General features: G+C 63.7%; 60 protein-coding genes (2 of these 60 cut by a window edge). 30 read left to right on the top strand and 30 right to left on the bottom strand.

Annotation, left to right across the window (positions count from 1 at the left end; all coding sequences use genetic code 11):
* The 3 genes in view from kce to N6H05_RS19790 are tightly spaced (at most 22 nt apart) and all read left to right on the top strand, a layout consistent with a single transcriptional unit that may run on beyond the window.
* Positions 1-406, top strand: the 3' portion of a protein-coding gene (kce, locus tag N6H05_RS19780; RefSeq protein ID WP_284111308.1) for a 3,5-dioxohexanoate:acetyl-CoA acetone transferase. It extends 527 nt beyond the left edge of the window; the window shows 406 of its 933 coding nt (coding positions 528-933); the start codon falls outside the window, past its left edge; its stop codon occupies positions 404-406.
* Entirely contained in the window at positions 393-2,006 is a 1,614-nt protein-coding gene (locus tag N6H05_RS19785; RefSeq protein WP_284111309.1) for a class I adenylate-forming enzyme family protein, read from the top strand. Before kce ends, N6H05_RS19785 begins: the two co-directional genes overlap by 14 nt.
* Before the next feature lie 22 nt (positions 2,007-2,028).
* Positions 2,029-2,340, top strand: a complete 312-nt coding sequence (locus N6H05_RS19790) for a hypothetical protein (protein WP_284111310.1) — start codon at positions 2,029-2,031, stop codon at positions 2,338-2,340.
* Here N6H05_RS19790 and N6H05_RS19795 read toward each other — a convergent pair.
* From N6H05_RS19795 to N6H05_RS19805, 3 genes are read right to left on the bottom strand one after another with little or no spacing between them, the layout of a single operon-like run.
* The gene (locus tag N6H05_RS19795) at positions 2,337-3,119 is read right to left on the bottom strand and encodes a tyrosine-protein phosphatase (RefSeq protein ID WP_284111311.1); all 783 of its coding nucleotides are present in this window, start codon (positions 3,117-3,119) and stop codon (positions 2,337-2,339) included. The two genes, N6H05_RS19790 and N6H05_RS19795, sit on opposite strands and share 4 nt — an antisense overlap.
* Positions 3,116-3,751, bottom strand: a complete 636-nt coding sequence (locus N6H05_RS19800) for a hypothetical protein (protein WP_284111313.1) — start codon at positions 3,749-3,751, stop codon at positions 3,116-3,118. The genes N6H05_RS19795 and N6H05_RS19800 overlap by 4 nt, the downstream gene beginning before the upstream one ends.
* Before the next feature lie 13 nt (positions 3,752-3,764).
* The gene (locus tag N6H05_RS19805) at positions 3,765-4,619 is read right to left on the bottom strand and encodes a MaoC/PaaZ C-terminal domain-containing protein (protein WP_284111314.1); all 855 of its coding nucleotides are present in this window, start codon (positions 4,617-4,619) and stop codon (positions 3,765-3,767) included.
* 205 nt (positions 4,620-4,824) lie between these two features.
* On the opposite strand from N6H05_RS19805, the gene N6H05_RS19810 reads away from it, so the two are divergent.
* Genes N6H05_RS19810 through N6H05_RS19820 form a run of 3 tightly spaced genes read left to right on the top strand, consistent with a single transcriptional unit; the run spans position 4,825 to position 7,669 of the window.
* Positions 4,825-6,231, top strand: a complete 1,407-nt coding sequence (locus N6H05_RS19810; RefSeq protein ID WP_284111315.1) for an aromatic ring-hydroxylating oxygenase subunit alpha — start codon at positions 4,825-4,827, stop codon at positions 6,229-6,231.
* Positions 6,231-6,629, top strand: coding sequence for a putative quinol monooxygenase (locus N6H05_RS19815; RefSeq protein ID WP_284111316.1), 399 nt, complete (start codon positions 6,231-6,233; stop codon positions 6,627-6,629). The genes N6H05_RS19810 and N6H05_RS19815 overlap by 1 nt, the downstream gene beginning before the upstream one ends.
* An 11-nt stretch (positions 6,630-6,640) precedes the next feature.
* Entirely contained in the window at positions 6,641-7,669 is a 1,029-nt protein-coding gene (locus N6H05_RS19820; protein ID WP_284111317.1) for an NADP-dependent oxidoreductase, read from the top strand.
* A gap of 9 nt (positions 7,670-7,678) precedes the next feature.
* Here the strand turns inward: N6H05_RS19820 and N6H05_RS19825 are convergent, their stop codons facing one another.
* The 5 genes from N6H05_RS19825 to N6H05_RS19845 form a co-directional block, all read right to left on the bottom strand.
* Positions 7,679-7,981, bottom strand: coding sequence for a YciI family protein (locus tag N6H05_RS19825; protein WP_284111318.1), 303 nt, complete (start codon positions 7,979-7,981; stop codon positions 7,679-7,681).
* A 21-nt stretch (positions 7,982-8,002) separates the two neighbouring features.
* The gene (locus tag N6H05_RS19830) at positions 8,003-8,554 is read right to left on the bottom strand and encodes a MarR family winged helix-turn-helix transcriptional regulator (protein WP_284111319.1); all 552 of its coding nucleotides are present in this window, start codon (positions 8,552-8,554) and stop codon (positions 8,003-8,005) included.
* A gap of 142 nt (positions 8,555-8,696) precedes the next feature.
* Positions 8,697-9,833 carry an epoxide hydrolase family protein gene (locus tag N6H05_RS19835; protein ID WP_284111320.1) on the bottom strand — a complete coding sequence of 379 codons (1,137 nt, stop codon included), beginning with the start codon at positions 9,831-9,833 and terminating at the stop codon, positions 8,697-8,699.
* On the bottom strand, positions 9,830-11,206 hold the full coding sequence (locus N6H05_RS19840; RefSeq protein ID WP_284111321.1) for a phosphotransferase family protein: 1,377 nt from the start codon (positions 11,204-11,206) through the stop codon (positions 9,830-9,832). Before N6H05_RS19840 ends, N6H05_RS19835 begins: the two co-directional genes overlap by 4 nt.
* A 35-nt stretch (positions 11,207-11,241) precedes the next feature.
* Positions 11,242-11,790, bottom strand: a complete 549-nt coding sequence (locus N6H05_RS19845) for a VOC family protein (RefSeq protein WP_284111322.1) — start codon at positions 11,788-11,790, stop codon at positions 11,242-11,244.
* A gap of 92 nt (positions 11,791-11,882) precedes the next feature.
* Between N6H05_RS19845 and N6H05_RS19850 the strand changes: the two genes are divergently transcribed.
* Genes N6H05_RS19850 through N6H05_RS19870 form a run of 5 tightly spaced genes read left to right on the top strand, consistent with a single transcriptional unit; the run spans position 11,883 to position 16,572 of the window.
* Positions 11,883-12,662 (top strand): SDR family NAD(P)-dependent oxidoreductase, encoded by a 780-nt coding sequence (locus N6H05_RS19850; RefSeq protein WP_284111323.1) that lies wholly within the window; start codon positions 11,883-11,885, stop codon positions 12,660-12,662.
* Positions 12,663-12,709: 47 nt separating this feature from the next.
* Positions 12,710-13,924, top strand: coding sequence for an Rv3169 family protein (locus N6H05_RS19855; RefSeq protein WP_284111324.1), 1,215 nt, complete (start codon positions 12,710-12,712; stop codon positions 13,922-13,924).
* A complete protein-coding gene (locus N6H05_RS19860; protein ID WP_284111326.1) occupies positions 13,921-14,976 on the top strand; it encodes a phosphotransferase family protein in 1,056 nt (351 codons plus the stop codon). Before N6H05_RS19855 ends, N6H05_RS19860 begins: the two co-directional genes overlap by 4 nt.
* A gap of 4 nt (positions 14,977-14,980) precedes the next feature.
* Positions 14,981-15,490 (top strand): hypothetical protein, encoded by a 510-nt coding sequence (locus N6H05_RS19865; RefSeq protein ID WP_284111327.1) that lies wholly within the window; start codon positions 14,981-14,983, stop codon positions 15,488-15,490.
* Positions 15,487-16,572, top strand: coding sequence for a DUF7064 domain-containing protein (locus N6H05_RS19870; protein ID WP_284111328.1), 1,086 nt, complete (start codon positions 15,487-15,489; stop codon positions 16,570-16,572). The genes N6H05_RS19865 and N6H05_RS19870 overlap by 4 nt, the downstream gene beginning before the upstream one ends.
* On the opposite strand, the gene N6H05_RS19875 is transcribed toward N6H05_RS19870, so the two are convergent.
* A complete protein-coding gene (locus N6H05_RS19875; RefSeq protein ID WP_284111329.1) occupies positions 16,569-17,411 on the bottom strand; it encodes an SDR family NAD(P)-dependent oxidoreductase in 843 nt (280 codons plus the stop codon). The two genes, N6H05_RS19870 and N6H05_RS19875, sit on opposite strands and share 4 nt — an antisense overlap.
* 184 nt (positions 17,412-17,595) lie before the next feature.
* Between N6H05_RS19875 and N6H05_RS19880 the strand changes: the two genes are divergently transcribed.
* The 4 genes from N6H05_RS19880 to N6H05_RS19895 are packed head-to-tail and all read left to right on the top strand — an operon-like array spanning position 17,596 to position 21,633.
* The gene (locus tag N6H05_RS19880) at positions 17,596-18,762 is read left to right on the top strand and encodes an acyl-CoA dehydrogenase family protein (RefSeq protein ID WP_284111330.1); all 1,167 of its coding nucleotides are present in this window, start codon (positions 17,596-17,598) and stop codon (positions 18,760-18,762) included.
* Positions 18,763-18,782: 20 nt separating this feature from the next.
* Positions 18,783-19,766, top strand: a complete 984-nt coding sequence (locus tag N6H05_RS19885; RefSeq protein WP_284111331.1) for a thiamine pyrophosphate-dependent dehydrogenase E1 component subunit alpha — start codon at positions 18,783-18,785, stop codon at positions 19,764-19,766.
* A gap of 7 nt (positions 19,767-19,773) precedes the next feature.
* Positions 19,774-20,757: an alpha-ketoacid dehydrogenase subunit beta gene (locus N6H05_RS19890; RefSeq protein ID WP_284111332.1), complete on the top strand. Its 984-nt coding sequence runs from the start codon at positions 19,774-19,776 to the stop codon at positions 20,755-20,757.
* A 48-nt stretch (positions 20,758-20,805) separates the two neighbouring features.
* Positions 20,806-21,633 (top strand): enoyl-CoA hydratase/isomerase family protein, encoded by an 828-nt coding sequence (locus N6H05_RS19895; RefSeq protein ID WP_284111333.1) that lies wholly within the window; start codon positions 20,806-20,808, stop codon positions 21,631-21,633.
* Between the two features lie 17 nt (positions 21,634-21,650).
* On the opposite strand, the gene N6H05_RS19900 is transcribed toward N6H05_RS19895, so the two are convergent.
* From N6H05_RS19900 to N6H05_RS19915, 4 genes are read right to left on the bottom strand one after another with little or no spacing between them, the layout of a single operon-like run.
* Positions 21,651-22,592: an NAD-dependent epimerase/dehydratase family protein gene (locus tag N6H05_RS19900; RefSeq protein ID WP_284111334.1), complete on the bottom strand. Its 942-nt coding sequence runs from the start codon at positions 22,590-22,592 to the stop codon at positions 21,651-21,653.
* Between the two features lie 41 nt (positions 22,593-22,633).
* Entirely contained in the window at positions 22,634-22,924 is a 291-nt protein-coding gene (locus tag N6H05_RS19905; RefSeq protein WP_284111336.1) for a DUF1330 domain-containing protein, read from the bottom strand.
* Between the two features lie 17 nt (positions 22,925-22,941).
* Positions 22,942-23,520, bottom strand: a complete 579-nt coding sequence (locus N6H05_RS19910; RefSeq protein WP_284111337.1) for a hypothetical protein — start codon at positions 23,518-23,520, stop codon at positions 22,942-22,944.
* Complete coding sequence (locus N6H05_RS19915; protein ID WP_284111338.1) at positions 23,481-24,473, bottom strand: DUF7064 domain-containing protein; 993 nt, start codon at positions 24,471-24,473, stop codon at positions 23,481-23,483. The genes N6H05_RS19910 and N6H05_RS19915 overlap by 40 nt, the downstream gene beginning before the upstream one ends.
* A 130-nt stretch (positions 24,474-24,603) precedes the next feature.
* Here N6H05_RS19915 and N6H05_RS19920 point away from each other — a divergent pair, with 130 nt between their 5' ends.
* Both N6H05_RS19920 and N6H05_RS19925 read left to right on the top strand, forming a co-directional pair.
* Positions 24,604-25,605, top strand: a complete 1,002-nt coding sequence (locus tag N6H05_RS19920; protein WP_284111339.1) for a DUF7064 domain-containing protein — start codon at positions 24,604-24,606, stop codon at positions 25,603-25,605.
* Positions 25,606-25,709: 104 nt separating this feature from the next.
* Positions 25,710-27,113: an aromatic ring-hydroxylating oxygenase subunit alpha gene (locus N6H05_RS19925; RefSeq protein WP_284111340.1), complete on the top strand. Its 1,404-nt coding sequence runs from the start codon at positions 25,710-25,712 to the stop codon at positions 27,111-27,113.
* A 57-nt stretch (positions 27,114-27,170) separates the two neighbouring features.
* Here N6H05_RS19925 and N6H05_RS19930 read toward each other — a convergent pair whose 3' ends face one another.
* The 4 genes from N6H05_RS19930 to N6H05_RS19945 all read right to left on the bottom strand — a co-directional run bounded on the left by N6H05_RS19930 (position 27,171) and on the right by N6H05_RS19945 (position 32,691).
* Positions 27,171-28,043: a TIGR03619 family F420-dependent LLM class oxidoreductase gene (locus tag N6H05_RS19930; protein ID WP_284111341.1), complete on the bottom strand. Its 873-nt coding sequence runs from the start codon at positions 28,041-28,043 to the stop codon at positions 27,171-27,173.
* A gap of 80 nt (positions 28,044-28,123) precedes the next feature.
* Positions 28,124-30,496 carry a TonB-dependent receptor gene (locus tag N6H05_RS19935; protein ID WP_284111342.1) on the bottom strand — a complete coding sequence of 791 codons (2,373 nt, stop codon included), beginning with the start codon at positions 30,494-30,496 and terminating at the stop codon, positions 28,124-28,126.
* 337 nt (positions 30,497-30,833) lie between these two features.
* Positions 30,834-31,718 (bottom strand): enoyl-CoA hydratase-related protein, encoded by an 885-nt coding sequence (locus N6H05_RS19940; RefSeq protein ID WP_284111343.1) that lies wholly within the window; start codon positions 31,716-31,718, stop codon positions 30,834-30,836.
* A gap of 13 nt (positions 31,719-31,731) precedes the next feature.
* Complete coding sequence (locus tag N6H05_RS19945; RefSeq protein WP_284111344.1) at positions 31,732-32,691, bottom strand: DUF7064 domain-containing protein; 960 nt, start codon at positions 32,689-32,691, stop codon at positions 31,732-31,734.
* Positions 32,692-32,839: 148 nt separating this feature from the next.
* Between N6H05_RS19945 and N6H05_RS19950 the strand changes: the two genes are divergently transcribed.
* From N6H05_RS19950 to N6H05_RS19975, 6 genes are all read left to right on the top strand, one after another.
* Positions 32,840-33,352, top strand: coding sequence for a MarR family winged helix-turn-helix transcriptional regulator (locus N6H05_RS19950; RefSeq protein WP_284111345.1), 513 nt, complete (start codon positions 32,840-32,842; stop codon positions 33,350-33,352).
* A 10-nt stretch (positions 33,353-33,362) separates the two neighbouring features.
* A complete protein-coding gene (locus N6H05_RS19955) occupies positions 33,363-34,157 on the top strand; it encodes an enoyl-CoA hydratase-related protein (RefSeq protein WP_284111346.1) in 795 nt (264 codons plus the stop codon).
* Positions 34,158-34,187: 30 nt separating this feature from the next.
* Positions 34,188-34,577 carry a limonene-1,2-epoxide hydrolase family protein gene (locus N6H05_RS19960; RefSeq protein WP_284111347.1) on the top strand — a complete coding sequence of 130 codons (390 nt, stop codon included), beginning with the start codon at positions 34,188-34,190 and terminating at the stop codon, positions 34,575-34,577.
* Positions 34,578-34,690: 113 nt separating this feature from the next.
* On the top strand, positions 34,691-35,779 hold the full coding sequence (locus N6H05_RS19965) for a Gfo/Idh/MocA family protein (protein WP_284111348.1): 1,089 nt from the start codon (positions 34,691-34,693) through the stop codon (positions 35,777-35,779).
* 42 nt (positions 35,780-35,821) lie between these two features.
* Complete coding sequence (locus N6H05_RS19970; RefSeq protein ID WP_284111349.1) at positions 35,822-36,721, top strand: SDR family NAD(P)-dependent oxidoreductase; 900 nt, start codon at positions 35,822-35,824, stop codon at positions 36,719-36,721.
* 76 nt (positions 36,722-36,797) lie between these two features.
* The gene (locus N6H05_RS19975) at positions 36,798-37,910 is read left to right on the top strand and encodes an alkene reductase (RefSeq protein ID WP_284111350.1); all 1,113 of its coding nucleotides are present in this window, start codon (positions 36,798-36,800) and stop codon (positions 37,908-37,910) included.
* A 4-nt stretch (positions 37,911-37,914) separates the two neighbouring features.
* On the opposite strand, the gene N6H05_RS19980 is transcribed toward N6H05_RS19975, so the two are convergent.
* The 7 genes from N6H05_RS19980 to N6H05_RS20010 are packed head-to-tail and all read right to left on the bottom strand — an operon-like array spanning position 37,915 to position 44,587.
* Positions 37,915-38,658, bottom strand: coding sequence for a DUF4286 family protein (locus N6H05_RS19980; RefSeq protein ID WP_284111351.1), 744 nt, complete (start codon positions 38,656-38,658; stop codon positions 37,915-37,917).
* Between the two features lie 15 nt (positions 38,659-38,673).
* Entirely contained in the window at positions 38,674-39,426 is a 753-nt protein-coding gene (locus N6H05_RS19985) for an SDR family oxidoreductase (protein ID WP_284111352.1), read from the bottom strand.
* A gap of 16 nt (positions 39,427-39,442) precedes the next feature.
* Positions 39,443-40,600: an acyl-CoA dehydrogenase family protein gene (locus N6H05_RS19990; protein ID WP_284111353.1), complete on the bottom strand. Its 1,158-nt coding sequence runs from the start codon at positions 40,598-40,600 to the stop codon at positions 39,443-39,445.
* The gene (locus N6H05_RS19995) at positions 40,593-41,486 is read right to left on the bottom strand and encodes an HpcH/HpaI aldolase/citrate lyase family protein (RefSeq protein ID WP_284111354.1); all 894 of its coding nucleotides are present in this window, start codon (positions 41,484-41,486) and stop codon (positions 40,593-40,595) included. The genes N6H05_RS19990 and N6H05_RS19995 overlap by 8 nt, the downstream gene beginning before the upstream one ends.
* Complete coding sequence (locus N6H05_RS20000; RefSeq protein WP_284111355.1) at positions 41,483-41,941, bottom strand: MaoC family dehydratase; 459 nt, start codon at positions 41,939-41,941, stop codon at positions 41,483-41,485. The genes N6H05_RS19995 and N6H05_RS20000 overlap by 4 nt, the downstream gene beginning before the upstream one ends.
* A complete protein-coding gene (locus tag N6H05_RS20005; protein ID WP_284111356.1) occupies positions 41,941-43,137 on the bottom strand; it encodes an acetyl-CoA acetyltransferase in 1,197 nt (398 codons plus the stop codon). The genes N6H05_RS20000 and N6H05_RS20005 overlap by 1 nt, the downstream gene beginning before the upstream one ends.
* A 10-nt stretch (positions 43,138-43,147) precedes the next feature.
* Positions 43,148-44,587 (bottom strand): 3-oxoacyl-[acyl-carrier-protein] synthase III C-terminal domain-containing protein, encoded by a 1,440-nt coding sequence (locus N6H05_RS20010; protein WP_284111357.1) that lies wholly within the window; start codon positions 44,585-44,587, stop codon positions 43,148-43,150.
* 166 nt (positions 44,588-44,753) lie between these two features.
* Between N6H05_RS20010 and N6H05_RS20015 the strand changes: the two genes are divergently transcribed.
* A complete protein-coding gene (locus N6H05_RS20015; RefSeq protein ID WP_284111358.1) occupies positions 44,754-45,077 on the top strand; it encodes a Rieske (2Fe-2S) protein in 324 nt (107 codons plus the stop codon).
* A 54-nt stretch (positions 45,078-45,131) separates the two neighbouring features.
* Here N6H05_RS20015 and N6H05_RS20020 read toward each other — a convergent pair whose 3' ends face one another.
* From N6H05_RS20020 to N6H05_RS20035, 4 genes are all read right to left on the bottom strand, one after another.
* Positions 45,132-46,565 carry an aromatic ring-hydroxylating dioxygenase subunit alpha gene (locus N6H05_RS20020; protein ID WP_284111360.1) on the bottom strand — a complete coding sequence of 478 codons (1,434 nt, stop codon included), beginning with the start codon at positions 46,563-46,565 and terminating at the stop codon, positions 45,132-45,134.
* Positions 46,566-46,593: 28 nt separating this feature from the next.
* Entirely contained in the window at positions 46,594-47,343 is a 750-nt protein-coding gene (locus N6H05_RS20025) for an SDR family NAD(P)-dependent oxidoreductase (RefSeq protein WP_284111361.1), read from the bottom strand.
* A gap of 37 nt (positions 47,344-47,380) precedes the next feature.
* Positions 47,381-48,187 carry an enoyl-CoA hydratase/isomerase family protein gene (locus N6H05_RS20030; protein WP_284111362.1) on the bottom strand — a complete coding sequence of 269 codons (807 nt, stop codon included), beginning with the start codon at positions 48,185-48,187 and terminating at the stop codon, positions 47,381-47,383.
* A 173-nt stretch (positions 48,188-48,360) separates the two neighbouring features.
* Positions 48,361-49,140: an SDR family NAD(P)-dependent oxidoreductase gene (locus N6H05_RS20035; RefSeq protein ID WP_284111363.1), complete on the bottom strand. Its 780-nt coding sequence runs from the start codon at positions 49,138-49,140 to the stop codon at positions 48,361-48,363.
* Between the two features lie 88 nt (positions 49,141-49,228).
* Here N6H05_RS20035 and N6H05_RS20040 point away from each other — a divergent pair, with 88 nt between their 5' ends.
* Both N6H05_RS20040 and N6H05_RS20045 read left to right on the top strand, forming a co-directional pair.
* Positions 49,229-50,035 carry an SDR family NAD(P)-dependent oxidoreductase gene (locus N6H05_RS20040; RefSeq protein ID WP_502958944.1) on the top strand — a complete coding sequence of 269 codons (807 nt, stop codon included), beginning with the start codon at positions 49,229-49,231 and terminating at the stop codon, positions 50,033-50,035.
* 84 nt (positions 50,036-50,119) lie between these two features.
* Positions 50,120-50,626: a MarR family winged helix-turn-helix transcriptional regulator gene (locus tag N6H05_RS20045; RefSeq protein ID WP_284111364.1), complete on the top strand. Its 507-nt coding sequence runs from the start codon at positions 50,120-50,122 to the stop codon at positions 50,624-50,626.
* A 3-nt stretch (positions 50,627-50,629) separates the two neighbouring features.
* On the opposite strand, the gene N6H05_RS20050 is transcribed toward N6H05_RS20045, so the two are convergent.
* On the bottom strand, positions 50,630-51,163 hold the full coding sequence (locus tag N6H05_RS20050; RefSeq protein ID WP_284111365.1) for a VOC family protein: 534 nt from the start codon (positions 51,161-51,163) through the stop codon (positions 50,630-50,632).
* Positions 51,160-51,609 carry a nuclear transport factor 2 family protein gene (locus N6H05_RS20055; RefSeq protein WP_284111366.1) on the bottom strand — a complete coding sequence of 150 codons (450 nt, stop codon included), beginning with the start codon at positions 51,607-51,609 and terminating at the stop codon, positions 51,160-51,162. Before N6H05_RS20055 ends, N6H05_RS20050 begins: the two co-directional genes overlap by 4 nt.
* An 81-nt stretch (positions 51,610-51,690) precedes the next feature.
* Here N6H05_RS20055 and N6H05_RS20060 point away from each other — a divergent pair, with 81 nt between their 5' ends.
* From N6H05_RS20060 to N6H05_RS20075, 4 genes are all read left to right on the top strand, one after another.
* Complete coding sequence (locus N6H05_RS20060; protein WP_284111367.1) at positions 51,691-52,929, top strand: cytochrome P450; 1,239 nt, start codon at positions 51,691-51,693, stop codon at positions 52,927-52,929.
* Positions 52,930-52,979: 50 nt separating this feature from the next.
* Entirely contained in the window at positions 52,980-53,777 is a 798-nt protein-coding gene (locus N6H05_RS20065) for an enoyl-CoA hydratase-related protein (protein ID WP_284111368.1), read from the top strand.
* A 111-nt stretch (positions 53,778-53,888) separates the two neighbouring features.
* The gene (locus N6H05_RS20070; RefSeq protein ID WP_284111369.1) at positions 53,889-54,491 is read left to right on the top strand and encodes a nuclear transport factor 2 family protein; all 603 of its coding nucleotides are present in this window, start codon (positions 53,889-53,891) and stop codon (positions 54,489-54,491) included.
* A gap of 21 nt (positions 54,492-54,512) precedes the next feature.
* Positions 54,513-54,686, top strand: the 5' end (the start) of a protein-coding gene (locus N6H05_RS20075) for an FAD-dependent oxidoreductase (RefSeq protein WP_284111370.1). Its footprint extends 1,260 nt past the window's final position; the window shows 174 of its 1,434 coding nt (coding positions 1-174); it begins with the start codon at positions 54,513-54,515; its stop codon lies beyond the right edge, outside the window.

Below are 54,686 nucleotides of genomic sequence, written 5' to 3' on the forward strand. Positions count from 1 at the left end.
GCATCTCTACAATCTCGCCCATTTCGTCGATCGCAAGATGGTCGAGCCGCCCTTCTTCATCCAGGGAGTGTTCGGCATTCTGGGCGGACTTGGCCCGGACCCGGAAAATGTCATGCACCTCAAATCCACCGCCGACCGGCTGTTCGGCGAGGAGTATATCTTCTCGGCGCTGGCGGCCGGCAAGCACCAGATGCGGCTCGTCACCCTGTCGGCGCTGCTGGGCGGATCGGTGCGGGTCGGGCTGGAGGACAGCCTCTATGCCGGCAAGGGCCAGATGGCGACGTCGAACGCGGTGCAGGTCGCCAAGATCCGCCGCATATTGGAGGAACTGAGCCGGACCATCGCCACACCGGACGATGCACGTGCGATGATGCAGACCAAGGGCGGCGACAATGTCGCTTTCTGACATTGCTACGCCCTCCGGCGGTCTGGCCGACGGATTGGCCTATGCGCAGGGGCCGGCATTGGACGAAAGCGGTTTCATCCTGCCATCCGAATATCCCAACAGCTTTGCGACCTCCACCCCGGACAAGACGGCCATCGTCTTCGGCCCGCATAGCTGGACCTACGCGCAGCTTGACCGGGGCTGCAACGCGGCCGTCACCCTGCTCGCCGACTATGGGGTCGGGCCGGGCGGCCGCTTTGCCTATATCGGCAAGAATAACGACCTGTTCTTCCTGATGCTGATCGGCGCGATCCGCGCCGGCGCGGTGATGGTGCCGGTCAACTGGCGCAACACCGCACCGGAAACCCGCTATGTGTTGGAGGATGGCGCCGTCAGCCTAGTCCTGTGCGACGCCGAATTTCTGCCGTTGATCGAGCAGGCCGATCGTGCGGGCCTGCCGCGGATCGTGGTTGATGCGGAGGGCGCGGATGGCCTGCGTGCGCGGATAGACGCAGCCGCGCCCGCCCCGCGCCAGCCGCTCGATCCGCAGGCGCCCTGCCTACAACTCTATACCAGCGGCACCACCGGTCGCCCCAAGGGGGTGGTGACGTCGCAATATGCGTTCGGCATCCACCGCCATATCGAAAACCGGTCCGGCTATTTCGCCGATTGGGGCGATGACGAGATATTGCTCTCGCCCCTGCCCTCCTTCCATATCGGCGGCATGTCCTGGGTCTGCACGGCGCTGGTGCGCGGCGCGACCGTCCATGTCATCGCCGACACCAGCCCAGCGACAATTCTCGACAATTGCCTGGCCCATGGCATCACCCGTACCTTCATCGTGCCGACCCTGGTCCGCGGTCTGATCGGCGAGATGGATGCGCGCGGCGTGCGTGTGCCAACGCTGCGGGGCATCCATTATGGCGCGGCGTCGATGGACCCGGCCCTGCTGGAGCGATCGGTCGACCGCATCGGCTGCCGCTTTCTGCAATATTATGGCATGACCGAGATTTCGGGGACGATGTCGATCCTGGGACCGGACCAGCATGACGCCAGCAGGCCGGCCCTGCTGCGATCGGTCGGACGTCCCCTTCCCGGCTTCGCGATCGCCATTCGTGGACCGGACGGCGACCTGCTGCCGATCGACACGCCCGGCGAGATCTGGGTGAAGGGGCCAAGCCTGCTGATCGCATATTGGAACAAGCCAGAGGCCACGGCGGAAGCGCTGATCGAGGGCTGGTATCGATCAGGCGACGGCGGGCGGCTGGACCGGGACGGCTTCCTGTTCCTAACCGACCGGATCAAGGATATGATCGTGTCGGGCGGCGAGAATGTCTATCCGGCCGAGGTCGAGGCGGTGCTGCGCGACCATCCGGCCATCCTCGACTGCGCAGTGTTCGGCCTGCCCCATCCCAAATGGGGCGAGGGCGTCACCGCGGCGCTGGAACTGCGCCCCGGTCATGCGGTCGAGGCGGACGATGTGATCGCTTTCGCGCGACTATCGCTGGCGGCCTACAAGATCCCTCGACGGATCGAGGTGGGCGTGCAGCTGCCGCGCACCGCATCGGGCAAGGTGCAGCGCGCGGCGATCCGCAAATATTTCATCGAGCAGGCGGATTGACCGCCGTCGCAGGAGAAACGGCATGTATCTGATCGCGCGGCTGGAACTCTCCTATGCCGGCCTGATGGAGTTCATGGCGATCGCACCGAAGGTCCGAGAGAAGATGGAAGCGCAGGGCTGCAAGATGCTCCACGCCCTGTTGCAACAGACCGAACGGTTCAACACCATCATCCATCTGTGGGACGTGCCAGACGCCAGCGCCTATTTCACGGCGATCAACGCGCTGCAATCGGACCCCGACTTTCCCGAGATCATCGCCGCGCTGGGCCGGTCGGTGGTGAACGAGACGCTCGCGCTGGCGGTGGATACGCCTTACGCGCCGCAACGGACCTAAACCAGCAACCGCCCCCGGATCGCGTCGATCAGCGCGCTGTCCAACCCCAGTTCGTCCCGAATGAAACCCTCGCCCGATCCGTGGCGCACCTCGACCGTCTCGAACATCGCGGCGAGATAGGCTGGATCGGCGCGCATCATCGGTTCCCAGATGCGCGGGTTGATGCCGGCCAGCCGATCGCCAAACGGGTCCTTCGCCACCAGTTCGCAGCCGCGTGCGAAGAAGCGATCGGTGATCGCATAATCCGCCAGCACATCCGCCCGCGCCACCCCCAGCAGGTCGAGCAGCAAGGCCGCGGCGATACCGGTGCGGTCCTTCCCCGCTGCGCAGTGGAAAACCAGCGGCAACGGACCGGCGGCGATCCGACGGAACAGTTCGCGATAGGAAGGGGCCTGTTCATAGGCAAGATCGCGATACGCCTCGACCATCAGCGCCTTCGATCTCTCCGGCGTGGCATCGGGATGCCGCATCGCTTCGGTCAGGTCGCCTGCGCTCATCGGATGATCTCGCGCCCAGATTTCATACTGCGCCGCTTGCGGCAGTCGCGACGGCCGCCGTTCCCGCTCGCGGGTCGAGCGGAAATCGCAGATCAGCGCCAATCCCAGCGCGTCCATCACCGCATGGTCCCGGTCGGTCAGTTCCGACAGGGTACCCGACCGATAGACGAGGCCGTGCGCCACCATCCGCCCGTCCGCACCGCGATAGCCGCCGATGTCGCGGAAATTATGGCCACCTTCCAGCGCCACGATGCGGTCGAAATCCTCAACCGGGCTGCTCATGCCTGGCTGACTCGCGCCAGCAAGTTTCGCGTGAAGGGGGCCACCCGCGCGACCGCTTCGTCGGACAGGCCGTAGCGCGGCAGCGGGAAGCCGGCAAAGCGCCGGCGCCCGCCATCGGTGCGATAGAGATAGGTGATGGTCTGGATCAGGCTGCCGATCTGGCCACCAGGATGCATGAAGGGCTCGCCGCCCAGGAAGCAGCCACCGGCCGCCTCCCCCAATTGCCGGACGATGTCCAAATTCTTCTGCCACAGCCGACGACAGACGATATAGGCGCCGAACGGCGTGCCCGACAGCACGGCTTTGGCGGCCGGGCTTTCGAGAAAGGAACGCATCGGCACCGACGGGTGATCGCCCCAGGTATTGCTGAACAGCAGCACCGCATCATAGCGCCCGTTTATTGCATCAGGCGGATCATAGGTGAGCGGAACGGTCATCCCCTTCTGTGCGCCCTGTGTCCATTTCTTGGACGCGGCGACATTCATCGGTCGCGCCAGCACATCGGCCGGGTCGGACATCGCCATGCGACAACAAGTCACGTCCCACCCTGCGGCGCGTGCGGCATCGGCGGCGAGGCCAGCCGCCTTTTCCGCCTGGCCGGTCATCGAATAATAAAGGATCAGACAATGCATCGCGCGCCCTCCGTCAGCCGACGCTGGCCGAGCAACGATCAAGCACCACTGCGTTGCGCTCCACCGCCACCGCCCGGAAGCGCAATTGGCCAGCGCCTTCCTCGAAAAATTCGAAGCGGATGGTTTCGCCCGGCATCACCGGCTTGCTGAAGCGCACGAACATCGACTGGAAGCGCGCCACGTCATGATCGCAATAGCCGGCCAATATCGCGCGGTTGGCCAGCCCCTTGGTACACAGGCCATGCAGGATCGGCCGGTCAAATCCCGCCTTGCGCGCGATGGCAGGGTCGGCATGGAGCGGGTTCCAGTCGCCGCTGAGGCGATAGATCAGCGCCTGGCGCGGCAGGGTGGCGATCTCCACGATGCGGTCGGGCGCGCGATCGGGCACCGGTTGCGCAGCGGGCATCGCATCGCCAAAGCCCCCCTCCCCGCCATTGCCGCGCAGGAACAGGGTGGAGCGGACGGTGGCCAAATGATCGCCGGTCGCGTCATCGAACAGGTCTTTCTCCTGATGCAATAGTGCGCCGCGCCCCTCGCCCTTGTCCTCCAGCCCGGCGACGCGATATTCGCCCCGGATCGCACCGGTCGCGGGCAAGGCTTGATGCATCACCAGATCCTGTTCGGCATGTAATATCTTGACCCAGTCGATGCCGAACTGCGGATCCTGCGCCCAGAAACCGGGATGGCACAGGATGTTCGCATAGGATGGAAGGCAGCGCAGATGCTGCTCATAGACGAAGGGCAGTTCCGCCTCGTCCAGCGGGTCGGCGCCATAGCCCAGGCCCAGCGCATAGAGGATGGCATCGCGCCTATCATAGGGCTGGATGATCGGATCGATCGCCATCGTCCGGATCTTTTCGATGTCCATCGCGCCGTCATCCCCTCCGGCGCTTGCGCGCCTCCTATTTGGTTCGTATTAGAATGATAAGCTAGCAATCTTAAATCCGAAATGCCAGCGAGAAATGATATGCCAGCACACCAGATTGACAATATGGTATGCTGGCCTATGATCTGACCGGAAGAGAATGGCGGTGTCGGCAAGGCTGCCCGACCATGTCCAAGGAGAAGGATCGATGGGTAGCCAGACCAAATTCGCGCCCGATTATCGCGAAAGCCCCGCCCCGCTGTTCCAGCAGGTGATCGCTGACGATCCGATCCCCGCACCCGCCGTGCTGCGTGAATATTCCGAGATCGACGTGCCCGTCGCTCGCGTGCCGCGCGACCAGTATCGCAGCCCCGCCTTCGCCGCGCTGGAAGAGGAGCGGCTATGGCCTCGCGTCTGGCAGATGGCCTGCCGCGAAGAACAGATCCCCGAAGTCGGCGACTGCGTGGTCTATGATAGCCCGGGCGCGTCCTTCATCATCGTGCGCAGCGGTCCCGACGATATCCGGGCCTATTATAATAGCTGCCTGCATCGCGGCATGAAGCTGTGCGCCCAGGATACCAGCGTCGCCAAACTCTCCTGCCCTTTCCATGGCTTCACCTGGAATCTGGATGGTACGCTCGCGCATGTGCCTTCGCGCTGGGATTTCCCGGGCCTCAAGGACGAGAATATGCATCTGCCGCAGGCGCGGGTGGAGCGCTGGGACGGTTTCGTCTTCCTCAACCGCGATGCCGATGCGCCGCCGCTGGCCGACTATCTGGGCCACATACCGGCGCATTTCGCCGACTGGTCCTATGGCGACAAATATCTGGCGACAGTGATCCGCAAGACGATCGACGCCAACTGGAAAACCTGTATCGAGGCGTTCGTCGAATCCTATCATCTGGCCGGCATCCATGCCCAGGCGCTGCCCTTTGGCGGCGATGCCAGCACCCAATATGATGTCTGGGCCGACGATCCCCATGTCAGCCGCTTCATGGAGCCGACCGGCATCATGAGCGACCAGTTGCCCCGCGCCTTGTCGGAACAGGAAATCCTCAACTCCGCGCTGTCGGTGGTGTTTGCAGGTGCGGTGCCGCCGACACTGGAGGATGGCATGAAGGCCCGCCACTTCATGGCGGCGGGGATGCGCGCGGCGATGGGCGAAGCGCATGGCGTCGATTATTCCGCCATGTCGGACGCGGAAGCGGGCGACGCCGTGCAATATTCGCTGTTTCCCAACCTCATCATCTTCCGCTCGCTGGGCTACCCCTATGTCTATCGCTTCCTCCCGGTCCGGGGCGATCCCAACCGCGCAACTTTCGAGTTCATGATCTTCAAGCCCAAGCCAGCCGACGCTCAATGGCTGCCCGAAGTGGAGAAGGTCGAGCTGGGCGAGACAGACACATTCGCCGGCGCGGGGGTGCTGCCTCCCTGGCATGGCGAGATATATGATCAGGACGTCAACGGCCTGCGCCAGTGCCAGGCCGGAATGCGCGACGGCGGCGACGCCGACATCATCTATTCCGCCTATCAGGAGGTGCGCATCCGGCACCTGCACCAGACACTGGCCCGCTATGTCAGCGACGATCCCCGCGACGCGCCGGGGCGCCGCTAATGGAAAGCCGCATCCACACCACGCCGAACCTGTTCATTTCGCGCTGGACGATCGCGCCGGACCGGCGCGCGGAGTTTCTCGCGATCTGGGACGGGCTGTGGCGCGCCCATGCCGGGGCGATCGAAGTCATGACCCATTTCGTTTATTATGGCTGGGCACGCGATCCCAACCAGCTGGTCGTGCTCGAATCCTATCGCGACGAGGCGGTCGTTACCGAACTACGCAAGGATGAGGGGTTCAAGCAGGCGGTGCGTGCCATGCTCGATTGCTGCAGCGCGCCGATGACGATGGAATTGCTGAGCGGGATGGGAGGCGACCGATCGATCTTCGATCTCTATCCGGCCGGACCGTCACGCGTCCATCCGCAGGATGCCGCCCAGCCCACGATCTTCCTCTAAGAAACGGCCTCATGACCAGCCTTATTCCCGCCTTCACCACCAGCACCAGCAATCGCCAGATCGTGCTGGCCCAGCGCCCGCAGGGCAGCCCCACCCGCAGCGATTTCACCCTGCGCGAGACGCCGGTCGTCGCGCCGCAGGCCGGCCAGTTCCTGGTCCGCAATCTCTATCTCTCGGCCGATCCGGTCCAGCGCGGCTGGGCCTCCAACCCCGCGTTGACGCCGATCGACGCACCGATGCGCGCGCTAGCCGTCGGTGTGGTGATCGACAGCCGCGATGCTTCGATACAGGCAGGCGACGTCGTCTATGGCTTTCTGGGCTGGCAGGATTATGCGCTCGTCACCCGTGCTGATCTGCTGTCGCACATTCCGACACCGCGCATGCCACTATCCACCTATGCCGGCGTGCTGGGCATGCCCGGCGTCACCGCCTGGCTGGCGCTGCACGACATCGCGCCGCCATCCGCCGGGAAATCGGTGCTGGTGTCCACGGCGGCAGGGACCGTCGGCAGCATCGTCGGCCAGATTGCGCGACAGACGGGCGCGCATGTCATCGGCCTCACCGGCAGCGACGACAAGGTCGCGCGTTGCGTCGATCGCTTCGGCTATCATGCCGCCTATAATTACAAGACAGGCGACCTGGCGGAGACGCTGGCCGCCGCCCAGCCCGGCGGGTTCGATATCTATTTCGACAATACCGGGGGGTGGATTCTCGACACGGCGATCCGCGCCATGGCCCGCTTCGGCCGGATCGTCCAGTGCGGCACGGCCGCCACGTCCAGTTGGTCGCCACCGCCCACCGGCCTGCGTAACGAACGCGAGTTATTGATGCGCGCACTGACCTGGACCGGCTTCGTCATCTTCGACCATGTGCCGCGCTTTAGCGAAGCGATCGACCGGCTGAGCGACATGCTGATCGCCGGCCAGCTCCATCATGATGAAGTGGTGGAGCCGGGGCTGGAGCGGATCAGCGCTGTGCTGGAAGCGCTGTTCACCGGCAGCAATGCCGGCAAGACGCTAATCTATATCGGCGAGGATTGAGCGGCAGGATCAGTCCTGCCGCCACACGCCGATCGCCGGACGGATCGGCTGCACGACCAATTCGTCGCCAAAAATGCCCTCGGTCGTGAACGGGTCGGCTGCCACCAGCGCGCGTGCCGCTGCCTCGTCAACCGCCTCCAACAGGAAGCTGCTGCCGATTGGCGTCGCGTCCGGCGCATCGCTGCTCAGCATCGCGCCGGCCACCTTGAGCGCTGCGCCCTGCCCGACCCAATAATCGACATGGCGCTGACGATGTTCCAGCCGCTTTTCGAGCAGGCCCGGCCGGTCGGCGGCCATGATGAGAAAGAACATGGGCTTTCCTTATTTCGCGCCTTATTTCGCTGTCGCGTCGTCCAGGCGGCCTTCGGCGTCGTCGGCCACGCCGCCGCCCTGTTCGACCAGGACTTCCTTCAAATTCTTCTTCACCCGCGCCAGCACCTTCTCGCAGATCGCGATTTCCTCCGCGGTCGAACCGGACAGGATGCGCTGGTTCATCTGCGAGGCTACCTCGACCATCAGGCCGATCAGGCTGAACCCCTTTTCCGTGATGAAGACGCGCTTGGCACGACGATCAGTCGCGTCGGCGCGGCGTTCGACATGGCCCGACTCCTCCAGCCGGTCCACGAGGCCACCGACGGTGACCTTGCCCACTTCCATCAGTCGGGCGAGATCGACCTGCATCATCCCGTCATTGCCGCCACGCGACAGGGTCGTCAGCACCGACCATTGCGAGCGGGTGATGTCATAGGGACGCATCATCTGATCCATCACCGTGCGGCGGATGCGCGACACGTCATGGACCAGATAGCCGAAGGTGAATTGCTGCGCCGAGGGGCGCTCACCCGGCGTTGCAACGGTCTCTGCGGTCTTCTTCTTGCTCTTCATATTCGTTCATCTTCATAGCTGCGCATAACTGCGTTGCGGCCATCATGGCCCACCGGCGAACAATATGCAGCAAAAATCGACAATTGCATATGATATGCAGGCATATCGTTCATATTATCGCATATCGTGGGCGCGATGGGTTTCATTCACGCAGCCGCCGAAAGCAGGTTCGCAGCTCCTCCACGAACAGGGCCGGTTGCTCGAACGCAGCGAAATGGCCGCCCTTCTCGACGCTATTCCAATGGATGATCTGGCTAAAAACCTGTTCCGCCCATCGCCGTGGCGGCGCCAGTATCTCGCGGGGAAACTGGGTATAGCCGAGCGGCAGATCGACCTTCATCGGCCGGAAACTGCCCATGCTTTCCCAATAGAGCCGCGCCGACGACGCTGCGCTGTTGGTCAACCAGTAGAGCATGATCGCATCGAGCATCTCGTCGCGGGAGAAGATATTTTCGGGCTCGCCATCGCAATCGCTCCAGCCCCGCAGCTTTTCATAAATCCACGCCGCCTGCCCCACCGGGGAGTCCGCCAGCGCATAGCCGATCGTCTGCGGCCGGGTCGCCTGCAACCGGGCATAGGCAGATTCGACATCAGCAAAATGGCGCGATGCCGCCACCGCCCGCTGTTCGTCAGGATCAAGCTGGTCCCCCAGATCGGGCGGCATGATCGACAGCATGTTGAGATGGACGCCGATCAGGCCCGACGGTGCCTGCGTCCCCAGCGTCACCGTAACCGACGATCCCCAGTCCCCGCCCTGCGCGACATATCGGTCATAGCCCAGTCGATCCATCAGTGCGGCCCAAGCCTGCGCAATCCGTTCGACACCCCAGCCGGTTTCTGCGGGCTTGTCCGAAAAGCCATAGCCAGGCAGCGAGGGAATGACGAGATGGAAGGCGTCGGCCGGATTACCGCCATGTGCGGGCGGATCGGTCAAAGGGCCGATAACCTTGTGAAATTCGATCACCGATCCGGGCCAGCCGTGGGTCAGCAGCAGGGGCATCGCCCCGTCATGGCGCGATCGGATATGCAGGAAATGCACGTCCAGCCCGTCGATCATCGTCTTGAACTGGCCGAAGCCGTTGAGCATCGCTTCGCAGCGGCGCCAGTCATAGCCGCGCCGCCAATAATCGACCAGCGCGCGCAGCCGGTCTGTCGGCACGCCCTGATCCCATCCCGTCGCGGTTTCCCGTTCCGGCCAGCGGGTCTGGTCAAGGCGCCGGTGCAGATCGTCCAGTTCGGCCTGCGGCACCGCCAGGGTGAAGGGGCGGACGGCGCTCATGCCTCGCGCTCCAGAATCGAATCCAGCGTCAGCGCGATCCGGTGCAGCAGTCGCTGGGTGAAATGCGCGCCGGCGCTGGCCACCAGCACATCGTCGCTCAGCCCCTTTTCAAAGGAATCCCGGCCGCCGGCCATCACCAGCTTCATCAGCCGCAGTCCGGCCCGCAGCGCGAAATAATCGATCTGGCGCTGCGGAATGTCGGCACCGCCCGCCGCGCGATAGGCCTGCATGAACCGGCTCCAGTCGGTCACGGCGATCACGGCGGGATAGCAATAGCCCAGATCCTCGCCGGGGTGACCGATCGCGCATTGCTCCCAATCGAGCACCGCCGTGATAGTCCCGTCCTGCGCCAGGATGTTGTGGAACAGCATGTCGTTGTGGACGATGGCCCGGCGATCGTCGAGATCGCCGACATGCGCCCGCAACCAGGCGATCGCCGCCGACATGGTGATCGATGGCCAATGCGCATTGTCGGTCCAGGCCGATGCCAGTTGCTCCAGTTCCGCTTGCCAGTCCCCGCCGGCGCTCCGCGGCGCATGCAGCCCCTCACCCACGTCGTCGACCGGCTGAGCATGCAGCAACGCCATCTCGCGCGCCAGGCCCAGCACGACCTGCTCATCGTCGGCAGGCAGCCAATAGTCGGGCTGCACCGGCGCGCCTGGAACCTGCTCGGACAGAAGGAAAGGCGCATCGAGCCAGCCAAGCGCCTCCTCCACCAGCAGCGGCCGGGGCACGCGCATACCCGCCGCATGGAGGCGCGACAGCAGGGCATGCTGGGCCGCCTCTCCCAGGAAAGCCGCGCTGCCCGCCTGACCGGGAATGCCGCGCTGGATCACCATATCCATTGGCAGATCGCGTCCACCGGTTATGGAAAAGAGCGCGGTCTGGCGCGAGCGGCCTCCGGCGATCAGGCGGAAGGTCGTAATCTCGGCATCGGCGCAGCCAGGCAATTGGCGCAGATAGGCTTGCAGGCGCGCCGGATCGATAATGCTGACGCCGGTATCGCCCGATGCCGGTCCAGCCCGCTCGACTGCATCGATGCGGGTCAGCACGGCGTCGAGCAGCGCCTTTTCCCACGCGATCGCATCGCGCGCCATGGCTGGCGGCAGGCCGGCGTCCAGCCCAGCCGCCGCAGCCGCGATCGCCCGGCCGGTGTCCCTATGCGCTGCAGCATTTTCGGGCGGTCCCCCCAGCCTGTCGGTATCCGCCAGCGGTCCGTCCGCAGTGGGATCCCACTCCAGCGCGTTCGCGACGCTGGTCAGGATGCGGACACCATTGTCCAGCGCGTCGCGGGCACTCGCATCCGTGACGCTGGGGCGGACCTGCGTTCGCAAGCCCCGCGCTACACTCCAGAGATATTGAGCATTCGACATGCGATCGCCTCGTCCATCTTTCGGGGGAAAGGCCGTCAGGCGGCCGGCAGGCTCAGGATTTTCGTCACCCCGTCCCATGTCGCGCCCGCCTGCTCGATCGCGGCGAACAGCCCCTGCACCGCGGGCGTCAGTTGGGCGATTTCCAGGATCACCTTCTCGCCGGCATCCATCGCATAATAGGCAAGGGCCGAGCCGTCGGCGAAGCTTGCCCCCTGCAGGCGCCGGCCGCCGCGCTGCGTGGCCCAGCGCTCCGCCTCGGCCAGATCATCGGCGAAGACGCACAGATGATGGACGCCCGTCTTCCCGTCGGCCAGAAATTCCTGGAAGATGGATGGGCCACGCGGCTCGATCAGTTCGACCATCAGATCACCCGAATAGGCAATCGCCGCGCCGAATTCGGCGATATGCGCCTGGCCGCGATAGTCTCCCTTGGTCACGTCGAAGGGCGGGAAGATGAAGAAGGGGCCGACCCCCATCACCTGCGTCCACCAGTCGATCGCGGCATGCAGATCAGGCACCATATAGGCAATCTGGTTGATACGGCTCATCGGCTTCAGCGTCATCGCGCAATCCTCTCCGGTCATGGCCCTTGCCACTAGTTATCATTAATATGATATGCTAGCACTCTAATTATGCAATGAGAAAGACTCATGCCTGATCGAAGTGGAGCGAGAGGATGCGGCGGACCAAAAGTCCTGACCTAAATGGCCGAATTGCACTGATTACGGGCGGTGCGCGCGGATTGGGCGCCGCCTGCGCCTGGGCGATCTGCGAAGCGGGTGGCAAGGCGATGATCGCCGACCTGTTGACCGATCGTGGCGAAGCAACGGCGGAAGAATTGCGCGCCGTCGGGCATGACGCCCATTTCACCCCGCTCGACGTGCGCGACGAGGCTGGCTGGGCAGCAGCGGTGGCCGCGACGGTCGATCGCTTCGGCCGGATCGACATCCTCGTCAATAATGCCGGCATCGCGACCGCCGCGACGATCGAGGATCTGACCCTCGCCGATTTCCAGGCCATCCTCGACATCAACCTGCTCGGCGCCTTTCGCGGCATGCAGGCGTTGATCCCCGTGATGAAGGCGGGCGGAGGCGGTGCGATCGTCAATATCGCGTCCAATTCGACCCAGCGGGTGAGCGCCATCACCACCAGCTATGCGGCGACCAAGGCAGCGGTCGCCAACATGACCAAGTCGGCGGCGATCCATCTGGCACAGACTGGCACCGGCATCCGCGTCAATTCGGTCCATCCCGGCCCGCATGCGACCGAAATGCTGCTGGGCAGCGATGCCAAGGCCGACCTGCCCCAGGTGCAGGCGCTGCGCGACGCCATCCCGATGGGGCGCATGGGCAATGCCGAGGAAGTGGGAGCCGTCGTCGCCTTCCTGGCATCCGACGCGGCCTCCTACGTCACCGGGGCGGAACTGTTCGTCGATGGCGGGCTGACGCCGCACTGACCACGCCTTCGCCGTCCCACTCGTCCCCCAGCGCAGGAGCCGCGCCCATGCTGACCCCTTATGACGAATTTCCGGTGCATCAGGCCCCCCATAGCTTCAGCCATATCCCGTCCACCGACTATGCCTGGGACGATGGTTATTGGTTCGGCGTGTTCAATGCCGACGAGAAGCTGTTCCTGGGCACCTATATGCGGGTGAACCCCAATACCGACATGATCGGCGGCTGCGCGCTGCTGAATGTCGCGGGCTACCAGATCACGGTGCGGTTCAACCGTTGCTGGCGCCGCAATTTCGCGCTCGAAATCGGCCCATATCGGATGACGATCGAGGAACCGCTCAAACGCATCCGGCTGGAAATGGCAGACCATGGCAGCGGCCTCAGCTTCGACCTGGTCTGGGAAGGCACCTCACCCGCCTTTCTGGAGGAACATCATACCGCAACCTACCGCGGACGGCGGACGACCGATCAGACCCGCTATTCGCAGCCGGGCAAGTGCAGCGGCTGGATCAAGTTTCGGGATCGTAGCTGGCAAGTCGAGCCGGACAACTGGTCGGGGTCGCGCGACCATAGCTGGGGTCTTTACGCCTCGCGGCCGCCGCTGTCGCCGTCGCCGGCGCTGCTGCCCCCGCCCGCCAATGATGACGGCCCCAAACGCGCCCTGCGCTTCTGGACCTGTTTTCGCACCGAACCCTTTAGCGGCTTCTACCATGTGCATGAAACCGCGCAGGGGGTGCAGTGCAAGATGAACGACGTGTTCGGGACACCCTTTGACGGACGCATCTTCCGCGGCTGGGGCGAGGAGGATATCGAACTGGCATCGGGCCGCCATGAAATGGACTTCATCCCCGGCACCCGCATCCTCAAGCAGGCGCGATTTTTCCTGACCGATATCCAGGGCCGCGAATGGCGCCAGATATTCGACATCGAAACCCCGCCCTGGATCGTCCAACCGATGGGCGCCTTTCCCGGTAGCTGGAAGGATGGCGGCACCTTCTTCACCTATCACGGGTCGGAAGAACTGGCGCTGGAATGGGACGAGGGCGACTATTCTGTTCAGCCGTTCGAATATACGCCCTATGCCGTCAGCGGCGCGGCGGCAGCGGAGGGTTTCAACACTGGCACGTCGATCGGCAACATGGTGCATGGCCCCGAATATCTGGCCCGCGTCACCACCCATGCCCCTGACGGATCGATCAGCACCGGCGCGGCTCAGGTGGAGTTGTTCATCAACGGCCCCTACGCGCCTTATGGTTTCGCATGACGATGGACTTCACGCCGGCGCAACTGGCCCCCATCCTGTCCGCGCATCTGGGCGGACAGGTGGTGGTGGATCGGGTCGAGGGCTTCCCGCGCGGATCGTCGCGCGAGACCCGCTTCGTCACCTATCGGCTGGACGGCAGTCCACCGCGCGAACTGGTACTGCGCAGCGATTTCCCGGCCGGCAGCACCGACCCCAATCCGCTGGACCTGGAATATTTCGTCTATGAGCGGCTGAACCATGCCGACGTGCCGACCGCCCGCGCGCTGTTCTGGGAAGCGGGAACCGAACGCCCCTTCTATGCCCGCGAAAAGATCGATGGCGACTGGAACATCGCCCATTTTTCCGATCTCGACCCTGCCTATGATGATCTGCGCATCGCCATGGCAAAGGCGCATATAGCCGCCCTTGCCCGCGTCCATGCGCTCGACTGGCTCACGCTTGGCTTTGGCGAGCGTTTACCCGTTCCCCGTGACGAGGCCGATGCTGCCCCCTGCGCGCTGCGCCATGCCCGCGCGCAATATCTGGCGCTGGCGACCGAGCCGATCCCGCTGTTGATCGAGGCGATCGAATGGCTGACCGATCATGCCCCGCCCGCCCCTTGCCTCAGCCTGTGCAAGGGCACCAACGGCTATGGCGAGGAGGTATTTCGCGACGAGCACCTGGTGGCGCTCAGCGACTGGGAGGAAGTGACGATCGGCGATCCGGCATCGGACTTCGCCTTCATGCAGGGCTTTCTGGTCGACATCGAACGCAACGGCGAAATCCTCTGGGGCCTGGGTCCGGCGCTCGACTATTATGCCGACCTGACCGGCATTCGGATCATCCCGCAGGCGGTGCAATATTATCAACTTATCCGCGCGCTGCGCCTGGCCATCATGTCGCATAATTCGGCCGCGTCGCTGCGCCGCGCCGATGCCCATATCCGCCAGGGCTGGACCGCGAGCGAGGTGCAGCATCTGGCCAAGCATATCCTGGCGTCCGCCATGGGCATGGCCCCGCCGATCGCCGCGCCGCGCTTTGCCCAGCTCAACATCTCCGTCGATATGGAATAGGCCGATGATCCATCCTTCCGCTGTGCAGATCGTGCGCAATATCGAAGCGACTTTGGTCGCGGTCGTCGAACCGGCGGTCCAGACCACCACCGCCCGCAGCGCGCTGGCCACGATCGGCCATCTGCTGCGCCATGTCGCCCTGCGCATCGATCAGGAGGGACAAATCCTGACGGACGACATTGCTATGCAGACAGCCTTGCTGCGCGACATCGCCGCCTATTTCGCGACGATCGGCGATGGTGCCCGTGCCGATGCAATCCATGGCGTCCTCGCCGATGCCACCGACACAGACCTGCCCTATCCCTCGCTCGCGATCATGGGCGATCGAAGCGCGCAACTGGGCGGCGCCATTCAGGACGTGCTTATCCTTCTACAGCAGCAGCGCGCGGCGCGGCAGCGCGACCCAGCCTATCAGGCGGTCCGCACCGCCATCCGCGACTATCTCGCCGCGCAGGTCGTGGCCGAGGGCGCGCTGATCCATCCTGCCTTTGAAGACAAGGGGCCAAGACGATGACCGGCAATCTGAGGACCAGTTCCTATGTCGGCGCCAGCGTGCCGTTCGCGCCGATACTGCCGGCGGATGACTATCTCCATCCCGTGGGGCCGGACGCGCATTTCACCGCGATCGAGACCAATCTCTATGGTTTCGACATTCCCGAGCATGCGATCAACTGCAACATCTACCTGCTCTGGCACCATGCCCTGGGCACGATGTCGCTGCACATCTTCGTCCACAAGGGGCAACGGATATTGCCGCATCAATTGGCGGCCGACTATTTCAAGGAACATCTCTACCTGCCCGCCGTGCCGGACATAGCCGACTTCACGGTCCAGGCCGGATCGATGACCTATCATTCGCGGATCATCGATCCGCTGGACGATATCCTGATCGAGGCGGATGACCCGAGCCGCAATTTCGCGCTGCGCCTGCGCTATCGCGCTGCGCTGCCCCCCGTGGGACGCCCCGGCGGCAAGCATTTCACCCAGTTGCTCAAGACTTCAGGCGAACTGGTGCTTGACGGCGAAAGTTACAGGATCGACGGCCATTATATGCGCGACCGGTCCTGGGGCTATAACCGCCCGGAAGAACCCGAACGCACGCCGCCCTATCGCTGGATGACCGGCTGGATCGACGACGGCAAGGGCGGCATCCACAAGAGCTTCGTCATCGCCTGGATCGATACCGGCATGCTCGACGGGGCCGAATTCGGCCCCGACTGGCACAGCCATGTCGGCGGCGCGGACGGCAGCGGCGCCAACAAATGGGAATCGGGCGGCAGCACGCCCAGCCTCAACCTGCGCAGCGGCTGGATATCGGTCGACGGCATAGCGCGTCCGGTGGTCCGCATCGATACCCGCACCCTGTTCGACGAGGATAGTCGCCTGCTGGTGCGCGGCTTCGCGGTCGATATCGAGGATGATCAGGGCGAGGTGCATCGCTTCACCGCCAGCACCATCGCCATGATCCCCAAAATGTATTGGCAGAACCTGGTCACCTACATGCATTTCATGGAATTGTCCTGCGACGGGCTGACCGGACATGGCGACCTGATGGACAGTTTCGGCGGTCACCATATCCGCCAGTTCGGGCTTTAGACTCCCGGGAAATCAGTGCTTTCGGACAGGCTGCGCCAGGCATCGACCTCGGCGCGGCGCTGCTTGAGCACGTCGTCGGCAAAGCCATAGGCATCGCTGCCCAGAAGCAGGCGCAAGGGGGGCGTATCGCTGTCCATGGCGGCGAAGATGGCAGGCCCGGCCGCATCGGGATTGCCCGGCTGCACGCCGTCCACGCTGCCGGCCCAGTTGCGCATATCGACCAGGAACGGATAGGCGGGATGCGGGCTGGCCGGCTCCGCGATCGACCGCCCCGAAAAATCGGTCCGGAAAAAGCCCGGTTCGACGATCAGCACCCCGACGCCGAAGGAGGACATTTCCTCCGCCAGCGATTCCGACAATCCCTCCAGCGCGAATTTCGAGGCCGAATAGAAACCCGCCCCCATGTGCCCGCGCCAGCCGGCGATCGAGGACATGTTGACGATATAGGCCGATCCCCGCGTCCGCAGCATCGGCAAGGCCGCGCGTATCAGTCGCAACGGTCCGAAGAAATTGACGTCCAACTGGGCCGCGATCTCGGCATCGCTGCTTTCTTCCACGCCGCCCAGGAACCCGTAGCCGGCGTTGTTAAGCAGCACGTCAAATCCGCCCTGAGCCTCTGCCACCCGGATCGCGGCACCGATCTGCTCCGGGTCACGCACGTCCAGCGGCAGCGCGACGGCGCGCCCATCGCCAGCAGCGACCAGATCGTCCAGCGCCGTCACATCCCGCGCCGTCGCGATCACCTGCCCGCCTTGCGCCAGCACGGCCCGCGCGATCGACCGGCCAAAACCGCTGGATGCCCCGGTGATGAACCAGCTTTTCCTGCCCCATATCGTCATCGCCCTCTCCCTTTTCGATAGCGCATGATCGCGCTTATGATATGCTAGATTACGATAATGGATTTGCGGCCGCAATGCCGCTCGCAAGCCTTGACATATGCAAACTAGCATATAGTAATCATGCATATTATATAGGCGAGAGCGACGCGCAACGTCCGCCAGCCGATCAGATGGGAGGGTTTGCGTGGACATCAGTTTTTCCGAAGAGCATGAGGCCATTCGCGACAGCGTGCGCAAGGTGTGCGACCAGTTCGATGACGAATATTGGTCGCGCTGCGATCAGGAAAAAACCTTCCCCTTTGAATTTCACAAGGCGATGGCAGACGCTGGCTGGCTGGGGATCACCATGCCGGAGGAATTTGGCGGCGCCAATCTGGGCGTCACCGAAGCGGCGATCATGATGCATGAAGTGGCGTGCAGCGCCGGCGGCTATTCGGCGGCCAGCACCCTGCACCTCAACATCTTCGGTCCGCATGCGGTGGTGGTGAACGGCACGCCCGAGCAGAAGGAGCGGATGCTGAAGCCCTTGATCGACGGCACCGACCGCGCCTGTTTCGGTGTGACCGAACCCGATGCCGGGCTCGACACCACCAGCATCTCGACCTTCGCAACCAAAGTGCCGGGCGGCTACCGCGTCACCGGGCGCAAGATCTGGACGTCGTCGGGACAGGTCGCCAACAAGATCCTGCTGCTGACCCGCACCACGCCCAAGGACCAGTGCAAGAAGCCGACCGACGGCATGACCCTGTTCTATACCGATCTCGACAAGAGCCAGGTCGAGGTTCGGCGCATCCCCAAGATGGGCCGCAATGCGGTCGATTCCAACGCAACCTTCATCGACGATTATTTCGTGCCCGAAGAGGATCGCATCGGCGAGGAAGGCAAGGGGTTCCATTATATCCTGCACAGCCTGAACCCCGAACGCATCCTAGTGGGCATCGAGGCGGTGGGACTGGGCCGCGGCGCCCTTGCGCGCGCCGCCAAATATGCCGGCGAGCGCAAGGTGTTCGGCCGTCTGATCGGCCAGAACCAGGGCATCCAGCATCCGCTGGCGGAAAACTGGACCTATCTGGAATCCGCCTATTGGATGATCATGCGGGCAGCCAATCTCTACGATCAAGGCAAGCCATGCGGCGCGGAGGCGAATGCCGGCAAGTTCCTGGGTGGCCGTGCCGCCTATGACGCCTGCACCCGCGCCGTGATGACCTTTGGCGGCATGGGCTATTCGACCGAATATCAGGTCGAACGGCTGTTCCGCGAGTCCATTCTGCTGCGCATCGCACCGATCACCGAGCAGCTGATCCTCAGCTTCATCGCGGAAAAGGTGCTCGACCTGCCCAAATCCTACTGAACAAGACCAAGGAGAGGTCCATGTCCAACTATCCCAAACCGGATGCGGCAACGCTTCTGGAAATCTACAGGAAGGCGGCGCTGATCAAGCAGAATGACGAGCGCGTCATCAAGCAGATGATGGCCGGCAAGCTGGTCATGCCCTATTACAGCCCGCGCGGTCAGGAGATCATTCCTTCGGCGCTGTCAGTCAGCCTGACCGACGATGATTATATCTGCACCATCTATCGTGGTATCCACGACATGCTGGCCAAGGGCTTTCCGCTGGACGCGCTGTGGGCTGAGCTGGCGGGGCGGGTCACCGGCACCTGCAAGGGCAAGGGTGGGCCGATGCACCTGACCTGTCCGGAAAAGGGCATGATGGTAACCACCGGCATCGTCGGCTCTTCCATGCCGATCGCCACCGGCCTTGCCTGGGCCGCCAAGCTGGACGGCAAGAACCGGGTGTCGGTCGCCAATTTCGGCGACGGCGCGGCCAATATCGGCGCCTTCCATGAATCCATGAACATGGCGGCCGTGTGGAAACTGCCGGTCATCTTCCTGTGCCAGAATAATCTCTACGCCGAGCATACCAGCATCGCCTATTCGCGCGTGGTCGAGAAGATTTCGGAGCGGGCCGCCGGCTATGGCATGCCCGGCGTCACCGTGAACGGCAATGATCCCGACGAGATGTATGGCGCCGCCAAAGTGGCGATCGACCGCGCACGCGCCGGCGAAGGCCCGACCCTGATCGAGGCGATGACCTTCCGCTTCAACGGCCATCTGCTCGGCGAATCCGGCGGCTATATGGACAAGGATCTCTATGCCGATGCCCAGACCAAGGATCCGATGCCGATCCTGCGCGCGCGCCTGATAGCCGAGGGTATCGCCAGCGAGGACGAACTCAAGGCGATCGAGACCGATATCGACGCCCGCATCGACGCGGCGCTGGCGGCGGCGATGGATGCCCCCTTCCCCGACCTAGCCGAATTGAAGCGCGACGTGTTCGCCGAAGAAATTGCGTGAGGATGTCATGACCGAGATCAAGAAGATGACGATCGTGGAGGCCATCAACCTCGCCCTGCACGACGCGATGGCCGCCGATCCCACCGTCCTCGTCCTGGGCGAGGAAGTGGGTGACGTGCAGGAAGGCGGCGTCATGGGCGTCACCAAGGGCCTGTCGACCAAGTTTGGGGAAGACCGGGTCAAGTCGACGCCGATTTCCGAACAGGCCATCATCGGCGCCGCTATCGGCGCGGCGGTCGGCGGCTACAAGCCTGTGGCCGAGATCATGTTGATGAACTTCATCACCGTACCGATGGACATGATCGTCAATCATGCGGCCAAGCTGCGCTTCATGTCGGGTGGCCAGACCGGCGTGCCGATGGTCATCCGCACCATGACGGGATCGGGCTTTTCCACCGGCGGCCAGCATAGCGACTATCTGGAGGCCTGGTTCGCCCATACCGCCGGTATCAAGGTGGTGGCGCCTTCCACCCCGGACGACGCCTATGGCCTGATGCGCAGCGCGATCGACGATCCCGATCCGGTGCTGTTCATCGAAAACCTGCCCAGCTACTGGACGCCGGCGCCGGTGACCAAACAGATCATCCCGATCGGCAAGGCCAAGGTCGCGCGCGAAGGCAGCGACATCAGCATTATCGCCCATTCGCTGATGGTCACGCACAGCCTGGCCGTGGCGGAGAAACTGGCGGCGGACGGCATATCGGTGGAAGTGGTCGATCTGCGCACGATCGCGCCGTGGGACCGCGAGACCGTGCTCGCCTCCGTGCGCAAGACCGGCCGCGCCGTCATCGTCCATGAAGCGGTCAAGCAGTTCGGCATCGGCGCGGAAATCGCGTCGGTCATCACCGAAGAACTATGGGGCACGCTCAAGCGGCCGGTGCAGCGGGTCGGCGCGGCCTATAGCGCGGTGCCCTTCTCCAAGCCGCTGGAACAGGCCCATGCGCCGACGCCGGACAGCATCGCCGACGCCGTCAAGGCCGCGCTGGCCTGACCGATCCCCCCGGCCGTCGCACGGCGGCCGGGTCGCAAGGAATATGACATGATCCAATCGGCCGACGACCAAAGCTATCTGGTGGATCTGGACGAAGGCGTCTTGCGCCTGTCCTTCAACCGGCCGCAATTCGGCAATGCCATCCCCAGCACCACGGTGCCGCAACTGACGGCGCTGTTCCATGCGGCACAGGCCGATCCGGCGGTGCGGTGCATTCTGGTGCGCGGTGAGGGACGGATGTTCTCAGCCGGGGGTGACGTAGCCGGCTTTGCCCAGTCGATCGAGCAGGATGTCGCCACCCGCCAAGCGGACTTTGCCGAGCGCCTGCCCCGCGCCCGCCTGCTGGTGGAGGCGATCGCCGCCTTCGATCGGCCGATCGTTGCATCGGTCCGGGGCCCGGCCGCGGGTGCCGGCCTTTTCTATCCGTTGGTGGCCGACTATGCGATCGGCGACGACAGCGCGCTCTTCGTCTTTGCCCACCAGAAAATCGGCCTGTCCCCGGATGCCGGCGTCACCGCCGTGCTGCCCCAGGTGGTCGGCACCCGCATGGCCCGCATGCTGCTGATGACGGCGGCCAAGGTCGATGCCGCCCAGGCGCTGCAATTGGGCATATTGCATGCCGTCGTGGCGGCCGATGTGCTGGAGGACAAGGCGATGAAGATGGCCAAGCGTCTGGCCCAGGCGCCCCAGCGCGCGATCATGCTCGCCAAGACGATGACCAATGCCGCCGCGTCGCGCACGCTGGCCGAGATACTGGACGCCGAAACCGCCGGCATCGTCGCCTGCGTCGGCGATCCCGACTTCGGCGAAGGCGTGCGCGCCTTCATCGAAAAACGCCCTGCCCTCTTTCCCTCAACGCAGGTGCAGACGGACTGAACCGGCGCGCTCCCTTGTCATGATGTGCCAGGGCGGACCCAGGACGGCACCGACCGTGCCGCGTCCAGCGCATAGGCGGGATTGCGGCACTCCTCCAATATATCCAACCGGTCCTCCCGCGGCTTCCACCCCAGTTCCTCACGGGCGCGGGGCGAGCGTTGCCGCGAGCAGGAACATAGGACGATGCGCGCCATGAAGCGGTCCCATATCTCGCAGCCTTCTTCGACGGTCACGCTGCGCGTTTCGACCTGCAAACTGTCCGCGATCGCCCGCGCCATGACGCCGTAGGACACTTCGCCGCTGACCGCGAAATAGAGCGCGCCGCCGCGCCCCTTTTCGAGCGCCAGCCGATAGAGTTCGGCCAGATCATCGACATGGACATTGGAATAGACATTGAGGCCACGGCCGATGTGACAGACCGCGCCGGTCTGTCGCGCCGAATGATAGAAGTCGGCAATCATCCGGCATCCGCCATTGCCCCAGATCAGGGGCGGGCGGATGACCATGCCCCTGACGCCGCGATCGACGGCCTGGCGAACAATCTGTTCGGCCTCCAGGCGCGGCGCGATCTGGCGGCGCGGCTCGAAGGGGTCGTCCTCGGCAAAGCTGCGTTCGTCCCAGTCGCCCCCGGTCGGGATCGACATCAGGCTGGTGCCGCTGGTGAAGATCAGCGGACGATCGCTGCCGGCGAGCGCATCGATCAAGGCAGAGGTGACGCGCAACTCGTCTTCCAACATGAGTTGCGCCGCCCAGATGACGGCATCATGGTCCCGGACCATGGCGATGATCGCGGCCAGATCAGACATGTCGCCCTGAATGGCGGTCGCGCCCAGATCCTCAACGATCCGGCCGCTGCTTTCCGTGCGGACAACGCCGCTGACCGCATGACCGCTCTGCACCAGATGCCTGGCGACATGGCTACCGACATAGCCGGACGCCCCGAATATAAGGACCTTCATCTCGCATCACCCGTCGTTAAAAGGGGCGCCGCATAGGCGCGTCACAGGCCGTCCAGCAGATAGATTTGCGTGCGCGCGCCAGCCTGTCGGGCGCAGGCATAGGGTTGATATTCGACGCTGGTCAGCAGCGCGCGGGCCGCCGCCATGGTCGGGAACTCGACGATCGCCAGCGTATCGGGCGGCTCCCCCGCCCCCTCCAGCCGCTCGACCGGCGAGGATCGCGCCAGATAGCGGCCGCCATGGGCCGCGATCATGGCCGGCACGTCGCGCCGATAGGCCTGCGTCCAGTCCAGATCGTCATAGCGCACATCCACCACCATATAGGCCGGCATCCCCGCCTCCCTTGATTTCAGGCCTGCCTGGCCGGAACGGCCAGCAGCGCCAGCGTCAGCACGACCGGGGTGAACCCCAGCAGATAGCCCAATATCGCGATCGGGGCGCCGCCGGTGGCGAGGAGGCCGCGCGCGGTCCAGGCGAGCACGCCCAGTGCCGCCACACCGCACAGCAGGCGCATCATGGAGGACAGCGGCGCAGCCGGCACCACCCCGGCCAAGCGCCCGATGAAGAAGCGGCGCCAGTCGCCGTCCGCCTGCCCGACAGCACGCAGCACATAGGCGGCGACCACGATATTGCCCCACCACATCACCATCCAGCACCAGGCCAGCGTGTCGAGCCCGCGCCCGCCCCGCTCGCGCAGGATGATCCAGCCGACCATGAACAACAGGCCGGTGACCAGATCATTGTTGATGAACAACTGCCAGGGATCGGCTGCGCCGGCGAGGAAGGTGTCGAAGCCCGCGCCATGGTCGAAGCCACTGTTAATCGCGACATTGGCCATGTTCGCGGCCATGATGGCAATCACGACCCAGGCCAGGATGCGCACGCCCGTCATCGTGCCTGCGCCATCTTCCAGACATAGTCGTTCCACTGGACTTCCTGGCTTTCGCCATAGCCGGTGCGCCCGTCCCAATCCCATTCGACCAGGCCCAGATGACAGGTCATGTTCGACCAGCCACCCCAGTCGGTCTGGGCGATCAGCCGCCCGCTGATGCTGTAGCGATCGCCCTTGTCATCCTCGAACTGATAATCATGGGTAACCGGGCTCTGCCGGTCGCCGCCACGGGTCGTCAGCTTGGACGACTTGACCACCCGGCGCTGCTCGCCCTTCACCACGACCCAGCCATCGTTGAAGATCCGGGTCGGCGCCGCCATCACGCCCTTCCAGTCGGGATCGCGATCCGGGTCGTCATGCGACCCCACATTGAAGGCGAAATCCTCGCCAAAGGTGCCGGTAACCCAGGTATAGGGCGGCGCGGGATTATGATTTTCCGGGCGCGGTTCGGCCCAGCTACGGTCGCGCACCGCCAGGCAATCCACCTTGTGCGCCTGCCCCCGCAGCAGCAGATCGCCGGTCACATGCATGACCTGCTCGAAATGCTTGTTGTTGGCGCGCATGATCGGCACGCCGACGCCGCGAATATCGACCGCCACGCGTGTTTCACGCTGCGGATCGTCGAAGGTCAGGCGGACATGCTCCAGCGGCACGATCGTCTGCACCCGCAGGCCGTTGGGCAACTGGATGTCGCTGCCGTCGCCGATCACGCCGATCGACATGAAATCGCGGAACTCGAACAGTTCGCAGGCCAGATGGCTCGCCTTGTGCCCCTGATAAATCATCAGCCCCGACGTCACGACCTTGAGCGTCGGATGCACCCAGCAATAGGCGAAACAGTTGATCGCCGCCTCGGCTATGTGGAAATTCCAGTACCAGGTTTCCGTGAGTGAGTCGGCCGGTTCGCCGGTGCCATGGAAATATTCGTCGGTCGCGACATGCTTGCCAAAGCCGCCGCCCAGATTGCTGTTCCAGTCCGTGTCGGACACGCGCCTCTCCCATCCTGTTCCGTGCAACTTTGCTTTGACGGCATGATAGGACGCTGGCAAACAATATGCTAGCACCTTTTATTGTGATCGGGTTCAAGGCCCGACCAATCATTCAGCCAAGGAGAGGCAAGTGGACGTACCGGTCAAGGAAACACCATGGGAAGGGCCCTTCCCCGACATCGCCAACTGGAGCGAGAATTTCTGCCTCGCGGGCTATGATCCCAAAAGCGGCGTCGGCTTCTGGTTCCATATGGGCCGCTGGCGCCACGACCTCACCATGTTCCGCGAAATGATCATCATCCGCCTGCCCGACGATACGGTGATCGCCCATCGCGCGATCGGCAATGCCCGGTCGGCACCGGACGGTCCGGGCGGACCGCATTTCGCCATCCGCATCCTCGAGCCCGGCCGCAAGCTGGCCTACAGCTTCAATGGCGGCGTGATGCGCGTCCCCGCCAGGCAGATGCTGGACGGCATCGTCGGCGACGGGCGGCGTAGTCCCATGACCTTCGACCTGACCTTCGAGTCCGACGCGGACATATGGGATCTGCACAAGGTCGGCAGCCTGCAGGACTTCCTGCCCGCCGGCCATATCGAACAGCCCGGTCGCCTGACCGGCAGCTTCCGGATCGACGGACAGGATTTCGCGTTCGACGCCATGGCCAATCGCGACCATAGTCTGGGCGCGCGCGACAATGTCGACCTGCACAGCCATCAATGGCTGCAAGGCTATTTCGACAATGGCATCAGTTTCATGCTGTTCGACGCCAAGACCAAAAGCAACGGCAAGGTCGTCTTCTCCGAAGCCATCGTCTACGAAGGCAATCAGGGTTTCGATGCGGAGATCGTGTCGATCGAACGATGCGAGCATGTCGGCCAGGACGAGGCGCCGATCCGTTTCGTCCTGCGCTATGCCAATGGCACGCTAACCATCGACACGGCGGGCTATCATGGCAGTTCCTATCTGTCGCTGGTGTCGCCCAACGACCAATATGTCGGCGTCTATGCCAGCGATCCGGGGCCGACCTTGGTGCTGGACGAACAGTCGGTAACGCTGACGCTGAATGGGGCGATCCCCGGCTATGGCTGCTACGAGCGCACCATTCCCGGCATGCACAAGGCAGAAGCCTGACCCCGGCCGCGCGCCTTGATCGGCCTTGAACAGGGCGCGCAATCGGTATAGTATCCTAGCATACGAATGACGCGATCGGGAAGGTCGCCGACAAGGAGAGTAGCATGGCAACCACCCTGACGCGCGACGTGGTGCGCGGCTATGGCAGCAAGGATCGACCGCTGCTGGGCGAATTATGGGATCGCGACTCGGTGGGCAATAACGCCGCCATGGCCGCGCGCGGCGACCACCAGCCCGATCGCCGCGAAATCGACTATGCCCGCTATCATGACCCGGCCTTCTTCAAGCTGGAACTGGACAAGATCTGGACCCGCCAATGGCTGTTCGCCTGCCGCGAGGAGGATATTCCCGATATCGGCGACCGTGTTCCCCTCCAGGTCGGCCCGCACAGCTATTTCATCGTCCGGTCAGGGGAGGATGAGTTCAAGGCCTTCCACAATAGCTGCCTGCATCGCGGCACCATGCTTTGCGCAAAGAAGGAATCGGCCGAGACGATCCGCTGTCCCTATCATGCCTGGGAATGGAATGTGGACGGCCGGCTGAAGCGTATCCCCAGCCATTGGGATTTCCCTGACATCACCCGCCTCAACGGATCATTGCCCGAAGTGAAGCTGGACCGCTGGGGCGGCTTCCTCTTCATCAATGCCGACAAGGATGCCGGGCCGCTGCTGGAGGCGCTGGGACCGATGCCCGAGCATTTCCGCGATTTCCAGCCGGAGAACCGCTATACCAAGGCGCGCTTCCGCAAGCTGGTCCACGCCAATTGGAAGGCGACACAGGAAGCCTTCCAGGAATCCTATCATCTCTACGCCACCCATCCCGAAGGCGTTCCCTTCACCGGCGACAGCCAGTCGCAATATGACATCTTCACCACGCCGATGGGCGCCGTCGGGCGCGAGGCGGTGCCGTCGGCCGTGCCCAGCATGCATGCGGATTCATCGGCAACCGCACTCGCGGCGGGCATGGCCTTCGCGCAGGTGCAGCAGGTCTGGCACTATCCCAATGCTGCCATGCCCGATCTCGATCCCGACAAGGATATTCGCGCCCAGGTCGGCCAATGGGCGCGCGACGTCTATCAGGATGCCTATGGCCGCCCCAACAGTCAGCCCGACGCGGTGATGGTCGATAGCTCGCTCTATTTCCTCTACCCGCATTTCACCCTGTGGCTGTCGGAAGCGGTGCCCTTCGTCTACCAGTTCCTGCCGCACGAGACCGACCCCGATTATTGCTATTTCGACGTCCGTCTGCTGATGCCCTGGCCCGAGGGCGAACCGCGCCCACCCGCCGCCGAAATGATCGAGATTGGCGAGCATGAGAGCATCGCGGCAATGGCACCGGCCTACAGCTTCCTGGGCATGATCTTCGATCAGGATATGAGCAATCTGCCGCTGGTGCAGCGCGGCCTGAAGGCCGCCGATCCCGCCGCGCCCCATTCGCGCCTCGGCGCCTATCAGGAGGGCATGATCCAGGCCTGGCACGAACTGATCGATCGCGACATCGCGCGCTGACGAACGCCTGTCCGTAAAAGGGGCGCCGGGCATATAGCCCGGCGCCCCTTCATCGGGTCAGCGCATAACCCGGTTGGCGAAATCCTCGACGAACCGCCTTTTGTCGTCGAAGCTGGACCGCAGCACGCCCAGCGCATGGTCGATCGGCCCGACATGATGCTGGGTCACGCCCAGTTCGGCCGCCCTGTGATAATCATCGCGCGAAGGGAGCGAACCGTCTTCGTTACGAGCGAGGCCCACCATATACTGGAACGGTAGATGCGTCCGCCCCGCATCATGCCGGCCTTCCTCGATCAGCGCGATCTGCCCGGCCAGGTCCGACAGCTTGGTCGTCATCCCCATCCAGCCATCAGCGACCATGCCCGTCCGATGCAATGCCGCCGGCGCGACCGACCCCATATAGATCGGGATGGGCGCCGCCGGGCGCGGTTCGGCAAAGGTCGGCGGAAAATCGAAAAATGCGCCATGATGCTCGACCGGCCCCTCCCCCCACAGCTTGCGCAGGATTTCCATCATCTCGACCGTGCGCGGCACGCGCGTTTTCCAGTCGACACCGGCCATGTCATATTCGTCGCGCATCCATCCGGTGCCCACGCCCATCACGAAGCGGTCGCCGCTGATCCGGGCGAGGGTCGCAGCCGCCTTCGCCACCAGAAAGGGATTGGTCCGATTGGCCAGCACCATGATGCAGGAACCGAACTTCAACCGGCTCGTCCGCGCAAGAACTGCGCCGCCAAAGGCAAAGATGTCGGGGAACACATAGTCCATCGGCAGTGGCGCGCGTTCGTTGGGATCATGGTCGCCCGAACCGGCGGGCAGGAACCAGTGATCGTCGCCCAGCACGCCTTCAAAGCCGATCTGTTCGGCCAGTTCGGCCAGCACCAATCCCTGCTCGGGCGGGGTATTATGTATATGCAGCCAATATTGCATCGCGTCTCTCCGCCTCAAACGGAAAGGGAGCGACCATTGTCTGGTCGCTCCCTTCCCCCTTTTATCCCGATCGTCCGGCGTCAGAACTTGAAGACAAGTTCACCACCATAGGTGCGCGGCGCACCCGGCGCAGACGAGAAGGCAGAGCCCGACGCCTGGGCATAATAGTTGATGTTATATTTCCGGTTGGTGATGTTCTTCATCCAGAAGCGGAGCTGGACGTTATCCCAGCTCTCCGGCGTCACGCCGATCGCCCCATCCAGAATGAAGCGCGCCCGCTCCTTGATCAGATTGTCGGCGTCCCAATTGAAATTGCTCGACCAGTTGCCGTTCATGTCCAGGTTGACTTCGCCAAAACCGTTGATTTCGGTATTATAGGTAAAGCCGCCGCTGAACTTCCACTTCGACGCATAGGGCATGCGATGCCCGCTGCAGTTGATGTTGATCTGGTCCAGATTGCCCGGCGCCGTCGGCGAATAGACATAGGATGCGCAATCCAGCCCGCCATCGCCATCGACATCGCCAAAGTCGCGATATTTGGCATCGAGATAGGTGCCACCCAGGCGCAGCGTCAGCCCCTGCGCGACCACCGCCGTCGCATCGAACTCGACGCCCTTGGTCCGGGCGGAGCCGGCATTCTTCAGGAACACCAGGCCGTTACGCTGGGCCAGGATCTGCGGGTTCGACAGGTCGTTCCAGAAACCGGCAATGTTCAGGCGGACCCGGCGGTCGAACAATTCGGTCTTCAGGCCGACCTCATAAGTGTCCACCACTTCCGGCTGCAACGCCTTCTGATCCAGCGGTAAGGTATTGAAAGTGCCTGCCTTGTAGCCCCGGCTATAGGTCGCATAGGCCATGATGTCGTCAGTGAACTTGTGATCGACGGTTCCCTTGTAGGTCCATTTCTTGAAGGTGCGACTGGCGTTGGGATTGTCACCATCCACGATGCTGATACCCAGCGGTCCGCCGAAGTCATTATTCTCGTCGAACTGCTGCGCCCGCAGCACGAACGGGTCCGGCCCGAACACGCCTGGGAAGAAATGCACATCGGTAGAACCGTGGCCCGCAACCTTGTCGACCGTGTAGCGCAGGCCGCCGGTGATATTCGTCATCTCGCCCAGCGGCACGGTCACCTGTCCAAAGCCGGCATAGGATTTGACCTTCTGCTGACCGAGTATCCGGATATAGTCGATGCCATTGGCATTCTGACCGGGACCACCGATGATGGTCGGGTTGAAGCCACCGTCCGCGTTGAGATAATAGGCACCCAGGATCCAGTTTATCTTGCTCGCCGCCTTGGACTTGAGCTGGAATTCCTGGGAGAACTGCTTGTCGACGATGTTCAGATCATAGACCAGCCAGTCATAATCCGAATAGTTGCCCGATGAATGATAGAGTTCCTTATTCTTGCGATAGGCGCTGATGCTGACGAAGTCGGCAAAATTGCCCAATTCCTGGTCGATGCGCGCCGACACACCCCAGCCTTCCGACTGATCATATTGTTCTTCGGCCAGCGACACATCGTAGAAGTCGAGCGGCGGCAAGACCTGAGAAGGAACCGGTGCATTGGGAATGGCGCCGGCGCCATTATGGGCCGGATCGGGCGAGCCGCCGACGGTCCCTGGGAAAGGCCGGGAATAGATGCCGATCTGGCTCCAGCTATTCTGATAATAGCCGATCAGCTTGATCGCCGTGGTATCGGTCGGTTCCCACAATATCTTGCCGCGCAGGCTGACGCTGTGGCCCTTCCAATAATCGTCGCCGCCCGGCTGATAGCCCTTGGACGTGTCGAGCTGGTCGACCAGTTTCTTGTTCCGGCCCCAACCCTGATCCTGATTGTGCCAGCTGAACGCAAAATTGGCCGCCAGCCGATCGGTGATCGGCATGTTGCCATAGAATTTCAGATCCATCGTCTCGTAATTGGCATAGCCCATCCGGGCTTCCATTTCTGCGTTCTGGCTCGGGTCCTTGGTATAGATGGAGATCACGCCACCCGAGGCATTACGGCCGAACAATGTACCCTGCGGCCCCTTGAGCACTTCCACCCGGTCGACGCTGACCAGATCGAAAAAGGGCGCCGACGCGCGCACGAAATAGACGTCGTCGATATAGACCGGGACGCTCGCCTCATTGCCCGATGTCGTGACCGGATTGCCGATGCCGCGGATGAAGGTCGTCACCGTGCCGGTCGCCATACCGATCTGCAACGCGGGGTCGACGCGGCTGAGTTCCTGGACGTTGGTGATGCCCTGCGATACCAGCGCTTCACCCGATACGGCGGTGACCGAAAGCGGCGTATCCTGCACATTCTGCGCGCGCTTCTGCGCGGTGACGACGATGTCCTGAAGCTGGTAAGTTTCCTGCGGTTGCGCCTGGGGGGCTGCGGCTTCCACCTGCGCCAGTGCGGACGGCGCAAACGCCATCACGCCGGCGATTGCCGCGCCCCCCCGCATCAGCCTGCTCCGCAGCGGCACAGAACGGCGCACAGAATTAATGGATGCTCCAGACATCATCATCCTCCCTCAATTTTCGACATATATTCAGAAATGCGATTATGTTTTTTCCGCATTCCGGATTTTCGACGTTCCAGAATCATTCTGGAAAATGTCCCTCGTCTCATTCGAGCATCCAATGCGGCCCCGAAATGCGACTTAGGCTTATTCAGTATCGAACGCTCTTATATCGTATGCATGCGCACTTATAAAGCAAACCTCTTCCCGGTCAATGGGCAAAGCCGCAAATCTCATTGCCTCGGGTCAATGCATCGTTGGCGTGACGCAAATGTCGCAGTCAGGCGGGATCGCAGAAATGGACGGGCTGCGACCAGGGAAAGAAATCGGGCATGTCACGTGACACCCGGTCGGGGAAATCGGGCATCCGCTTGGCGAGAAAGCTGTCGACCCCTTCGGCCATGTCGCCAGCACGGGCGCGCGCATGAATCCCCCGGCTTTCAATCCTGTGCGCTTCCATCGGATGGAGCATGCCCATGGATTGCCACAGCATCTGCCGGGTCAGCGCGACCGACACCGGCGCCGCATTGGCGCTGATCGTGGCGGCCAGTGCCCGCGCGGCAGGAATCAGTTCGTCGACGGGATGAAGCGATCGCACCAGCCCCTTGGCCAATGCCTCCGACGCCGGAAAGGTCGCCCCGGTCAGCATCCATTCCAGCGCCGTGGGCAAGCCTACGATGCGCGGCAGGAACCAGCTTGAGGCCGACTCGGGCACGATGCCACGACGGGTGAAGGGCAGCGCGAATTTCGCGTCCTGCGCCGCCAGCCGGAAATCGGCCGCCAGCGCCATGGTGACGCCCATGCCCGCCGCCGACCCGTTGAAGGCGACGATGACGGGTTTCAGGCAATCATAGATCCGCAAGCTGATCAGACCGCCAAAATCGCGATTTTCAGGGCCCGACCAGTCGACCTCGCCTGCGTCGGGCTGCCGCGTGGACAAGGATGAGCCAGCCGCCGACAGGTCCGCGCCCGCACAGAACGCCCGCCCCGCCCCCGTAATGATGACCACGCGAATATCGTCATCCACATCGATCCGGTCGAACAGCGCCACCAGATCCCGCGCCATCGACCGGGTGAAGGCATTCAGCCGGTCGGGACGGTCGAACAGGATCGTCGCCACATGGTCGCGCAGGTCGAGCCGGAAATGCTCCGGTACGGCGTTCATCACCCCGCCCCCGTCATGCATCCATCAGCGCGCCGATTTCGACATTGGCGAGCCCCTCCTCCCCCGTCTCCTCACACCGCACCCGGCACATATTCTCGACATTGAGATAGACTTTGGCGCCCGGCTTCTGTGAATGCAGCGGCAGGCGGGCAAAGGAATTGCCGACATCGGCGACCAGCGTGAACCGCTCCCCGCCCAATGTCGTCGCGCGGAAAATCACGGTGTCCGGCATGCCCTCGGGGCCCTGCCCGACATGCTCGATCGTGAGCACCTTGATCACCTCATTGCCCTCGGGCCGGGCGATATAGCCTTCCGCCGTCCTGTTCTCCGGCCGGATGACGTTGCGCACCTGCATCAGGTGGAAGCCCATGGACGGGAAGTTGAAGAAGGCCCAGACATGGTCCAGCGTCATCTGATCGTTGCGCATGCCCCAGCTATGGTCGCGATAGCCCGATCCATCGACGGCGATCGACGTCCCCGCCCAATCACCCGCCTTGAAATCGATCTGGCCGGTCGCGTTCATGCACTGGCCCTGATGGCGAAAGCTGTTGCGCTCGAACGCGGTATTTTCCGAGATCGAAAACCAGTCCGGATTGACGTCGGCACAGGCCTGGAAATCGAACAGGTGCATGCGCCGGGTGAAATGCAGCACAGCGGAAAGATTGTCGTCCTCGAACGCCACCCGAAACTCCGTCTGGGGCTTGAGAAAGTCGAGGGTCAGCCCGCCATAATGGAGCTGCTTCTGGTGCTCGAAGGGCGACGGCATCGCCACTTCCTTGCCGCTCACGATCGTCTGCCCCTTGTGGAGGACGGTGAAGGACGCAAAGGCGCGATCATAGGTCGGCTCGGCGGTGCAATGGGCCAGGCAGCACAGGTCGCGATCGGGGTCCATGAAGACCCAGAAATAATTCTCCTTCCAGCGCAGCCAGGCACGAGTCGGCACCGTATGGGGATAATCCTCGTGCAACAGCATGCGCGCTCTCCTGGCTGTGGCTCGATCGCATCGGCCTTTGCAATTTAGTATGATAGCATATTATAAATTTGCAACCCATCCGCCCATTAGGATGGTATCATGCGTACTATCATGCCAGACAGATCGCATATTCAGGGACAAACCGGCCATGGCTTCACGGCAGAAAGCACCCAAGAACAAGGCGCAGGACAATCCCGAAAGTGATGCGCCACGCCCTGTCGTCAAGCCGTTCCGCTTCGGTTTTCTGGTCCATGACGTCTCGCGCATGCGCCGCACCCTGTTCGACGAGGTGATGCGCTCTCGCGGTGTCACCCGATCGCAATGGTCGGTGCTGGCAACCCTGTCGCGGGTCGGCCGCGACGGCATGATGCAGGTCGATCTGTCGCGGCATATGGACGTCGGCAAGGTGACGATCGGCGGCCTGATCGACCGGCTGGAAGCGGCCGGCCTGGTCGAACGCCGACTGGATGTCGACGATCGCCGCGCGCGCCGGGTGTTCATCACTGCCAAGGGCTTCGAGGTCATCGCCGAGATGCAGAAGGTCGGCAACAAGCTCAACAAGTCCATCCTTGCTGGCGTCCCGGCCGAGCATCAGCGCATCACCGAAGAAACGCTGGCGCAGGTCAAATTGAACATCCGCCAGATGCTCCAGGAACAGTGAACAGACGATCATGACCATGAAGGAAGAGCGCTGCGATTTTCATGCGCTGACGATCGCGGACGGCATCGCCATCCTGACCCTGGACCGCAGCGACCGCATGAACGCGCTGCATCCCGCAGCGCATCATGAACTGGCCGCCGTGTTCGACCGCCTGCCGACGCTGCCCGACGTGCGCGTCGTCATCGTCACCGGCGCGGGCGACCGCGCCTTCTGCGCGGGATACGACCTCAAGGACAATCTGGAAACCGGCGTCATGGAACTGGCGCCGACCGGCTTTGCCGGTTTCAATGGCCGTACCGACTATCCGCTGCCGGTGATCGCGGCGGTCAACGGCATGGCCTTTGGCGGCGGATTTGAGCTGGCGCTAGCCTGCGATTTCATCATCGCCGCCGACACCGCCAGCTTCGCCCTACCCGAACCCAGGGTCGGCTGGGCGGCGCTGGGCGGCGGCATCCAGCGCCTGCCGCGCGCAGTGGGGATGAAGCGGGCGATGGACATCATCCTGACCGGCCGCACCGTCCACGCCGCCGAAGCCCATGCCATCGGCCTTGTCAGCGAAATTGTCAGGCCCGACCAGTTGATCAACAGCGCACGAAGTTGGGCCGCGCAGATCGTCGCCTGCGCCCCGCTCGCCATTCGCTGCTCGAAACAGGCGGCCTATGCCAGCTTCGACCTGCCCGATCTCGCCGCCGCACTCGATATCGCCAATCACCCGCTTGGCCAGACCGTGATGGACAGCGCCGACGGCGTGGAAGGCAAGCGCGCTTTTGTCGAGCGCCGCACACCGCGTTGGAGCGGTCGCTAGGGCACCACAAACCCCAAGGGAGAGACAAGCATGTCCACCACCAATCAGGATCGAGTCCTGGCCTTCATCGACCTGTGGAACCGCCGCGACCTCGACGGCCTGCTCGCGGCGATGGCGCCCGACTGCGTCTATCATAATATCCCCTGGGCGCCGCTGGTCGGCCATGCCGCGATCCGCGAGGGCCTGTCCCTGTTCGTCGCCGACGCCGCCGAGATAGACTGGCAGGTCCGGCACATCGCCCAGGGCGCCGACGGCCTGGTCCTGACCGAGCGACTGGACCGCTTTCTGCTGGCCGGCCAATGGCTGGAAATGCCGGTCATGGGCATCTTCCAGTTGCGCGAAGGCCTGATCACCCATTGGCGCGACTATTTCGATTCGGCCCAGTTCCAGGCGGCGATGGCGACCCTCAACCAGGTCTGACCTCCCTTCGCCCCGACGATTGGTGTGACGAGAAACCTTGCAGTACGCTTCCGAACAATATAGTATGCATGCTAATCAGAACATAGCGGACTATATTGGGAGAGGTGGACAGCATGACGATCGGCGTCGGTATCATAGGCGTAGCGCCCGGCCGCAGCTGGGCTGCACTCTCGCATATTCCCGCGCTGCAGGCCCTGCCGGACTATGACATCCGCGCGCTCAGCACGACGCGGCAGGAAAGCGCGGATGCCGCCGCAGCCGAATTTGGCGTGGCGAAGGCCTATGATAATCATCAGGCACTGGTGAACGATCCGAACGTCGATCTGGTCGTCGTTGCGGTGAAGGTGCCGCATCATCTGGAGCTGGCCAGCGCCGCGATCGCAGCAGGCAAGCATGTCTATTGCGAATGGCCACTGGGCAACGGCTTGGCCGAAGCGGAGCAACTCGCGTCCCTCGCCAGGGCGAAGGGTGTCGTCGGTGCGGTCGGCCTCCAGGCCTGCTCCGCCCCCAGCTTCAACTATGTCCGCGACCTGATTGCCGATGGCTATGTCGGCGACGTCCTGTCCACCACGCTGGTCGGATCGGGCATGAACTGGGGCGCGTTCATCGACCAGCCCAACGCCTATACCGCCGACAAGGCCAATGGCGCGACCCTTCTGACCATTCCCTTTGGCCACACCATTGATGCGGTGGCGATGTGCCTGGGCGAATTTACCGAACTCTCCGCCACGCTCGCCAATCGCCGCACCAGCTTCACCCTGGTGCCCGAGGGCAGGCAGATGCCGATGACGGCGGAGGATCAGGTCGTAATATCGGGTGTGCTGGAGGGCGGCGCGGTGGCCACTGTCCATTATCGCGGCGGCTTTTCGCGCGGCACCAATTTCCGCTGGGAGATCAACGGGACTGAAGGCGATATCGTCGCCACCGCCGATGCCGGCCATGCCCAGATGTTCCCGCTCACCCTGATGGGCGCGCGCGGCGAGGACCAGGCGCTTGGCCCCCTCGCCATCCCGGCCGACTATCAATGGACGCCCGACGTCCCGCCCTTCGCCCAGAATGTCGCCCAGGCCTATGCCCGGCTCGCCAACGATCTGCGCAACGGCACCAGTACCTGCCCGACCTTCGACCATGCGGTGAAGCGTCACCGCCTTATCGACGCGATCGAGCGATCCGCCGCCAGCGGCAGCCGCGTCACCCTCTAGGGGCCGGTCCAACCACCATTTTGCAAGAGCGAGGTATGAAAGATGAGTTTGCTTGAGGGGAGAGTCGCCATCGTCACCGGCGCAGGCCGCGGCGTCGGCCGCACCTATGCGCTGAAACTGGCCGAACAGGGCGCCAGGGTCGTCGTCAATGATCTGGGGGGCGATGCGGCCGGCGGCGGCGCCGACCTGTCGCCGGCGCAGGAAGTGGTCGCCGAGATCAAGGCCAAGGGCGGCGAGGCCGTCGTCAACGGCGGCGACGTATCCAACTGGTCCAACGCCAGCGAGATGGTGCAGCAGGCGATCGACACGTTCGGCCGCCTCGACATTCTGGTCAACAATGCCGGCATCCTGCGTGATCGCATGCTGGTCAACATGACCGAGGAGGAATGGGACATCGTCGTGAAGGTGCACCTCAAGGGCACGTTCGCGCCGACCCACCATGCCGCCAATTACTGGCGCATGGAAAGCAAGGCCGGCCGCCAGCCCGACGCGCGCGTGATCAACACGACCTCGCATTCGGCGCTCTACGCCAATATCGGCCAGGCCAACTATGCCGCGGCCAAGGGCGGCATCGCCAGCTTCAGCCAGGTCGCCGCGCGCGAACTCGGCCGCATCGGCGTGACCGTCAACGCCATCGCGCCCCGCGCCGAAACCCGCATGACCGCGGGCCTGCGCGAATGGACGCCCGAACAGTTGGAACGGCGCGATCCCGAGTGGATTGCCGGCTTCGTCGCCTGGCTCGCCAGCCCCGAAGCCAGCTATGTCAGCGGCCGCGTGTTCGAGGTCTGGGGCTATGGCATCACCGTCGCGGAAAGCTGGCAGCATGGTCCGAGCTGCGAAGCATCAAAAGACCCGACCGTGCTGGGCGAGCGCGTCGCCAAGATCCTGAAATTCGCCCGGTCCAATGCCGGCATCAATCCGGGCGAATGGCTCGATCCCTGATCGTCCCGTCCGGTTCGGGGCGGGAGGGCCTCTCCCCCTGCCCGCCCCGTCCTTTCCCTTGCTGAGACCTGCCACCATGCCCATCGACGCCCTGTTCAATCCCATCACCATCGGCACGCTCGACTGTCCCAATCGGATCGTCATGGCGCCGCTGACCCGCGCCCGTGCCGACGCACATCATGTCCCAACCGCACTCCAGGGCATCTATTATGCCCAGCGCGCGGACGCCGGCCTGATCGTGTCGGAGGCAACCGCCGTCGATCCGCTCGGCATGGGATGGTATCGCGCGCCCGGCATCTGGACGGATGCGATGGTCGATGGCTGGCGCGGCGTCACGGACAGCGTCCATGCGGCGGGCGGGCGCATCTATTGCCAGCTCTGGCATATGGGCCGGCTTGTCCTGCCCGATTATCTGGGGGGTGATCTGCCGATCGGCCCTTCGCCGATCGCCGGCGAGGGCGAAACGATGGCGCCCCCGACGGAGGAGTATCAGGGCGGTTTCCTGCCAATGAAGCCCTATGTCGTGCCGCGTGAAATGACCCAGGCCGATATCGACCAGGTCGTGGCTGCCTATGGCCGCGCGGCTCACAACGCTGTCGCAGCCGGCTTCGACGGCGTCGAGATCCATGGCGCGAACGGCTATATCATCGACCAGTTCCTGCAGTCCAAGACCAACCGGCGGCAGGACGGCTATGGCGGCAGCGTCATCAACCGTATCCGGCTGCTCAAGGAGATCATCGCGGCGGTCATTGCCGCAGTTCCGCCCGGTCGCGTCGGCCTGCGCGTCAGCCCGACCAGCGAGCGTAAGGGCATGGGCGACGACAATCCCGGCGCGCTAACCGAAGCGATCGGCGCGCTCGCAAAAGATCATGGCCTCGCCTATATCCACCTGATCGAACCAATCGCGTCGGGCTTCATGGAAAAGCCCGATTATCCCGTCATGGACCGGCTGCGAGCCGTGTTCGGCGGTACGATCATCCAGAATGGCAGCTTCGATGCAGACAGCGCCGCCGCCTATATCGCCGGTGGACAAGCGGACGCGATCTCCTTTGGCCGCCCCTATATCGCCAATCCCGATCTGGTGACGCGCTTCCGCGACGGTCGACCGCTGGCCAGCGCCAATTTCGACTATGCCTATGTCGGTGAGGAAAAGGGCTATACCGACTATCCAGTCTTCCAGCCCGGCTGACCGGTCAGGACAGGTGCAGTTCCGGGGGAAAGCCAGCATGCACCCGATCGCCCAGCGCGACACGCGCCCGCGCCTCGGCCAGCCGGCCTTCGATCGAGGGGTGGACGACATCGCCGGCGGTCCAGCGCGGGATCAGCGGCGTGTAGCAGGCAAGTCGCAGGCTGATCTCCGCCGGCAGGGCCGGGGCCTCGCTCCATCCGGCCATCGTCGCGGCCAGATCCTGGGTCCGATACAGGCCGACATGATGGGAATCGGCATGCGGCGCCAGCATCTGGTGCGCAGCCACCGACGCGAACGTCCCTGACACGACGCCCGGCAAGGCCATCAGCGCCGGCATCCGCATCGCATCATACCAGGCGACGAGTTCCGGCCCGGCAGCAGCGCCGATCCGTTCAATCACATAGTCGCCTTCATGGATCGCCGCGCCTGCCACCTGCCGGTGGACATGGGGCGTATAATAGGCCTCGCGCATGGCGAAGTCGAAACTGTCGCTGATCAGCATCATCGGCGTGAACACGGCGCCATGGCCGGCGCTCAGTTGCTCAATATCCTGGCATTCATAGACGGCGAGATAGTCGAATGACGGGTCCGTCTCGACGCCCGCCACCTCGACCCGCCGCAGCCGCTGGACCGCCGACGATCCGGGCAAGCGCATGACGTCGCGGACATGGATATGGCTGTACCAGTCGTTGAATTCGGCATGCCGCCCGTCCCGCGGGTTCGACAATACGATCAGCAGATCGTCCATGCTCCGCGCTTCCTTTCAGAGATGCATGCCACCGCTCGCTGCAATCAGCTGGCCGGTCACCCAGCCTGCCTCCGGGCCGGCGAGGAAGGCCACCAGACCGGCGATATCGCCCGGCTGGCCCAGCCGGCCAAAGACGCTGGCCTTTTCCAGCATGCCGACCACCGCCGGATCGTCCAGCATCGGGCCGAGGAAATCGGTCGCCGTCGCGCCGGGCGCCACCGCATTGACGCTGATCCCGCGCGGTCCCAGCCCGACCGCCAGCGACACCGTCATCGAATTGAGCGCCGCCTTGGCCGCAGCATAGGCGATCGTCGTGGGATAGGCCGCCATCGATACGACCGACGATATGTTGATGATCCGTCCGCCATCCGCCAGCAAAGGCAATAGCTGCTGGGTCAGGAAGAAGGGCGCCTTCACATCGAGCGCGAACAGCGCGTCGAAACCGGCTTCGTCCGTGTCCGCGATCGTCCCGCTCGCGCCGATCCCGGCATTGTTGACCAGGATGTCGAGTAGCCGGCCATCCAGCGCAATGCGCAGGTCATCGACCAGACCTTCGATCCCCGTCAGCGCGGACAGATCAGCCCGCAGCAGGAAAGCCTCGCCGCCGGCCGCCTCGATCTCCGCCCGCACGGCTGCCGCTGCATCCCGCGCTGTCGCATAATGCACGCCCACGCGCGCGCCATCGGCCGCCAGCCGCAGCGCGATGGCCCGGCCGATGCCGCGCGATGCGCCCGTTACCAGCGCAACCTTGCCATCCAGCCTGCCCATCGCCCTCTCCCGCCGGTCATTTCTTGAACAGGTCGCGCCCGATAATCTGCTTCATCACCTCCGCCGCACCGCCGGCGATGCGGACGATGCGGGCGTCGACATAGGCGCGGGCGATCGGATATTCGGTCATATACCCATAGCCGCCGAAAAATTGCAGGCACTGGTCGACCACCTTCACATGCAGGTTGGTGACAACAAGCTTGACCTTGGCCGCGTCAACGCCGCTCAGTTCTCCGGCCATGAAGCGCTGGATGCACCAGTCGGTAAAGACCCGCGCCGCCATCACCTCGGCCGACAATTCCGCCAGCACGAATTGGGTATTCTGGAAATCGGCGAGCGTCTGGCCGAACATCTTGCGTTCGGCGGTATAGTCGACCGTCCATCCGATCGCCGCTTCGGCAACGCAGATGCTGCGGATCGCCTGGGTCAGCCGCTCCTGCGCCAGCTTGCCCATCATGATGCCGAAGCCCCCGCCTTCTCGGCCGAGCAGGTGCCAGGCCGGTGCGCGCACATCCTCCAGGAATATCTCGGACGTATCCTGCGCCTTGAGGCCGATCTTCTCCAGATTACGGCCGCGCTTGAAGCCAGGCTGGCGCGCGTCCACCGCGATCAGGCTGACGCCCTTGGCACCGGCCGCCGGGTCGGTCTTGGACGCGCAGACCATGATGTCGCACAACTGGCCGTTGGAGATATAAACCTTCTGCCCGTTGAGCACATAGTCTTCGCCATCGCGCACCGCGCGGGTGCGGATTTCCTTGACGTCGGACCCGGCGCCCGGCTCGGTCAGCCCCAGCGCGCCGATCAGTTCGCCCGACACCATCTTCGGCAGCACCTGCTGCTTCAGTTCCTCGGTGCCGGCCGACAGGATATAAGGGGCGACCATTTCGGAATGGACCATGAAGCCGGGGCCGGTGATCCCCTTCTTCGCCAGTTCCTCGATGACGACGACGTTATAGAGCCAGTCGGCGCCGAAGCCGCCATATTCTTCGGGAATGTTCGGGCATAATATGCCGACCTCGCCCGCCCGCCGCCAGATGTCGCGGGGGACGCATTCGTCCTTTTCCCATTGCGGATGGCCCGGCACCAGTTCCTCGTCGACGAAACGGGCGACCGTCTCGCGGAACTGTTCATGCTCGGGCGAAAAGATGCCGCGCGCGTCCTTGCCCTCAGCCATGACGCGCCTCGTGCATCGCCAGCGTGCGCTGCGCCTGTTTGAGGTGCGGGATGTCCAGCATCTTGCCATCCAGGGCCAATGTGCCCGCATCGGGACTGGCGGCGAACAGATCGACCACCCGGCGGGCGAAATCCACTTCCTCGGCCGAGGGCGAGAAACTCTCGTTGATGATGTCGACCTGGGCCGGGTGGATCGCCACACGCCCGGAAAAGCCCTCTGCCCGCGCCGCCTTGCAGGACGCGCGCAAGCCATCGGGATCGCGGAAATCGACATAGAGCGTATCGACCGCCTCGCCGCCGGCCGCATGCGCGCCCAGCAGGCAGAGCGAGCGCACCATCTTGTAGGTGTGGGTCCATTCGCCGCTGGCGTCGGTATTGCCGCTGGCGCCAATGGCGGAACTCAGATCCTCCGCCCCCCAGGTCAGACCATAGAGCCGTTCCAGCTTCGCGACCGCATAATCCCCCAGATGGAAGGGCGCGGCCGCCGTCTCGGTCGCAACCGGCAGGATGCGGATCGAGCCCGGCGCGATGCCCGACGCCACTTCCAGCGCGTTCAGATAATGGCTGACCTGCGCCACATCCTGCGGCCCGTTGACCTTGGGCAGCATGATGCCGTCGGGCGCGGCCGGAACGATCGCGGCCAGATCCTCCAGCGTCCAGGGCGTATCGAGCGGATTGACCCGCACCCAAAGCTGGGACTTGCGCGCTGCCCGTGGCCGGTCCGCGAGGAAGGCCGGGACCATTGCCCGCGCCGCCGGCTTGCGGGCGGCGGCGACGGCATCCTCCAGATCGAGGATGAAGGCATCCGCCGCGATGCCGTCCACCTTGGCCAGCTTTTTCTCGCTGTCGCCGGGGATGAACAGGAAGGACCGAATGGGCAGGCTCATGCCGTCACCGGTTTCTTGAGCTGCAATCCCGATCGCTTGCACTGGGCGACCAGTTCGTCCTTCTGGTTATAGGCCTTGTGCAGGAAGGTGACGATGCCCTGGTCGGGCCGCGACTTGGACTCCCGCAGCTCGATCACCTCGGTCACGACATGGATGGTGTCGCCCGCGAACAGCGGATTGGGGAAGCGCACCTCGTCCCAGCCCAGATTGGCGACCGCCGTGCCCAGCGTCGTATCACCGATCGAGATGCCGACCATCAGCCCCAAGGTGAAGGCCGAATTCATCAACGGACGGCCATAGGGCGTCGTCTTCATATATTCGGCGTCGATGTGCAGCTGCGCGGGATTATGCGTCAGCGTCGACATCAGCAGATTATCGGTTTCGGTCAGGGTACGGCGGATGGGATGGTTGAACACCATCCCGATTTCGAGTTCATCGAACCAGATACCAGGCATCAGGCAAGTCCCAGGACAGAGATGGCCGCGATCCCCTGATAGGGAACACCGCCCAGATTGTGCGTCACGCCGATCGACGGGCTGGCGAGCTGGCGCTCGCCGGCCCGGCCGAGCAGCTGGTTGTAGATTTCATAGGCCATGCGCAGGCCCGACGCGCCGATCGGATGGCCGAAACATTTTAGCCCGCCATCGATCTGGCAGGGCATCGCCCCGGCCCGATCGTAGCGGCCATCGAGAATATCGAACACCGCGCGGCCATCGTCGGAAAAGCCCAGATCCTCCATCGTCACCAGTTCGGTGATGGAGAAACAGTCATGCACCTCGCTCAACGAGACCTGGCTCTTGGGATCGTTGATCCCCGCTTCCTCATAGGCGCGGGCGGCGGCGACGCGCGTGGTCGCGACATAGCTGCCGTCCCAGTCGTTGGTCTGGGTTTCACGCCCCGAACTGGTCGCCAGTTGCAGCGCCTTGATCGTGACCAGATCCTTCTTGCCCAGCGCGCGGGCAATCTCCGGGGTGGTGACGATGGCGCAGGCCGACCCGTCAGATACCCCCGAACAGTCGAACAGTCCGAGCGGATCGGAAATCATCGGCGCATTCATGATGGTGTCCATCGACACCGCCTTCTGGAAATGCGCCTTGGGGCTGTGAACGCCATTCTGGTGGCTCTTCCACGACACATGGCTGATTGCCCGCTTCAGATCCTCTTTCGAGGTGCCATATTTGGAGCGATAATAGGGGGCGAGCTGGGCAAAGCCGGCCGGCGCCGACCCCATCGGCATCCACAGGTCGTTGAACGTGCCCTTGAATGGCGGCGGCAGGCCGCCAAAGCCGGTGTCCTTCAGCTTCTCCGCGCCGATGGCCAGCGCGATGTCGACCGCACCCGACGCCACCGCATAGGTCGCGCCGCGCAGCGCCTCTGTCCCGGTCGCGCACATATTCTCGACCCGGCTCACCGGAATGCCCTCCAGCCGCAGCGCCATGGCGGCCGGGATGGAGCTGTTGCCGACATTGATGCCGTCGCCCCAACAGCCGAACCAGGCGGCACCGATATCCTTCCGCTCGATCCCGGCATCGGCCAGCGCTTCCTCGAACGCCTCCTTCATCAGTTCGGGCGATCCCGCGTCCCAGCGCTCGCCGAACTTGGAACAGCCCATGCCCAGGATGGCGACCTTGTCCTTGATACCCGTTGCCATGTCGCGCTCCTCAAGCCGCCGTGATCGGCGTGGATTTCCAGAAATATCGGTTATAGCCGCGCTGCCGGTCCTTCTCCTTGATCCGGTAGACCATGCGCAGCTTCGCGCCGGTATCGATGCCGTCCTTGCCGATATCGACCATCTCCATCAGCACGCGGGCGCCGCTGTCGAAGCGCACGAAGCCGACCCAGAGCGGCGGCGAGGGATGGTAGGACAGATAATCCGCCGTGGAGGTCAGCACCTCGGCCTGCTCATCACGCAACGGCACAGGGCTGAACTGCTCGCTCGGCGCCTGGCAGCGCACGCAATATTGCAGCTGCGGGAACTGGACCGTGTCGCAACTGCCGCAGCGCCCGGCATTGAACCCTTCCATCTGGCCGGCGGACCGATATTGTTCGGTCAGCGCGGTCTTTGCGTTCTTTTCCGATCGCATGCCCCATTCCGCCTCGATCCCGCCGGCGAAGGACAGCATGCGCATATAACTGTCGGTCGGCAGCGCGTCAGCGATCGATCCGGCCACGCCCCGCGCCGGGCGCGCCGCCAGGATCGCATCAGTCGCCTGGAAGATCAGCACATCGGCACCCTGGCCAAAGCCGACCAGCAGGATGCGCTCGCCTGGCTGCGCCTTCTCCAGCGTCGCCGCCAGCATCAGCAGCGCGTGCGCCGCGCCGGCATAGCCGACGCCATCCTCCAGCCCCCCAGCGACCGCGCCCTCGAACTTCAACTTCTTCGCGACCGCGTCCGCCGCGCCCTTGAGATAGGAGGGCATGACGAAATGCTGGATGTCGCCGATCGCCAGCTGGGCGTCGGCCAGGGCGGCCTTGACGGCGGCCGGCACGATCCGGGCATAGCCCTCGTCGCGCACCCACCGTTCTTCCCAACCATAGTCGCTATCGGCATCGGCCGACCGGAAATGGTCGACGAAGACGTCGTTGACGCTGGCCGAACCGACCAGCCGCGCGGCGACATCCTGGTCCGACACGACAAAGGCGGCGGCGCCCGCGCCAAAGCTGATTTCCTGCACGCTCGCCGGCTTGCCGAAGGGATTGTCCGATCCGATCACTAGGCTCGGCTCGCTGCCCTTGAGCGCCTGAAGCAGCGCCGAAGTACCGGCCCGCTGCGATCCCGCCGCGTCGGATGTCGCGACGTCCGACGCGGCGCCAATAGCCCGCGCGACGATCGCCGCATTTTGCAGATCGGCATAGGGCAGGCTGGTCGATGCCAGCCGGACTGCCCGCACGGCCGAGCCATCCTGCGCGCCGAGCGCATCGCGCGCGGCCTCCACCCCCATGGTGATCGCATCCTCATCCCAACTGGTGAAGGCGCGGCTGCCCTTGGCTTGCCCCTTCAGGCCCGGCGCCATCCAGCCATGGGCGGCGGCGATCGCCGTACGATCCAGCCGAAGGCGGGGAATATAGGCGCCAAAGCGCGCAATGCCGAAATCCGTCATGCACCTCACCCGTTCGGGGCTCTTCGCCCCCTGTGCTCTATCGCGCGCCCATCGGCGTGCGGATCAGTTTCCCCTTGCCGGAGTCCCTGAATCGGATTTAGTATGCTAGAGTATTTTATGCAAGTGACTTATCTTCATGCGTATGATCTCACCGAGGAGACAGCGCATGAGCGATGGAGAGGAACCACCCGTGCCCCGCATTCCCCTGTCTCTCGTTCCCGAAAACGGCACGCGCGTCATCGATCTGGATGGTCGCCGCGTCCTGTTGTGCCGCAGCATCGTCGGCATTCGCGCCATGGACGAGATATGCCCGCACCAGCTTCTCTCGCTCGATGGTGCGCGGGTGCGCGGCAATTTCATCCTGTGCCCGCACCATGGCGCGCGGTTCAGCCTGGATGATGGCTGCTCGCTCTCGCCACAGATGACGCCGAACAGCCTTACCCTCTACCCGACCCGGATCGTCGGCGATGAACTGGAGATCGACCTCTGAAAAAACGGGCGCGGCGATGGCCGCGCCCCATCATCCGGCGTCAGGCGTCAGGCGTCAGGCGTTCAGATAGCGGTCCAACTCTGCCAGGAAGTGCTGGATGCGCCGTTCCTGCTCGGAAAAGACGATCGTGCCGTTCAGCCCTCGCGAATGCATGCCACGCTGGAGCGTCACCATATTGGCGATATCCTGTTCCAGCACCTCGCCGCCCTGCGGATTTTCATGGGTCGTCCGCCGCCGCGCCGGGCGAACCGTGCCGGACACGTCGACATCCTCCTCCACCCCCATATAGGCGGGGGGACGACGCCCCTCGACCAGCCGAGCCGACAGGACGATCACGTCGTGATAACCGCGCTCTGGATCGGTCGGATGGGGGCGGAAGCGCTGGATCAGCACCCCTTCGGGATGCATGTTCATCGTCACATTGGGGAAGATCGACGGGTTCCAGTCATCGGTCAGCTGATTGTCGGTAAAGCCGGCGAAATCGAGACCATAGGCATTGTCCGGCTGGCGCTTTGCCGCCTGGATCGCGCGGCGCACATGGCGCGCGTCGCCCTTGAAGCCGGATGTCTTCACCCCGGCTTCCTGCATCATATAGGCCAGGCCCATGTTGATGAAGCGCCCGTCCGGCCAGCGCGGGCTGACCGCCGCCACCGGGAACAGGTTGCGATTATGGCCATGACGATAGAAATCATATTGGATGAAATAATCGTCGACATAGGGTTTGATCTGCGGATGCGTGGCATGCGCATGATAATTCTCGTTGAAGACCGAATACATGGTCTTCCAGTTGGCCGGCACCTCGACGCTCAGATCCTTGACGACGAACATCTCGTCCATCCGATAGGAGGCGAGCATCGGCATCACATCGGCATAATAGTCCTCGAACGGCACCGGGTCGGCATCCAGGTTCACGAACACCAGACCGCCCCAGACCCGCACCTGCACCGGCGTCAGGTCGAGATTCTGGCACAGCGCCTCGTCGCGGAACGTCTCGCGGTCGGTAACGCGGACATTCTTCCCCTTCAGGTTGAACCGCCAGCTATGCAGGATGCAGGTGAAGGAGGTGGCGCCGTTCCCGAAATCCTCCTGCACCAGTTCATTGCCGCGATGCTTGCAGACATTGTAGAAGGCGTTGACCTCGTCCGGCTTGGACCGGACGATGATGATCGACTGCGGACCGATGTCGAACCGGAACCAGTCACCCGGCTGCGCAATGTCGCTGGCAACGCCCGCGATCAGCCAGGCCTTGTTCCACAGCTTGTCCTCCTCCTGCGCCTTGGCCGCGGGGTCGATGAAACGGCTGGTCTGCGCCGTGCGATAGTCGGCGATATCGGGATGCAGCTGGTCCAGCCGCCAGGGCGACTTGGCCTCATAGTCCGCCGTCACCGTCCCCGGCTCCAACAGGAAGCTTTCGGGATCGGTCAGCGGCTCCTTGATCGGCCGGTCGTTGAACCGGATTTCGGCATAGCGCGCCTTGGTCGCCATCATGCTGCTCCCTGTCTCGACCGGTCCGGCGTCAGAACTGGACGCGCTTGGTGAAGCCGCCGTCGATGACGATATTGGTGCCGGTGATGTAGGATGCCGCCGGGCTGGCGAGGAAGGCCACCGCCTTGGCGACATCCTCCGGCGCGCCCATCCGGCCCATCGGGATTTGCGCGACGATGCCGTTATACAGGTCCGGCATCAACGCCTTGGCGCCTTCCCAATTGCCACCCGGATAGCTGATCGGGCCGGGCGAAACCATGTTGATGCGGATGCCCTTCCCCGCCCAGGCCTGGCTCAGTTGCTTGCCATAGGTGATGACCGCCGCCTTGATGGCGTTGAACGCCTGCGGCATCAGGAATGTCTCGATTGCCGCCGTGCTCGACATCAGGATCACCGATCCCGCGCCCGACTTTTCCAGCCAGGGTTCCAGCGCCTCGCAGCCGTCGACCGCGCCCAGCATGTCGATGCGATAGCTTTCGTCCCAGTCCATTGATCCCTGCGCGCCCGACGAGCTGATCGAATGAATGAAGATGTCGCAGCCGCCCAGTTCCTCGGCCAGGCCGGTCAGCATCGCCTTATAGCCGTCCCGCTCCTCCAGCACGAACTCGCGCTTGACCACCGTCCCGCCCAGCTCCGCTTTCAGATCGTCGAGGGCATCGCCATTGCGCGAGAAAAGGCCCAGTTGGGCGCCTTCGGCCGCCAGCAATTGCGCCGTTGCCCGGCTGATCCCGCGGGTCGCACCGCCCAGGATCACCTTCTTCCCTGCCAGTCCCAAATCCATCGCCGCTCTCCTGAAATTCGTCTGTGTGAAAGGCTGATCAGGCCTGCGTCCAATAGACCGCATCCATGCTTTCGCCTGCGTCGAAGCGGGCCTGGATCGCCTTCATGCTGGCCAGGCTATCGGCATGGGCGAACAGGGTCTGGCTGATCGCCTGGTCGTTCGCGATGCCGTCGCTCTGGTTGAGATCCTCGGCCTCGCCCAGCATCTGCTTCATGCCTGCCACCGATTGTGGCGGCAGCGCGGCGATCCTGCGGGCGAGCGCCATCGCTGCCTCGACCGCCTGCCCCCTGGCCACCACCCGGTTAAGTCCGCCCAGTTCATAGACACGCTGCGCGCTCAACTGCCCACCGGTCAGCACGACCTCCGCCGTCACCGTCCGGCCGATCAGCCGCATGAGCCGCGACGTTCCGCCAATGCCGGTGCCGGCACCGATAATCACCTCCGGCTGGCTGAAGCGTGCCTGCTCCTCCGCCACGCGCAGGTCGCAGGCCCAGCCCAGTTCGCACCCGCCACCCGACGTATCGCCGTTGATCGCTGCGATGGTCACCGCCTTGCCGCGATTGAGCGTCTGGAGGCAACGGAACCAGCCGGCCGGATCGCCAGTCGCAGCGCGCCCCTCGACCAGGTTCACGATATCGTCGAGATAGGCATGTTCCAGCCAGTGCCCCTCAACCGAGGAAGCCAGCACAATCACCCGCGCGCCGTCCTCGATCGCGTTGTCGAGCGTGTCGGCAAGCGCCGATACGCTCGCGCAGGTCACATTATGATTGGCGGCTCCGCCATCGCCCACCGTTACCAGCGCGATGTCGCCCGTCGGCCAGTCCACCACGATATCGGGTGCCATCTGCCTCTCTCCTTGCCGTTCCGGTCTGCGCCGGGGCGCATCGGAATCTTCGTGGTCAATGCGATCAGGCTAGCGAGGCAGCGGTGGAAGTCAATATAGTATGTTAGCACATGGTTATAATGCGATCATAAACGACAGGGCGGCCGACCTGTGCCAGCCGCCCCTCTAACCTGTTAGGCCGGTGCCCCCGGCAGGAACGGCGCATAGACGCCCAGGGTCATGCCGCCATCGACGGCGATCTCGGCGCCGCACAGATAGGATGCATCATCGCTGGCCAGGAACAGACTGGTGCGCGCCACTTCCTCCGGCTCGCCGATGCGCTGGATCGGCTGGCCGACATAATATTTGGCCAGTTCCGAAGCCTCTTCGTTGGTGACATTGCCCATCACGGTATTGATGCCGCCGGGGAAGACCGCGTTCACCCGCACGCCCTTGTGGCCCAGTTCCATCGCGGCGGTCTTGCTGATGCCGCGCAATGCCCATTTGCTGGCGGAATAGGCGGTCAGCCCGTTCATGCCCCACAGGCCCGAGGTCGAACAGATATTGACGATCGCTCCCTTGCCCTTGGCGATCATCGCCGGCGACAGCGTCTTCATGCCCAGCCAGGCACCGATCAGGTTTATCTGCAGCACCCGCTCGAAATCCGCCTTGGTCAGATCGCTCAGCGATGCGGGATGGACGATGCCGGCATTGTTGATCAGGATGTCCGGCGCGCCGAAGCGATCGGTCGCGGCCTTGGCCAGCGCCTCCCATTGCCCTTCGTCCGACACGTCCAGCTTATGGAACAGCGCCGCGTCGCCGATGCTCTGCGCCACGGCCTGCCCTTCGGCTTCCAGCATGTCGGCGATCACCACCTTCGCACCCTCGGCCGCGAAAATCCTTGCGGTCGCTTCGCCCTGCCCGCGCGCGGCACCGGTGATGACGGCCACGCGCCCTTCCAGCTTTCCAGCCATGCGATTCCTCTCCTTGTTTGCCTTTACTGGCTTGCCTCTATACTAGGATGCTAGCAGACTGTATATATGCTAACCTAAAAGATATTGGATGGAGCGGATGATGCGGCTGAAGGGCAAGGTGGCGCTGGTGCTTGGCGCGGCGGGCAAGGATAATATGGGCCAGGACATCGCCCGGCGGCTAGCGGCCGAAGGCTGCAAGGTGGTGGTCGGCGGCCGCCATGAAGCCGCGCTGCAGGCGCTGGCCCAGGAAATCGACGGTACGGCGGTGACGGTCGACATCACGTCCCAGGCGCAGGTCGATGCCGCCGCCGACTTTGCCGTCAGCCATTTCGGCCGGCTCGACATCGGCGTCAACGCCACCGGCTGGGGTCTGCTCAAACCCACCCATGACACGAGCGAAGCCGATCTCGACAAGATATTGGCGATCCAGTTCAAGGGGCCGTTCTTCTTCATCCAGGCGCTGCTGCGCACCCTGTCGCCGGGCGGATCGATCATTCAGATTTCCTCCGCCACCGCCACCATCATGCTGGAAAATCACGCCGCCTATATGGGCACCAAGGCAGGGATCGATCATGTCATCCGCACCGTCGCCAACGAATATGGAGAGCGCGCCATTCGCGCCAATTCCATCTCGCCGGGGCTTACCGAAACGCCGATGGCCGGCACCACCTTCGACTATCCCGAAATGGTCGACGCCTTCACCCGCGAATATCCGCTGGGACGACTGGGCACCCGCGCCGACATCGCCGCCGCCGTCGTCTGGCTGGCGTCCGACGAATGTTTCATGACCGGCCAGAACCTGCAGGTGAATGGCGGGCTGACGCTGCGCCGCAATCCCAGCCTGCGCGAACTGGGCGCCATCGCTGCCACGGCGACGGCGCATCTGCAAAGCTGATTGCTTGACCCGATGGGGCGGTTTCGGGGAAGATGGCGCCCCCCGTCGGGACATGGGGCCACTATAAGGACAGGGGACAAGAACATGGCAACGGCAAGTGACAAGCAGGATGCGGCACGCCCGATCGAAGAGGAAGCCCCCTTCCCCCTGTTCAAGGAAAGCCTGTCCTATCAGGCGCAACTGCTCGCGCGTTTCACCCAGAATGACTACATGGCGCGCATCACCGGCACCGGCATCGCCCCGGCCCAGGCCTATGTGCTGGGCGAACTCTGGTTCGACGCGCCGCTGTCGCAGGTCGAACTGGCCCGGCGGCTGGACATCGGCAAGGCGACGATCGGCCAGACCCTGACCCGGCTGGAGCGCGCCGGCGTAGTCGAGCGCAAGCGCGTCGCCGCCGACCGCCGCGTCGTCATGGTCCATCTGACCGAGGAAGGCCGCCGGCTGCGGGAACCGCTCCGCGTCGCCGCCATCGACCAGAGCGACATGCTGGAAGACAAGCTGGGCAAGGACAAGGCGACCGAACTGACCGAACTGCTCAAACAGGTCAACCAGCTGCTCGGCAGCGCCTGGCCCCATGCCGTGGCCGACTGATCCTCAGCCCAGGCTGAAGCTGCGGATGGGGTCGCGTCCGTCGAAGCCCTGCGCGGCGGACCGCACCAGATCATAGACGCCCAGCAGCACCGGGGTCGGCTCATAGAGTTCGACGAAATGGCCCAGCGTCGCAACGCAGTCCATCATCGCGAAGCCCGCCCCCGGCTGCACTTCGGCATAGAGCGCCGTGGCATGCCCTGCCGCCTCGAACCGCGTCATTTCCGCCTGCATGTCGTCGACGATCAACGCGACATGGTGCATGCCCTGCCCTCCATCGGGATAAAGATCATGGAAGACCGACGGGCCGGGATTATTCTGCTGGACGAACTCCACCATCACCTCGCCCCACTGGCCATAGGCCGAACTATGATCCAGTTCGGCCGGCTGCCCACGATGGCGGCACAGGCTGAGCGGGATATGCTCGGCGACATAATAAGGCCCTGATCCAAAGGCCCGGACATGGGCGATTGCCGCCGCCTCGATATCGGGCACGAAATAGGCGATCTGACGCACCGGGTGACGCAACAGGGTCATCATGCCGTCTCCACCATCAGCCGCGTGATCTTCAGCGCCGCGATCCGCCAGGCGCCCTCTTCCCGCACATAGCGTTCATGATAATGGCCATAGCCATGGAAGCGGGCGAAGGGCGCGCCGTCGGGCATGCGCAATATGTCCGCCAGTGCCCATATGCCGGTGGCGCTGTCCTCGGTCAGTATGTCGATCTCGGGCATATGGCCATAATGGGCGCTGGTAATCGGGCTGATGCCGCGGCGGACATAATCGACGATCGCCGCGCGTCCGCGGATCGGCTCCTGCGAGGGACCGGGATTTTCCTCCAGCGCGCCCTGCACGTCGAAGGATGCATCGTGCGAAAACAGCTCGGCAAAACCAACCCAGTCCTTGCCATCCATCAGCCGGAAATAGCGCGCTTTCAGACGCTTGATGTCCTCGATCGCCAACAGTCTTTCCAATGGTCCGAGCATCGGCCATCCTCTCCGATTGATATATATGCTAGCATTTGATATGCTAGCTTCTTATTTCATAATAAGCACAGGAGAGCGGGTATGGCAATCATCGAGCAGGAAATGACGGGCAGCCTTGCCATGCCGGATATCCAGCGCTGCCCCTTTCCCTTCCTCGATCGTCTGCTTGCGGAATCGCCGGTCTATCTGGACCCGCTGACCAACATGTATATTGTCACCCGCTATGAGGATATCGGCCAGATTTCGGCCCGGCCGGACCTCTATTCCAACAAGACCACGGTGGTCGTCGGCCGCCATGATTCGCTGGTGGCCGAGGAAGTGGCCCGGCGCTTTGCCGAACGCGGTTTTCCCGAAATGCACACGCTGGTCACCAATGACCCACCCGAACATGGCAGCTATCGCGCGCTGGTCGAAAAGGCGTTCACCCCCAGCTATGTCAAGGAACTGGAACCCTATATCGAAGCGCTGGTCGACGAGTTGATCGACGGCATGCTGCCGCAGGGCCGGGCCAATCTGCTGCCCGAATTCGCGATCAAGGTGCCGATGTACATCATCGCCGACCAGTTGGGCGTCGACCGTGCCGACTATGACCGGTTCAAGCTCTGGTCCGACGTCACGGTGGAGCGCAATAACCCGCTGCTCGATCCCGACCGCGAACTGGAGATCACCGAACATCTGATCGACATGCAGAATTATCTGCACGCCCGCGCCGTCGCCTATCGCGAAAACCCGACCGACAATCTGCTCAGCCGCCTGGTCCATGCCGAGGTCGATGGCCAGAAGCTCAGCGATCCGGCGCTGATCGCGATCGCCCATCAATTGCTGGTCGCAGGCAATGAGACCACCACTACCGGCATCACCACCGCCATGTGGCTGCTGCTGACCAAACCCGACCTGCGTGCTGCGATCGAGGCCGATCCCAGCCGCATTCCCGGCTTTATCGAGGAAGTGCTGCGCTCCCACTCGCCGGTGCCGCACATGTGGCGCGTCGCCCTGGAGGACAGCCGGATCGGCGATGTCGACATTCCCAAGGGCGCCGTGCTGATGCTCAGCTATCTCGCGGGCAATCGCGATCCGGCGCAATGGAGCTGCCCAGCCGATTTCGAGCCGGGCCGCAAGGGTGGACGCAATCATCTCGCCTTTGGCCGCGGCATCCATTTCTGCATCGGCAACCAGCTCGCACGTGGCGAAATGCGCATCGCCATCCGCCGCCTGCTCGAACGGCTGCCGGCGATGCGCCTGTCACCCGATCATCCCGAACCGCAGTTCATCCCGCATTTCGCGATCCATGCGCTCGATCATCTGCACATTGTGTTCTGATCCCGAAACGACGACCATCGTCCCAGCCCCGATCCGCGCCAGGAGCCGCCATGAATTTCGACCATTATTCGCTGCTCAGTTTCGCCCGCGACGGGCGGGTGCTGACCATCACCATGAACCGCCCCGAATTGCTGAATGCGGTCAGCCATGCCCTGCATGAGGAAATGGCGCGGGTCTTCTTCGACGCGGCCGACGATCCCGACAGCGACGTCATCGTCCTGACCGGCGCGGGCAAGGCCTTTTCGGCCGGCGGCGATTTCGAATGGCTGGAACAGCAGGTGCAGGGCAATCGCGTGCCCTTCGTGCATGAGGCCAAGTCGATGCGCCGCATCGTCATGGGCCTGCTCGATTGCCCCAAGCCGGTGATCGCCAAGGTGAATGGCGATGCCATGGGCTTTGGCGCCTCGGTCGCGCTGCTGTGCGACATAGTGATCGCCGCCGACCATGCCCGGTTCGCCGACCCACATGTGAAGCTGGGCCTGGTCGCGGGGGATGGCGGCGCGCTGATCTGGCCGCAACTCATCGGCTTCACCAAGGCGAAACATTATCTGCTGACCGGCGAGCCGATCGGCGCGGTCGAGGCCGAGCGCTGCAACCTCATCACCTTCGCGATCCCCGCCGCAGAGCTGGACACTTACGTCGCCACCTATACCCAGAAGCTGGCGCGCGGCGCCCAGACGGCGATCCGCTACACCAAGTCGGTGACCAATATCGCGCTGCGCCAGCTCTTCAGTTCTGTGTTCGAGGCCGGCGTCGCCTATGAAGGGCTGGCGACCTACACCGCCGATTTCGGCGAGGCGGTCCATGCCGTGCTGGAAAAGCGTCGACCCAATTTCACCGGCCGATAGAGCGGGGGAAAATCGCGCGGCCCGTCACTTTCCTGCTTCCCCTCGACAATATGGTATGCCAACATATCATATATAGGCGACCATAAGAGAGTCGCCAGCGAGAGGATCAGCATGGCCGAGCAACTCGAAGCAAGATTGCGTCTGGCGTTGGACCGGCAGGAGATCGAGCATGTGCTCAAACTCTATTGCCGCGCCATCGACCGGTGCGACCTGGAATTGCTGCGCACCATCTATCATCCCGATGGCACCGACGATCATGGCAGCTTTTCGGGCAATGCGATGGAATTTGCCGAAACGATCATCCCGTCGCTGCGCGAGAGCATCCTCGACGGCATGCACACGGTCACCCATTGCACCATCGACGTCGACGGTGATTTCGCGACCTCCGAGGCCTATTATTGGGCCTATCAGCGCACACCGGGCGGCAAGGAAGCGGTAACCGGCTTCTTCGGCGACGACTATGCCGCCAAGGCCATTGCCGACGGCACGATCGAGGGCTGCCACGATTATTATTGCGGCGGCCGCTATATCGACCTGTTCGAGCGGCGCGACGGCCAGTGGAAGATCCTGCGCCGCAAGATCACCAATGAATGGAACGACATCCGCCCCAGCACGCGGATCAGCGATGCGGGCTATGTCGCCCATTACAACCTGCCCGGCCGCCGCGACCGGCAGGACCCCGTCTATCTCAACACCATCCCCGCGCGCGCCTGATCGCGCCCCAAGGAGACCGCCATGTCCCGCGATTATGACGTCATCATCATCGGTTCCGGCGCCGCCGGCATGTCCGCCGCGATCGAGGCACGCCAGGCCGGCGCCAGCGTGATGGTGGTGGAGGCCGACGACCATCTGGGCGGCGCCACCCGCAATTCCACCGGCGTCGTCTATGCCTGCAACACCAGCACGCAG

The organism is Sphingobium sp. WTD-1 (assembly GCF_030128825.1).
GTDB lineage: Bacteria > Pseudomonadota > Alphaproteobacteria > Sphingomonadales > Sphingomonadaceae > Sphingobium.

What these genes read in the sequence shown, in the direction of transcription:
- N6H05_RS19820 (WP_284111317.1), top strand. Translation starts at nt 6,641, where the DNA reads ATGACCAGCCTTATTCCCGCCTTCACCACCAGCACCAGCAATCGCCAG.
- N6H05_RS19965 (WP_284111348.1), top strand. Translation starts at nt 34,691, where the DNA reads ATGACGATCGGCGTCGGTATCATAGGCGTAGCGCCCGGCCGCAGCTGG.
- N6H05_RS19905 (WP_284111336.1), bottom strand. Translation starts at nt 22,924, where the DNA reads ATGCCGGCCTATATGGTGGTGGATGTGCGCTATGACGATCTGGACTGG.
- N6H05_RS19855 (WP_284111324.1), top strand. Translation starts at nt 12,710, where the DNA reads ATGCTGACCCCTTATGACGAATTTCCGGTGCATCAGGCCCCCCATAGC.
- N6H05_RS19940 (WP_284111343.1), bottom strand. Translation starts at nt 31,718, where the DNA reads ATGAACGCCGTACCGGAGCATTTCCGGCTCGACCTGCGCGACCATGTG.
- N6H05_RS20025 (WP_284111361.1), bottom strand. Translation starts at nt 47,343, where the DNA reads ATGGATTTGGGACTGGCAGGGAAGAAGGTGATCCTGGGCGGTGCGACC.
- N6H05_RS19945 (WP_284111344.1), bottom strand. Translation starts at nt 32,691, where the DNA reads ATGCTGTTGCACGAGGATTATCCCCATACGGTGCCGACTCGTGCCTGG.
- N6H05_RS20005 (WP_284111356.1), bottom strand. Translation starts at nt 43,137, where the DNA reads ATGGCAACGGGTATCAAGGACAAGGTCGCCATCCTGGGCATGGGCTGT.
- N6H05_RS19960 (WP_284111347.1), top strand. Translation starts at nt 34,188, where the DNA reads ATGTCCACCACCAATCAGGATCGAGTCCTGGCCTTCATCGACCTGTGG.
- N6H05_RS20000 (WP_284111355.1), bottom strand. Translation starts at nt 41,941, where the DNA reads ATGCCTGGTATCTGGTTCGATGAACTCGAAATCGGGATGGTGTTCAAC.
- N6H05_RS19980 (WP_284111351.1), bottom strand. Translation starts at nt 38,658, where the DNA reads ATGGACGATCTGCTGATCGTATTGTCGAACCCGCGGGACGGGCGGCAT.
- N6H05_RS20070 (WP_284111369.1), top strand. Translation starts at nt 53,889, where the DNA reads ATGGCCGAGCAACTCGAAGCAAGATTGCGTCTGGCGTTGGACCGGCAG.
- N6H05_RS19950 (WP_284111345.1), top strand. Translation starts at nt 32,840, where the DNA reads ATGGCTTCACGGCAGAAAGCACCCAAGAACAAGGCGCAGGACAATCCC.
- N6H05_RS19955 (WP_284111346.1), top strand. Translation starts at nt 33,363, where the DNA reads ATGACCATGAAGGAAGAGCGCTGCGATTTTCATGCGCTGACGATCGCG.
- N6H05_RS19890 (WP_284111332.1), top strand. Translation starts at nt 19,774, where the DNA reads ATGACCGAGATCAAGAAGATGACGATCGTGGAGGCCATCAACCTCGCC.
- N6H05_RS19800 (WP_284111313.1), bottom strand. Translation starts at nt 3,751, where the DNA reads ATGCATTGTCTGATCCTTTATTATTCGATGACCGGCCAGGCGGAAAAG.
- N6H05_RS19865 (WP_284111327.1), top strand. Translation starts at nt 14,981, where the DNA reads ATGATCCATCCTTCCGCTGTGCAGATCGTGCGCAATATCGAAGCGACT.
- N6H05_RS19835 (WP_284111320.1), bottom strand. Translation starts at nt 9,833, where the DNA reads ATGAGCGCCGTCCGCCCCTTCACCCTGGCGGTGCCGCAGGCCGAACTG.
- N6H05_RS20045 (WP_284111364.1), top strand. Translation starts at nt 50,120, where the DNA reads ATGGCAACGGCAAGTGACAAGCAGGATGCGGCACGCCCGATCGAAGAG.
- N6H05_RS19970 (WP_284111349.1), top strand. Translation starts at nt 35,822, where the DNA reads ATGAGTTTGCTTGAGGGGAGAGTCGCCATCGTCACCGGCGCAGGCCGC.
- N6H05_RS20065 (WP_284111368.1), top strand. Translation starts at nt 52,980, where the DNA reads ATGAATTTCGACCATTATTCGCTGCTCAGTTTCGCCCGCGACGGGCGG.
- N6H05_RS20060 (WP_284111367.1), top strand. Translation starts at nt 51,691, where the DNA reads ATGGCAATCATCGAGCAGGAAATGACGGGCAGCCTTGCCATGCCGGAT.
- N6H05_RS19900 (WP_284111334.1), bottom strand. Translation starts at nt 22,592, where the DNA reads ATGAAGGTCCTTATATTCGGGGCGTCCGGCTATGTCGGTAGCCATGTC.
- N6H05_RS19785 (WP_284111309.1), top strand. Translation starts at nt 393, where the DNA reads ATGTCGCTTTCTGACATTGCTACGCCCTCCGGCGGTCTGGCCGACGGA.
- N6H05_RS19815 (WP_284111316.1), top strand. Translation starts at nt 6,231, where the DNA reads ATGGAAAGCCGCATCCACACCACGCCGAACCTGTTCATTTCGCGCTGG.
- N6H05_RS19975 (WP_284111350.1), top strand. Translation starts at nt 36,798, where the DNA reads ATGCCCATCGACGCCCTGTTCAATCCCATCACCATCGGCACGCTCGAC.
- N6H05_RS19795 (WP_284111311.1), bottom strand. Translation starts at nt 3,119, where the DNA reads ATGAGCAGCCCGGTTGAGGATTTCGACCGCATCGTGGCGCTGGAAGGT.
- N6H05_RS19805 (WP_284111314.1), bottom strand. Translation starts at nt 4,619, where the DNA reads ATGGACATCGAAAAGATCCGGACGATGGCGATCGATCCGATCATCCAG.
- N6H05_RS20040 (WP_502958944.1), top strand. Translation starts at nt 49,229, where the DNA reads ATGGAGCGGATGATGCGGCTGAAGGGCAAGGTGGCGCTGGTGCTTGGC.
- N6H05_RS19885 (WP_284111331.1), top strand. Translation starts at nt 18,783, where the DNA reads ATGTCCAACTATCCCAAACCGGATGCGGCAACGCTTCTGGAAATCTAC.
- N6H05_RS19985 (WP_284111352.1), bottom strand. Translation starts at nt 39,426, where the DNA reads ATGGGCAGGCTGGATGGCAAGGTTGCGCTGGTAACGGGCGCATCGCGC.
- N6H05_RS20015 (WP_284111358.1), top strand. Translation starts at nt 44,754, where the DNA reads ATGAGCGATGGAGAGGAACCACCCGTGCCCCGCATTCCCCTGTCTCTC.
- N6H05_RS20050 (WP_284111365.1), bottom strand. Translation starts at nt 51,163, where the DNA reads ATGATGACCCTGTTGCGTCACCCGGTGCGTCAGATCGCCTATTTCGTG.
- N6H05_RS19790 (WP_284111310.1), top strand. Translation starts at nt 2,029, where the DNA reads ATGTATCTGATCGCGCGGCTGGAACTCTCCTATGCCGGCCTGATGGAG.
- N6H05_RS19875 (WP_284111329.1), bottom strand. Translation starts at nt 17,411, where the DNA reads ATGACGATATGGGGCAGGAAAAGCTGGTTCATCACCGGGGCATCCAGC.
- N6H05_RS19810 (WP_284111315.1), top strand. Translation starts at nt 4,825, where the DNA reads ATGGGTAGCCAGACCAAATTCGCGCCCGATTATCGCGAAAGCCCCGCC.
- N6H05_RS19930 (WP_284111341.1), bottom strand. Translation starts at nt 28,043, where the DNA reads ATGCAATATTGGCTGCATATACATAATACCCCGCCCGAGCAGGGATTG.
- N6H05_RS20035 (WP_284111363.1), bottom strand. Translation starts at nt 49,140, where the DNA reads ATGGCTGGAAAGCTGGAAGGGCGCGTGGCCGTCATCACCGGTGCCGCG.
- N6H05_RS19830 (WP_284111319.1), bottom strand. Translation starts at nt 8,554, where the DNA reads ATGAAGAGCAAGAAGAAGACCGCAGAGACCGTTGCAACGCCGGGTGAG.
- N6H05_RS19840 (WP_284111321.1), bottom strand. Translation starts at nt 11,206, where the DNA reads ATGTCGAATGCTCAATATCTCTGGAGTGTAGCGCGGGGCTTGCGAACG.
- N6H05_RS19825 (WP_284111318.1), bottom strand. Translation starts at nt 7,981, where the DNA reads ATGTTCTTTCTCATCATGGCCGCCGACCGGCCGGGCCTGCTCGAAAAG.
- N6H05_RS20030 (WP_284111362.1), bottom strand. Translation starts at nt 48,187, where the DNA reads ATGGCACCCGATATCGTGGTGGACTGGCCGACGGGCGACATCGCGCTG.
- N6H05_RS19850 (WP_284111323.1), top strand. Translation starts at nt 11,883, where the DNA reads ATGCGGCGGACCAAAAGTCCTGACCTAAATGGCCGAATTGCACTGATT.
- N6H05_RS19925 (WP_284111340.1), top strand. Translation starts at nt 25,710, where the DNA reads ATGGCAACCACCCTGACGCGCGACGTGGTGCGCGGCTATGGCAGCAAG.
- N6H05_RS20010 (WP_284111357.1), bottom strand. Translation starts at nt 44,587, where the DNA reads ATGACGGATTTCGGCATTGCGCGCTTTGGCGCCTATATTCCCCGCCTT.
- N6H05_RS19990 (WP_284111353.1), bottom strand. Translation starts at nt 40,600, where the DNA reads ATGGCTGAGGGCAAGGACGCGCGCGGCATCTTTTCGCCCGAGCATGAA.
- N6H05_RS19995 (WP_284111354.1), bottom strand. Translation starts at nt 41,486, where the DNA reads ATGAGCCTGCCCATTCGGTCCTTCCTGTTCATCCCCGGCGACAGCGAG.
- N6H05_RS20020 (WP_284111360.1), bottom strand. Translation starts at nt 46,565, where the DNA reads ATGATGGCGACCAAGGCGCGCTATGCCGAAATCCGGTTCAACGACCGG.
- N6H05_RS19845 (WP_284111322.1), bottom strand. Translation starts at nt 11,790, where the DNA reads ATGACCGGAGAGGATTGCGCGATGACGCTGAAGCCGATGAGCCGTATC.
- N6H05_RS19895 (WP_284111333.1), top strand. Translation starts at nt 20,806, where the DNA reads ATGATCCAATCGGCCGACGACCAAAGCTATCTGGTGGATCTGGACGAA.
- N6H05_RS19860 (WP_284111326.1), top strand. Translation starts at nt 13,921, where the DNA reads ATGACGATGGACTTCACGCCGGCGCAACTGGCCCCCATCCTGTCCGCG.
- N6H05_RS19870 (WP_284111328.1), top strand. Translation starts at nt 15,487, where the DNA reads ATGACCGGCAATCTGAGGACCAGTTCCTATGTCGGCGCCAGCGTGCCG.
- N6H05_RS20055 (WP_284111366.1), bottom strand. Translation starts at nt 51,609, where the DNA reads ATGCTCGGACCATTGGAAAGACTGTTGGCGATCGAGGACATCAAGCGT.
- N6H05_RS19935 (WP_284111342.1), bottom strand. Translation starts at nt 30,496, where the DNA reads ATGCGGGGGGGCGCGGCAATCGCCGGCGTGATGGCGTTTGCGCCGTCC.